This window comes from Paenibacillus sp. FSL R5-0923 (assembly GCF_038009145.1).
Lineage (GTDB): Bacteria > Bacillota > Bacilli > Paenibacillales > Paenibacillaceae > Paenibacillus_AQ.
Genome location: NZ_JBBPAT010000001.1, coordinates 4,439,847 through 4,497,517 on the forward strand (window position 1 = coordinate 4,439,847; position 57,671 = coordinate 4,497,517).

Consider the following 57,671-nt stretch of genomic DNA (forward strand, 5'->3'; position numbering starts at 1 on the left):
ATGCTAGTGCTGGTTCGAAATCTTCATGGTCGTGGGCAATCCCGGAAGGACCTAAATCCACTTCAGACATCCATAACGTTTTGTCTGCAGCTTTAGCGGCATCTCTGATCTCAACTCGCTTTGAACCACCGTAGGAGTGGGTATTCATTTTACCAACATTAGCTTTGGTTGTCTCATCATAAGAGTTCCAGTTACTTACAAAGGTGTCCAGAATAGATTCATCCATGGCAGCAATTTGTATAGATTGTAGATTTGCCGCATCCAATTTAGCACGTGTCGTATTAATGATCTTCATCTGAGAACCAACATCCCAGTGGGAACCTTCCTGTCTCCCGCCGAATCCCCAGTAATTCGTATTAGGTTCATTCATTGGTGATAGATAATTAAAGTCAATATTCCAATTTTCTTTGAAATGCTTCACTACATCAGTTAAATAGGTAGCAAAGTTCTCGTACTCATCCGGCTTCAAGTTGTCTTTCCCCGAATCCCAATGACCAGTCGTACTTCCGCTTTCCGTCATATAATACGGAGCAGAGTTCGAGAACGCTTCCAGAATATTGGCGCCTCGATCTTTAGCTGCCTGCAGCCACCAACGTTGATTAGCATCTTGCGTCCAATCGTATACTCCTGGAGATGGTGAGAAGCCAGGTACTTCCCCCCCTTGACGCATCGTATTGTAGGCAGGATTCTCACCGCCACCTATATTATATCTGGCAATATTAAAGTTTAATCCTTCTGGAGAATATAGTGCATCAGCCATTGCATTTTTGACTTTATCGTTCCAACCACCAGTGATATTACCGAACCAGGCAAGTGAGGTTCCCCATCCCTCCCAAGATTGCTTCATATGGTTTGGATCTAATTTAATCGTAGTATTCGCTGCATCTACCTTCTGACCTGTTAAACCCATAAACATAGGTGCGACTAAAGAAATAGAAAGAAAAGACATGGTCAACCTTCGTTTAACTGTAGTAATCATCCAGATTACCCCCTTCTCATAAAAATAATCATAGAAACCACTTCTTTACTATCTTCCGATCAACATTGCAAACTATTTTTTAGATTACAAACACCTCCTTCATAAAATGTAAACGATTACAAATATGTATAAATAAACTATTACATCATTCACAAATAGGATTTGGTTGCCCCAACCTTATCCATTGAGGCAACTGCTATCCGTCTCTAATTATGCTCTGCGAATTGTAAATTCAAAATCCAAATCTATTGATGGATCAATTAAATATTCATCAAGAACTGGTGCTCCCCAGCTGTCATCACCGCCAACGCCCATTTGACGACCGGCAATCGTAACAACGGTATGATGAATGTTCGGCAGCTCATAATGATGCGTCGCATTCTCCAGCTCCATTGCCGAATATGGCGATATGTTGGCTTCAACAGGGGCTGAGACTGGTGAGGATATAATAATCCCTTGACCAAGATCGTTGGTTACGGATACTTCGCGCACACCTGTACGGTTGCCTGATTCCTGCGGTACCAAATAGGACGATACATTGTCCACCGCATGATTCTGAAAGCGACACAATCTCGCGCCAAACGAACGGTCAATATAATTTTCTTCTGGCCCATTCGCATACCAATTCAGTTGGTAATAATCCGCTGGCACCTTGAAGGTTAAAGCAAAGAGGGGAAACTTTGGTAAACCCGGCTCTCCATGGTAGTTTGATTTTACCTTTATGCTCCCATCAGAGAACACCGTGTAAGTTACACTTACTCGTACTCCCTCTGACACACTCAGTTTATACACGTAAGTCACAGTCGCGCGGTCTTCTTCTTCCATAAGCTCGAAGCTTAAGGTTCTTCGGCTCAAGCTTGCAGCATACCAAGTGGAAGAGTCGAAATGCATTCCCGCCCCCTTGTCGTTGTCTGTCATCGCTCTCCAGAAGAGCGGTGCCGGCGGCGAAGAGATCATTTCCCGTCCTGAATATTTGACGGATATTAGTGTACCAGCCTGCTTCGAGAACATTACAGAGAAGTCACGACCGTGAACGCCAATATTTACATCCCCTTCAACTACGCGAAAATCATTTACATTAGTGCTTACCTTAGGCTGTGTTGTAACCTCATCTTCTGACTTGTTCTCCACTTGAAATACATACTGTCCAAAAGCGATTTCATAACCAGCGCTTGCCCATAACGAATCTTCTTTGAGCACAAGAGAAACATCTAAACTATACTCACCAGACAGGTTAGTCTCTGGTAAATCAAGTTCTACATATCTTTCTTCTCCGGGTTTAACCTGGGCGAATACAATGCCACGATGAAATTCCTTGCCCTCATAATTCAGATAATAGTTCAATTTATAAGCATCCAAGCCAACAAATAAGTTCTCATTTCTGATGATAACCCCATAACAATCAGGGGAAAGTTTGACGTTCTGATATAGAAATTTCACTTCCTGCATTTTCGGAGACCATCTGCGATCCGCATACACAATTCCGTTTCCTGAGAAGTTGTAATCGGTTGAACGGTCATCGAAGTCTCCACCATAAGCCATATAAGGTTTGCCATATCGATCATTTTTTACGATGACCTGATCCATGAAATCCCAGATAAATCCACCTTGATACATTGGATACTTCTGCTCTAGCTCTGTGTATTTATGCAATCCTCCAACGGAATTCCCCATCGCATGCATGTATTCGCAGCTAATATATGGCTTTAATGGATTCTCTTTTAGATACATTTCAATATCTGCTGCTTTCGCATACATCCGGCTTTCCATATCACTCGCATCATCATAATCCCGGTTATGGAACACCCCTTCGTAATGAACCAGACGCGTAGAATCCTTCTCACGAAAATAATTCGCAACGTTCCGAATGACTTCTCCGGCAAAAGACTCGTTGCCACAAGACCAAATCAGAATCGATGGATGGTTTTTGTCTCTCTCCACCATGGAAATCGCACGATCCATTACGATATCCTGCCATTCAGGCTTACTGCCCGGTATGTTCCAAGACGGTTCTATAACACCCATTTTTTGCCATGATCCATGCGATTCTAAATTCATCTCGTCAATAACATACACACCGTATTCATCACACAGCTCATACCAGAGTGTTTCATTCGGATAGTGCGACGTCCGTACAGCGTTGATATTCGCCTGTTTCAAAGTCTTTATATCCCACAGCATATCTTCTTTCGTAATACTGCGTCCGAAGCGCGAATTAAACTCGTGCCGGTTGACACCTTTGAATACAATACGTTTACCATTTAAGTGCATAATCTTATCGATCATCTCGAATTTTCGAAATCCAACCTTTTGCGGCACAACTTCCACAAGATCCCCGGATGCGTTGAAGACAGATACGTAAAGGGTATACAAATTAGGATCTTCTGCGCTCCACAGATGAACCTTTGATGCCTCAAGCGTAAGCGAAACGGAATCTCCTGAAACTCCAGTCTCACTACGAACTACAAGATTACCTGCCTTATCCTTAAGTTCAAGGACCACTTTCGAAGCAGGCTTACCCATCAACTGCAATACAGCCGTTAGCGTTCCCTGCTCAAACTTCTCATCCAGATCGGTCTGAACGTGGAGATCCCGCACGTGAACATCAGGCACAGTATATAGATACACATCGCGAAAGATTCCGGAGAAGCGCCAGAAATCCTGATCCTCCAACCAACTTCCGGTACTGCGCTGATAGACCTCAACCGCCAGCTTATTCTCACCTGCCGTCAAGTACGGTGTCAAATCAAATTCACTCGGCGTAAAGCTATCCTCGCTATAGCCAATAAACTCCCCATTTAACCAGATATAAAAAGCGGATTCAACTCCCTGAAAAGAGATATACAGTGGACGTTGTTCCCAGCCTACAGGCACTTCAAAATATTTAACATAGCTGCCTACAGGATTGTGATCCTCAGATATCATCGGAGGTCTAAGATGCTCATGACCATCCCATGGATACATCGTATTCACGTACTGAGGCTGCCCAAAACCCTGAAGCTGGATATGTCCAGGAACCTCAATATCATCCCACCCTCTACAGGACACGTTCTCCTTATAAAAATGCGCCTGTCGTTCCATAGCATTGTGGGCGTAGCTAAATTTCCAGCTTCCGTTCAGGCTATGGCGCCAACGCATATCTCCAAGCCCTTCGGCTTCAAATTTCGTCTCGTAATACCGATGATCGGAGTGCGCGTGTATTCTGCCTACTGCATAAATGGAAGGGTCTGACAACCATTCCAGACTTGGAGCGACGCCCCGTTCAACCTGCTGCTTCATCTAATTTTCCTCCTTCTGCTTTAAAATGATCGTTAGCTTATTTAACTGAACCCGTCATACCAGCCACAAATTGCTTTTGCATCATGAAGAATACAAGTGCAGTCGGCAGAGTCGTAATGACAATCGCGGACATAATCAGACCATAGTCAGGCGCATAACCCGATCCAAGATTCGATATTAGCAATGGCACGGTCATATTTTCTGGTGATTGCAATACGATCAAAGGCCATAAATAGTTGTTCCAGCTGTTAAGGAAGGTGATAATCGCCGCGGCAGCATAAGTTGATTTCATCGTTGGCATGTATATGCGGAAGAATAAACCAAATTCCGAAAGACCATCGATGCGACCGGCTTCCATCATTTCTTTAGGAAACATTTTTGTATTTTGACGGAAAAAGAAAATTAAGAATGCTGTTGTAAATGTCGGCATAATAACTGCTGCTGCTGTATCGATACCAAGGAACGGCACAACACTCGATACTTTGGCGAACATTTGAAATAGAGGTACCATGATTGCCGCAAACGGAATCATCATAGAGGCTAGTAAGATATTAAATACGATATCTTTACCACGGCTGCGGTACATTTCAAAACCATATCCAGCCGCCGATGCTACCAATAGGGAAAGTAAAGTAGTAACAACAGAGATTTTTGCGGAGTTCCAAAGAGCTTGCCACATATCTACGGAATTGAACAGATTGTCAATATTTTTAAAGAGATGCGCACCTGGTAGTAATGTCCCTTTAGTTACATCAACCGACTGATTCGTGGCACTAATAACCATCCAGATAAATGGAAAGATAGAGATCAGCGCAGCGATGACTAGAAACAGGTAAGTAAACATGCGTTTAGTTTTCATTATCTCTTGTCTCCTCCTACTTTGTTCTGAATCAGCGTCAGAATGAGTACCATTACAACAATCGAGTAGGAGACGGTTGCAGCGTATCCAAAGTCAGGTGTGTATTCAAAGGAAAGGTTGTAAATATATTGGGAAATCGACATGGTTGCATTGCCGGGTCCACCTTTCGTGATGTTAACCACCTCATCAAACAACTGAAGTGTTCCAATGGTCGATGTTATCGTCGTAAACAAGATAATCGGTTTCAATAGAGGAATTGTGATTTTGAAAAATTGAGTAAATGCACTAGCGCCATCTATGTGAGCAGCTTCATAAATAGATTTGTCTACATTTTGCAGGGATGATAAATAGAAAATCATATTATAGCCAGTAAAGCGCCAGGTGATAGCAATGATGATCGTAACTTTGGCCCAGAAGGGGTCAGTAATCCATTGAATCGGTTCGCTGATTAGATGAAGATTCACCAGAAATTTGTTAATGATCCCTTCGGCTCCAAACATGTACTTGAAAACAACGGAATACGCTACAAGTGAGGTTACCGTCGGCAGAAATATAGCCGTTCTGAAAAAACCCTTAAATTTCAGTCTATCGTCATTTAGCAGGACGGCGATAAAGAGCGCCAGTACCAGCATGACTGGAACCTGAATAATCAAATAAATAAATGTATTTTTGACGGCAGTAAGAAAAGTAGTATCGCTAAACAATCGAATATAGTTATCTAGTCCGGTAAACTGAAGATTGTTGCCTCTACCCGTCTTAAAGGATAGAATTAACGCTTGGATCATTGGATAAAAATAGAAAATACTGATCATAATGACCGGCACAAGGACGAATAACCAACCCGTCAGACGGATCTGCCGTGACCCTTTAGAGCTCTTATGTTTTTGCGGGCTTAGCCCTGTCTTTATAGTTTCCACTCCACTCCGCACCCTTCTGTCTTATATATTAGAGATGAAAGCCCCTGCTACCTATCCTTCTGTATAAATCCAATTTACAGGAGAAGAAGGAGCAAGGGCATCGGTTGTACAGCCTAAGTGCGATTAGCGAATTTGAGTATCCGCTTGCTTCTGCGCATCTTTCAGAACAGTGTCTACATCTTTGCCACCTAGATAAGATTGTACTGCTACAACCATAATGTCCTCGATTGCGTAAGTGTTCATGCCATAGTTGACGTTAGGAATTTGCTCGGTCCATGCTGCAAAGTCTGATACGACCTTTTGGCCTTTGAAAAATTCATCCGCAGCTGAGTAAGCTTCACCGCTCGCCGCAGCTTTCAAGGTGCCGATAACACCAACTTTTGTATTCAACGTCTGATACAGTTCAGCATCAGAAGCAAAAGTCTTAGATAGGAACTCAGCTGCTGCTTCTTTACCATCTACATTCATTACGTACCAGGAACTACCTCCAAGGTTGGAAGCGTGAACAGAGCCTTCTGTTGCTCCTAACTTAGGTAGTGGAGCTACTGCCCATTTACCAGATTGAGAAGCTTCTGCTTTAATCGAAGGTGTAATCCAGTTACCTGTAGGTACACTAGCCACTTCACCACCATTGAATGCACCTACAAACTGACTCCAGTCTGAAATTACTTTTACGATACCGGAATCCATCATTTCTTTGTACATTACAAGTGCCTCTTTCAAAGCAGGGTTGCTTTCTATAGTCGGAGTCTGACCATCATCTCCGGTATACCATGCGCCCGCCGATTGGATCATCACTCGGATAAGTCCTAGATCGTTCGGATCAAGTGTTAGCATGCTTTTGCCGGTTTTCTCTTTTACAGCTTTACCGATCTCGATATATTGCTTCCAGTCGATATCCTGTAATGCATCCAGGCTGTAGCCTGCTTGCTCGAGATAGTCTGCCCGTACATACATTCCAGTTACGCCAGAGTCAAACGGAACACCGTATTGTTTGCCGTCAACACTGGTAGGGCCAATCTTATAATCCGCAAAGTCAGCAGCCTTTACAACATCCGTCAATTCATAAAAAGAATCTGGATAAGCTTGTAAGAAGCTCTGTGCACGATAATCTTCGATCAACACAATGTTAGGAAGACCCTTCGTGGAACCAGAGTTTAGCCCCGTATTCAGCTTTTGAACGATATCAGCTTGCGCGTTCTCAACGACATTAACCGTTACGTCCGGATTAACTTTCGCATAAGCATCTTTGGCAACATTCATAGCGGCAATGTTAAACGCCGGGTCCCAAGCCCAAACTGTAATCTCTTTTGGCTTGCTGCTACCTTCGGCACCGGAGTTACCAGAGTTGCTCGTTTCATTTTTCGTTCCACCTGTGGAACATGCCGACAGTAGAACCACACTAGCTAGCATTACGGATAATAATTTTTTCACTACGTAAACCCCCTTGATAGTCTGAAAAATAATAAAGATGGAAGCGTTTTCTCTGCTACGCCTCCATCTTATCATTTTGTATTCGTTTTCTTTGGCAGTATCTTTGTTAGCTTTGGTGATATTATTGGGTTCTATTTTGATTCTCATATCGACTCTGGTACTATTTTTAGATTCATGTAAAATTTTTAGTTTTTTAACAATGGAAGCGTAACAACGATTTGTGTACCTTCATTCCGTTTGCTTGTAATATTAATCCCGTATCTCTCACCGTATAACAATTTGATTCTGTCATCCACATTCCGTATACCGATCCCGGAGAACAGTTGGCGTTTGTGCTTCGAAGCTGGTAGCTGCTCCTCTTCCAGCAAATTCGGGTCAAGATCCATTCCATCACCGTTATCTACAACTTCACATACTAGTTGCTCTTCCTGCACGGAAATCATGATGAGAATTCTTCCCTCATCTTTAAGGTTGAATGCATGAAAGAATGCATTTTCGATAAAAGGTTGAAGAATTAGCTTCGGCATATGATAATCCAAGCTCTCTGGCTCCACAAAGTAATTCACACGGATCTTCTCACCATATCTCACGTGATTGATATACACATAATGCTTCAACGACTCCAATTCTTGACTAACAGGAATGGTAGAATGAACATCGCTTACTGTATTTTGCAGGAGTGAGATTAGTGAATTTATCGTTCCAGCTGCTTTTTCCTTATTGCCCTGCTGCACCAGAAATTTGATAGAAGCCAGCGTATTATATAAAAAATGTGGGTTAATCTGCATTTGGAGTGCCGCCAGCTCCGCATTACGTTGTTGCTTTTGAGTCTCCATCAGCTTATCAACATAATCATGAAGTGAATCAAGCATAAAATTGAAGGCGTTACCTAACTCCTTAACTTCATAACTACTATTAGTGACATCTACATGATTATCGAAATCACCTGTAGGAATACTCGACATCTGTTTAACGAGTACACGCAAGGACTTCGTCATTTTTCGGGTAATCAAAAAAACAATAATGAGCGATATTGCCACGATAGTCATGATTGTCAGTGTCACCGCTTTGGCATTCACCATCTGTCCGGTCACGGCGTTCTTATCTATCAGGTTCACCATATAAAAATCAAATTCAGGTAAGTATTCCGAGAAAACAATTCGTTCATTCCCCATCACATAGGTAGAATCGCCATTTTTACCTCCATCCTCTACTTCTTGCAGCAGCTTTTTATCGCGGAGCCCAATCATTTCTGTCTTGCTGCTGGATACAATTAATCCCTTCTTATTCAGCAACACGACGTCATTACCCTCACTCGTAAAGTTAGCATAAAAGGGCTTGAAATCTCGATCACGAATGGCTACGTACATGGTGCCATAAATTCTTCCGGTCGAATGATCAAATAAAGCTTTGGAAGCTACCAGCATAGGCTCTTTCACGTTCTCTTTATTTTCCCTTAGATCGAGCTGGTACAGGATTTGATCAGGATGGGATATGGTTTCCTTCGTTATTGGGTGAGCCATTAGTTCATCTGCAGAAATGTCCCAATACCAAGGATCTGTTGAATAACTCCTGCCATTTACACCCACGATCATGATACCAACATCAATGGCGCTGAGGTTAGAGCGGATTGCCCGCATGCCCTCTGTCATGTGATATGTTTTGATCGCAAGATTCACTGCATCCGTCTCTCCGCTAGATAAATAGTTCCGGATAGCTTCATTTTGAGCCATCATAGTAGCACCGGTAGCAATAATATTGTTATACGATTCCAGGTTTGTCTTCATCTGATTCAGCAGTTTGCCGTTTGTAATACTAAAGGTCTGTAAAAATAATTTCTCCGACATACTAATTGTAATAGCCAGCGTCAAGAGTGATACAGTTACGATGCTAATTAGGGTCACGAGAAACAGCTTGAGGAATAAGCCCTGCTTTCTAATATTGTTAATGAAATTTCCAATCATGGCTGCTCTACGTCCCGTCTCCGGTACCGGCTTGGAGAAATGCCAGTCTGCTTTTTAAATACCTTGGTGAAATAACTCTGATCTGAATATCCCACGCTTGCGCTAATATCGGAAATTGATTTTTCTGTTGTCTCGAGCAATTCCATAGCTTTTTCCAAACGGACTTTATTCAGGTACTCACTAAAGCCTTCTCCATTATGGGCAGTAAAATAACTCGATAAATAAGAAGCATTGAAGTGGAACTGTCTAGCTACCCCTGTCAGTGTGATCGGATCTGCATAATGATTCTGAATATATTCGAGTAGCTTTGTCATATTGGGGTTAACCGATGAATTCGTCTCACCAATCGTGCGCTCAACTTCTCGAATGAATGCTTCGGTAACAGCAATAGCATCACTTGCATACATCGCTTCATCTATTTTTCGGAAGTAGTCGTATTTGGTCTCCTCCAGACCTCCGATCTCACACTTCATTTTTCCAAGCGTGGTCGCTACGTTAAATATAAAGTTGCCCAATAGCGATTTAAATTCGAAAATATCAATGCGATAATCCATTGAACGCAGATGGACATATTCAAGAAACTCTGTAAATGCCTTCTGGAATTGCTTACGTCTCAACTGGTCCATTAATTCTCCCATATCAATTTCCTGATATGCTCCCGGAAGACCCGGCAAGTGATCATTCTCAATCAGACTTCGTTCTGGCAAGTAGAAACTGTATCGTGTAAGCTTCAAGTAATTGTCTCGATAAATCTCACCAAGTCTCTCAAAGTGCGCGAAGCTCTGACTGATAATAAAATGTGTTTCTCTCACACGATGTTCTATTTCTGAGATCAGATAACGGAGTTCAATCACAAGCTCGTCCCAATGTTCTGGATTAACGTTAAGCAAATAAATGACCGAGTCGTTAACAAACTTTAACCGAATAAACACAACATCGTCCAAAGCTAACTTTTGAATTCCTCTTTCGATTTCATTTGCGAACGTTAACTTATCACCAGAATCTTTAATATGCTTCATATCTGCTCCGAAAATTGCGAATTGTGCGTGTGGAAACTTGGAATGAAGCAAAGCAGGTTCTAGCACTGACTCATAACCCGTCATGAGCTTCTCGATCGCGAACAAAAGCTGCTTTTCCTCTGGATCTGCCCCTGGGTCGCTTATCTTCATCCCTGCCATCTTAGCTGTAGTTTTATTTAGGATGGACAACAGATAATCGGCTTCCAGCTTTGGCTTAAGGATATAATCTGCTACCCCACTCTGAAATGTGGAACGGACATAATCGTATTCACTGAAGCTGCTTAAGACGATTACTTCAATGTGTGGGTACTTCTCCTTAACGATCTTGACTAGCTTCTCCCCGCCCATTATTGGCATTACGATATCCGTAATAATAATATGAGGATTCAGCTCATCCATCATACTCAGTGCTTCAACACCGTTAGAGGCCTCTCCGACGATTCGATACCCTTCTTGTTCCCAATCCAAAAGATGTTTAATTCCCTGTCTAACCAGCATCTCGTCATCCACAATCATAATCTTAAATATTGGTTTCATATCTGCCCCCTTGCAGCTGTTCAACCTGTTATTATGTTCATTCACTGATTGAACAAATTTAAAAAGTCATACAAATGACCAGAACGCCATTCCTTCATACTATCGAAGCATTGGATGTAACCGTTTTCTATTTATCTGTTACAGTTCAATCCATCCGACTCGGAGCGACCTTCTATACAAATAAAGCCTTGAGACTTACTTAAATTTGTTTAAACCAAATAATAGTCCTCACCAGCAATTATGGTCAAGTCCCCATTTTCAAATCCAATTCCAAGCACAAGTTAATTCATATGATTTACAATAATGATATATCGAATTACAATAAATTAATGTTGATTCGCGAGTGTTTTTTGTGTATTATATGATTATCAAGCAAAGGAGAATGTCATATGAAAAAGAAATATCTATTAGCCGCTTCACCATTATTATTAAGCATCATCAGTTTAATGATCTCACGTATGGTGGGTTCAAGCGTGGGACCGGATGGAATCTTGCATGAGCCGGCTTTTTTCTTAATTCCGCTTAGTTACCTATTTTTTTTCTGCAGTATTGTAGCATTCCTATTCGTAGGTCTCGGGTCAGTCCTCAATAATAGAAAAAAGATTTCGTAATAGCGTTGTGTGGGGACATTAACTTTTATAGCAAAAAGAAAGAAGCCGCAATTTTTTCGCGGCTTCTTCTGCGTTGGATGTTCATTTTAAATTTGACATGGACTCTATAAACTCAATTTCTGCTGGAGTAAGACTACCAGCTCTTCAGCTGTATCCCAAACGATTGGACGGATATTTTTCACTTGTACAAAAAGATCATTGGCATCGCTGCTGTTCACAGTCCAAATCACTGGAATGTTCAACCCGAGCGCATATCCTGCAGTAAAATACACTTCAGGAGATTGGCCGGTTAAATCAGCGATAATCAGTTTACTCTCCTCTATAAGCTCCAAAGAATACGGTTCAAGGTTTTGCATTGACGTATGCCTTAGTAACCGTGGTATATAACCAAACTGCTCGATTTTAGGAAGCAGCTTATCCACCCACTCCGTGTGCAAATCCTCCGCATCTGACAATAGAACGATACAGGGTTTTAATTTTTTGCCTCCTGCGATTGCGGCAGCTTCATTCCATCCCTTGTCCGTCAGCTTAAAGGTCATGCCTTCCCTGATCATAAACTGCTCGTTAATCAGCTTATCTATGATATATACCAGTTCTTGCAGATTAGGCGAATACGTTAGGTTATAGCTACTGGAGAGTGGCTGAATAACAACGGATTCCCCAGGGGCTTCAGAATGTCTGTATAAGTATTGCAGTAAACGGTTTCCTTTATCTTCAATCGTCACTGGAATTTTCGAGGAATTTACAATGGATTCTAAATCGTCGGCCGATAGACTGACCTTTTCTCCACGATCTGTCCGCTCCCGTATATAAGCCGATATCACATGAAACATATCGCGTTTCTTTGGATGCGCGAGAGAATTTATAGGCTCATAGCTGTCTCTCAATAAGTTATAGAACCCGTCAGGAGAACAATTACAGCCTGAAAATCTATCGTAATCACCTTCCGATGTAATGGATACCATCTCATCACAGAACAAGCAGTATTTCTTAATCATTACAACTCATCACCTCTTATTCATTGATATCCCCTTACCTTACCAAGAATATCTTAAAAAGTAGACAAGAAGATATTTCCTTTAGCACTGAACAAAGAAGTGAAATATCATAAATGTCCACAAAAAACACTGACTTGTATCCGTGTCTTTTTATGGTCCGATGAGTATTTTTTTGGTTTTTGATATGCTCATTTAAAGCTGTTGATAGTATTATTTTTATATAAATAGCGAAAAAAATCATATTGACTCATTATTTGATATTAAAGTATATTCTTAGCAAATGAACCATTATTTTATTATATTTTGTCTATTTACTTTTGAGGATAGAGTCCTTTTTCAAATTCTATCAAATGACAGGCATTATATTTACTGATTTAGGAGGTGATTAAATTGTATACATAAAACTTGTTTTTAAAATGGACAGGTCGCAAGTTAAGAAATTAAATAAAATTCAAGAAGGAGTGTATTTTCATGAAACGAGTTCAAATTAGGTACGGGGTGAAAATGTTTTTGGCACTTGTGTTAGTTGTATCTGCATCATCACTCGCACTAACTTCAACGACGCACGCTGGAGTGCCAATTCCTCTCAAAATTATCAATGAACACAGCAATAACGTGCTGTCAGTCAGCGGAGCGGATTCACAAGCAGACGGTGCACTTATCGTACAATACATCGATCAAGGAGCAGAGTATCAAAAATGGTATCTCGAAATTGCAGAAAACGGATATTATAATTTCAGAAACATAGCTAGCGGAGATTTATTGGATGTCAACGGAGCATCTTCATCCGATGGGGCCAGTGTTATTCAATGGCCGAGCAATAACGGGTGGAACCAACAGTGGGAGCTTATTCCAACCGGTGAAAAAAACATGTATAAAATTAAAAACCGAGCCAGTGGCAAGTTATTGGATATATCGGGACAAGATAAAACCAGCGGTGCGCAGGCCATTCAATGGAGTGATAACGGCGGTCACAATCAGCACTGGTATATAGAATATATACGGAAAAATTAAGCTATTGCCGAATACAAGAAATGGCGGTGCAGGGAAACATCCCGAGCATCGCCATTTCTTAATTTAACATATTTTGGGATTGTTATTCCTTTTGATAGCGGAACCAATCATAATATGCGATTGTTCGGTTGGTAGAGTAGTTATACATCCCAAAGAACACTCCGGTAAATCCGCCTGCCACTTCTGTAGAGATCAAGTGTGTCTCCGCTTCACCTAGTGGATGCCATAACTGATCTGCACCTCGATAAGAGAACAAATATTTCTCAGGTAATGCTTGAATCTTCAATTCTACGACTGTGTCTTCAAATGGAGAAGAATATTTCACATCACTTATGCTACCCACTTGTCTTTCCAGCGTAATCACATTTTCACCTTCTACCTGGGTTAGTCCGATTGCGTAGTGATACATCTGATCCATAAACACAACAAGACCCGCTTCATCACCATCTAGTGGGTTGAATTCCATTTTAGTGGAAATTTCACAAACCAAGTGGTGCTGTCTACAGCCAATAAATGCAGGCGTTCCCTGTTCGCTTAATCTCACATCCGCTCCATGTAATGCTAGCCACCCTGGTCGCTCCTGCAAAGACCAATCGACTTTTTTAGCATTGCGAATAAAATTCCAGCTCATTCCTAAATCAGATGGATTAAAATCATCGGTCTCAGGCTCGTCTTCCCATAGCACTGGTGGTGGAGTGTCAGCTTCCATTTCTAATCCAACAACACCGTGATCTCCAATCATCGGCCATCCATCTTCACTCCAATGGACCGGAGCAAGAAATGTCTCTCTGCCAAGATGATGTCGATATGGATATCCTACTGGTCTAATCCCTAGAAATACCGCCCACCAGCTGCCATCCTGTGCTTCTACCAGATCGCCATGTCCCGTAGCTTGTATAGGGTAATCCGAGCTCCGGTGAGTCAAAATGGGATTCCGGGGTGAGGATTCATAGGGTCCATAGGGTGATTTACTTCTTGCTATGGTTTCCATGTGTCCATATTCTGTCCCACCTTCAGCACACATTAAATAATAGTAGCCATTTATTTTATAAAGATGTGGTCCTTCAGGAAATTTACCGCCACTGCCTGTCCATATCAAACGAGAATCGCACAGCTTATGGCCCGTTTCAATATCAATCTCACATTGGTAGATTCCCATACCATCCTTGGTGCCAGTGCTTGTAAAATATACTTTTCCATCGTCAAAAAATAGGGACGGATCAATCCCTTCCTGATCCACATAAATAGGATCCGACCACTCACCTGCTGGATTCACCGTCCAAACATAGAAATGTCCACCGCTATCCTGATTTGTCGTCACCATGTAGAATCGACCATTATGATGACGAATGGTTGGTGCCCACACCCCTCCAGACACGACCGATTTATCAAATTGAAGCTGGGAATCACGTGTTAAGCAATACCCGAGCTGCTTCCAATGGACTAAATCTTTACTATGCCAAATGGGTATTCCCGGAGAGTAAGCAAATGAACTGTTTACCAAAAAGTAATCCTCGCCTACTCTGCAAATGCTTGGATCTGGATAAAAACCTGGTAATATCGGATTGTTATATTTCATGAAGCATTCTCCTTTTGTTGAACATTTGCATCTATGTCAAGGATTATACTCCACTAACTAAACGATAAACCTTGATTATCCAGTCGTAAAATAGCATGATATAGACATTCATCTAGACATACTTTTGGAGGGTTACGAATTGAGCGAATTTTATTTGAATTGGTTTACATCAGATCAGAAATTCCCATTCTTTATTCAATACGGCTTTCACGACAATGATACTGACCTTCATAGACATGTGGACTTTTCAGAGCTCGTAATCGTCTTGAGTGGTACTGCTACTCATATTGTGAATACCGAAGAATCATTCATCAAGAAGGGGAATGTTTTTGTGATTAACGGTTCAACCCCACATGCTTTTAAAGATCCTCAGGATTTTAAGATCTGTAATATTATGTACAAGCCTGAAATGCTCTCGACGGCTGGATCGGATCTGCGAACTTCGAATGGCTTTCAGGCGCTGTTTGTATTGGAACCGTTGTATCGTCATAAACATGCCTACACAAGTAAACTAAGCTTGCCAATTCCCATGCTGGAGTTTGTCACTGCACTCATTGCCGGTATGATTGAAGAATATAGCCACAAGCTTCAAGGATATCAGACGTTGCTCGTCTCACGGTTTATGGAACTGGTTGTCTATTTATCAAGGCATTATGAAAAACAGGATAAAGGCAGCCAGGATAATCATCTAATACATTTGGCGAAGTCGCTCTCTTTTATGGAAGACCATTATCTTGAAGCGTTGTCGCTGGATCAAATCGCCGTACACGCAGGGATATCTATTAGACACTTAAACCGAATCTTTCGCTCTTACTATCAGACGACCCCTATCTCCTATCTCCATCGATTGCGTCTGGAACGGGCTTGCAGCTTGTTGAAGCATTCTAACTTCAGTATTACTCAGATCTCACATGAAAGCGGGTTTAGCGATAGCAATTACTTTACACGACAATTCACCAAAACCTACGGTATGTCTCCTAAGGCTTATCGGAAAAAACTCTAAAGGAACTGTTCACTCGCCCTTTTCAGAAGGAATTGTGTCGTTAAGTTCTTTGTTCCATAGAATAGCTTAATGATGTTTCTGGAGTTCTACTTGGTCAAAAGAGGTGAAACGATGAGATTTTCTGTGAACGGGGGAGCGCCCTCTGGTTATTACCGGAGCATCTTGGAACTTGAAACAGAATGGGGACAAAAAAGAACTATCCATGAAGCTGGACAGGTTATTCCGTTTGATTTCGGTCAGGTGGCTGAGTTCACCGCTCCTAAAAGCATTGAATCGAGTATTCATCCTGCACTGACGCCTTATTGTTTACAGCCGTTTGGCGGATACGTAGCCACCATCTCGAGTGGAAGGGTATGGGGAGAATCTGGTGCTGTTCTATCTCCGGAGGGAAAGCTGATCTTTGATCTGTCACAGGAATATGACGCCGTTCAAAATAGAATGCTAGAAGCAGAGGAACACCCTGTGTTCCACCGGTGGAATGATCCAAAACTTCAATACTTAGAAGGAACCGTGGCTGTGTTGACGTTTTGCGGAAGCCATAACTATTTCCACTGGTTGTATGATGTGCTCCCTAGGCTGGCGATGCTCAAAACGAGTGGAATTCCTTATACCTCTATCATCATGAATCCAAATCCATATGGACCATTTGTGGAACAAACCTGGGCTATGCTCGGTATATCAGAGTCTTCAGTAATCCGGACAAATCCTGAAGCTTACTTTGAAGCTGATCAGCTACTTGTCCCTTCTTTGATGATGAATTCCCACTATCCCCCGTGGACCACGGATACGCTACGTAAATTATTGCTGCCTCATAGGGAATCAACACTCGCTACACCTGAGCGTATTTATATTTCTCGAAACAAAGCAAGCACCAGGCGCTTGATTAATGAAGAGGAAGTTATACGCTGCCTTGAAGAATATAGCATTCAACCTATTTATCTTGAGGATTGGACAGTTGCCCAGCAAATCCAGTTATTCGCTTCGGCAAAGGTAATCATGGGAGCACATGGCGCTGGACTGGCCAATCTGGCTTTTTGTCAATCTGGAACACAAGTTATTGAAATTGTTCATGAACAGCATGTCGTTCCAACGTATTGGATGATCAGCAACCATAACGCTCTTGATTATTACATGATGTATGGTCAAGGCTGGCCAGATCCTGCTATTCGTTTTCCGGGATTCGAAGATATCTATGTTGATATAGATCGTCTGAAGCAGATTTTGCATTTGACAGGTTTGAATACTTAGCCCATCGTCATTGAGCTTGTCTACGCTTCTTAAAGAGAAATTTGCGGGTTTCTGGTTTTTTAAAGCGATGTGTGTGTTTTGTTCAATACTGAACAGGTCCTATAAAAGTGTTCATTTTTTTTGAAAGTAAGGAGAAAATCAAATGTCTAAAGTGGATAGAAGGATTCTTAAATCACAAGAAGCACTTAAAAAAGCTGTTATTGAACTGATGTCCGTGAAGAATTTTGACGACATTACCATACAGGATCTCTCCGACAAGGCAAATGTAAGCCGAGGAACCATTTATCTTCATTATCAGGATAAATATGATTTGTTAGACAAGCTTATCGAGGAACATATAGAAGTTCTTAGAGTACTTTGCGAATCGGCAGCAGAATTAGATTTCATCGAGGCCACGTTGAAGTGGACGGAATACTTCGATAATCATTATTCATTTTTCTCTATGATGCTTGCGAGCAAAGGCGCCCCTTATTTCCGTAATCGGTTCTTAACCTTTCTTCAAAAAGAGTTTAGACATGAAGTAAATGTAACGGAAGGGATAAACCACGGATTAAATGAAGAGGTTATCATTAGTTTTGTGGCATCAGCTTATGCAGGGGTAGTGGAATGGTGGTTCAAGAATGAGAAGCCTGTAACACATCAAATCTTGGCTGAACAACTTGGGACTTTGTTGGAAAGGAATTTATAGCTCCACCATCGGAAAACCGATTGATATACAAAGCACCGTCTGATAAAATTCTTCAGGCGGTGCTTTGTTTTTATTTTTCCGCAGAACGGTTCTTATTTCCGGTAATTCTTCGTTCTTTCATCCTCTATAACACCATTCCAATTCATTCCAAAGGCAAAATCATATACATTTCCTTCTGAATCCGCATGACATTCCATGTCATGTGCCACATCTTCCAGCTGCTCTTCTACCGTTTGCATACCTGATGGCATTTGTACTGGGAGCAATCCCGAAGGCTCCTCGGCACCCGTTAACACCTCCATAAGTGCTTGATCCTGTAACCCAAAATTAACAAGTATAGCATCAACCTCTCCCTCAAATTCAGCAACAACCGAAGGATTGGACAATAACATCGACACAATTACCGGTTTGTCTTTCATCAGCTTGCGAGCTTCCAGAACACGATCCAGATCGCTCTCATTATGCGTAACAACGGTTTTTCCTTTATAAGAACGGTTGAGTACATCGTTATCTCGCGCATCTCCAGCTAAGCTCTGCTCCCGAGCATGTTCCGCAGTGTACGGTCTATATTGCAAGCTAATGGGTACATAGCCGTTACCGCCTTGCTCAGAATCTTCCTGACTAAAGCCTACTCCTGATTTAGGACTGCTTATGAAGACAAGAGCAAAGTCTGCTTTTTCCGGCTGATCTGTCACATGATAATATTTAGACACAACATCCAGGTTCACCGGATATTCTGTCTTTTCCGGCGTTGGGTTGCCGAACCAATCCTTTCCTGCTGGAGTATAACGCTTCGGAACATATACGGTTTGTTTCGCTGCCAACGGCAATACCCGATTTTTGTTTTTCAGCAGCACGATCGACTTCAGCTGTGCTTCATAGCCTGATTGCATAAACTCAGGATTCCCAACAATCAGAGCGCTCTCCTCAGGCTTCAAATACGGGTTCTCGAAGAGACCCAGACGGAAAATATTAAGTAGAAGCCGAACAGCTGACCGCTCAAAGCGATTCCGCATCCATACCTCTCCATGCTCAGCTACTCCCATTCGGTATGCTTCAAGGACGGGCTCCATCTCATTATTGCCGCCGAATTGGTCAACGCCTGCCATCAAGAGCTTGTAATGCCGTTCTGCGACGGACATACCCTCTACGCCCCAAGGTTTACCACTGAGAAAGGAATCCTTACTATCTGATTCGTCTGCTGTAATGAGCCAATCTGTGCACACAACGCCATCGTAACCGTATTTTTCCCGAAGCAGATCGGTAATAAGATAGGAACTATAAGAATTCCCGACATTCTCCCCGTTCAACTGATCTTGATCTGTAGAAATTGTGTAGTATGGCATGACCGCTGAAGCCTGCTTGGTTGGGCCATCCAGCTTAAAAGCTCCTTCTGTAAAAGGAATAAGATGTTCATCAAAGTTACCGCCCGGATAGACAGCATATTTGCCGCAAGCATAATGTGCATCCCTTCCGCCTTCCCCGGAACCACCGCCAGGCCAGTGTTTTACCATAGCGTTCACGCTGTCATATCCCCAGCCTTCGTTAACCTCCCTGTCATCTTCCGAGCTCTGGAAGCCGTCGACATAAGCCTTTGCCATGTCAGCAGATAACTTCGAATCCTCGCCAAAAGTGCCGTTAAAACGAAACCATCGTGGATCTGTAGCAATATCGATTTGCGGCGATAGCGCCGTCCCTAGACCAAGTGCACGATACTCACGTGAGGCAACTTGCCCGAAACGATAGGTGATCTTCGGATCGAAGGTTGCCGCAAGGCCCAGCGTCTCCGGCCACATGGAGATTTGCCCACCAGCGCCAGCATTAAACTCTGAATTAGAATCTGAGCCATGGCGTGGGTCGGAGCTGTTGTTGGCTGGAATCCCAAGGCCGGTTCCTTCTGCAAATGCCTGCACCTGGTTGTTCCACAGGGCAGCAATTTCCGGACTTTCCACGGTGGTCACCAGAATATGTCTTAGATGGTCCTGTGCCAGAAATGCTAATTGTTCATCGGTAAGCTCCCATGGCTTAGCTCCGCTCTCCTCATAGGATTTACCGTTATATGTTCCTGAGAACCAGCTGCTACTAAGTGCTGGGATGGATTGATGACGACTATACAGCATGAGTCCAGCAATTTGTTCAATACTCATTTGTGAAGCTAGATCTTCAGCCCGCTCTTGCGGCGTCAATCGCCAGTCCTCATATTTATCCAGCTTGCCATTACGATTCAGATCTTTGAAGAACAGTCCGTCCTGCTCGAGAATCTGCACTCCAGAATCAGGGGAATAACCCAAGGTTGGACCGCCCTTATTGCTTACGTAAGAAATGGTATGAAGGCTTTTAGTGTTAATAGTCTCTCTCTGATTCATATGGTTTCCCTCCACTGTTTTCTTGTTTGTTTTTTCTTAGACCAGATTGGCTTTTTGTGATTGCGCTTCGACAGCTGTTAGTTCAGCAGTTTGAGCACTTTTCTCTGTTCCCACTTCTGGAAGTGGCTTCACTGCCAGCATACCGAGTATAGTGCAGACGGCAAGGAAGATGTAAAAGAAGGTCCAGCTGCCAATGCCTAACAGCACAGGAGCGATTGCTGGAACAATGGACTGAGGCAACGCATTAGCTACGTTCATAATCCCGAAGTCTTTGGCGGAATCCTCTTTACTTGGAAGAATCCGTGCAACGAGTGCCATATCTACGGCTGAGAAGCAGCCAAAACCCAATCCGATCACTGCAGCTCCGGCAATGTAGGCCGGATAACTTGGCACAAAGGCAAACAACAGAACCCCAATAGCAATGATGAACCCTGAAACAATCAGGAATGGTTTTTGCTTACCAAATTTATCTGACAACACCCCACCGAAGATACTTGTAATTGCAACACCCACTAACATAACGATATTAATCGTAGCAACCTTTGCGGTGGCCAGCTCTTCCGTAAGTCCCATCCGGTTTACCAGCATGACTGTGAGGTATAAAGTGCTACAATATCCCATCATGATCAGGAACTTGGATACGAAAGCCCAAGAGAATTCCGGGAATTTACGTGGACTAGGAAAAATCGTACTCAGCTTCTTACCCAGCGATATTTGATTATGTGTCTTGGGAACAAGTTCTACTTTACCTTCTTTAATAATCAACGTACTGAGAAGTGGACCTATGATGCCGATTACACCTAGCAAAAGCCACTTAATTTCTGAAGAAACTGAAGTCATCACTGTCATCATGATCATCCCTACCGTCATAGCGATTGGAATAGTGAGACCGATTAATCCGGAGATTGTCCCTTGTTTCTCCTGAGGTACTTGGTCTGGAATAAGCGCTGTATAGGCTGCCATCCCTACATTGAAGAAAAATTGTGCGACTGCCCAGCTAATCATGATCTGCCAAGGCTCGTTGGCGAAACCAGTACATACCAGCGCAGCACAGCCAACAAGTGGACCTAGGATAATCCACGTGCGCCGCCGTCCGAACGAAAGATGGGTTCGGTCACTGAGTGCACCGCCAATCGGATTTCCGATAAGAGCAAAGAATGCACCTATTCCTGCAACCAGTCCATAGGAAGAGGTATATCCATTCGGATCCACTTCAATCATTTTAAAGGTCAGCAGCAAGGTGGCAGGTGTCATCAGTGCCAGCATCATCATGCCGTAACCAAGCAGAATACCAAAGGTCAATCTACGAAAAGGGGTGTGAACCTGCCCTTTAGACGATGCTCCAGTCATTGTAATTCCTCCTCGTCCTTTTAGAAAACGTTTACAATTTGATTATAAAATAAACCACCTCTTGGAGGAGAGGTGGTCAATTACACACTTTTAGGTTCATTTTTAATCTAAATGAAAGCGTTTCAATATCATTCATCAAGATGAAGCTTAAAAATTGACTCATTTTCTCAAAACAATGGAGTCAGCTCAATAAGCTCTACGCTATGAGGTTCCATTCTAATGACAACAGAAAGCTCTTCACCTACTTCAAGAAGCTGAATCTGTCTGCCTGGAAGAGAGGCAGCTTTTATATAAGCAGTGTCCTCTGCAGTCAGAACGGGTGGAGCCCCCATTTCTACCCACTTGTCAAAGCTGCTGCCATGTGCCCTGCTGATCGTATGGTTCACTTGCTTATATCTGCCAGATGGTAATCCAGTTAATGTGAGCTCAATTTTAAGATGCCTCTCGTTTTTGAAGCCATTATAACGACTAGTAGGTGTAATGAATGAAGTATCACCAAGCGCGTACAAATCATCAAAATGACAGTAATTATAAGCCAAAATCTGATAACCACCTCTTCCAGCCGCCACAATATAACCCTCTTCATGTGCGACTAGCCGATCCCCCAGTTTAGCGAGCATTTCATAGGCATGCATAGCGGCTTTCGGAATTCCATACTGAGCCATAAGTCCAAGACCACCATGAAATATCCGGGATGAAGCCGCCGTTTCTTCAATATTGTCACTCAGTACCCAATATCCGAACCCGCTGATGCTATCGAGATTTTCGATGATATTTTTTACGATATATGCAGCTTTATATAATGTGTCATTGGTCAGTTCACGATGAAATGCCGTTGAATTCCATTCGGTTAAATATAACTCTTGTCCGTTAAGTCCCAACTCAGCGAGCAGTCCGATTTCACGCTCCAGTGATTCCTTCAAATAATCGGGGTTTGGGGACACTTTGTTGAACCCCTCTACTGTAAGTGGAGATATTTCTTTTTCACTTAATCGTTCTTTAGGCTCCCAATTTTTACTAAGCAGATCATCCATGTCCTCATGCGGATAAAAATGTAACGGGATAAAGTCTGGAAGACAACCCCGTTCTTTGCAGAAAGCGAAAAACTGTTCACAAAATGCATTGGAATTCAGAGTAATAATTCTACCGGGAGCGCCAATCTGAAGGTTCGGAGAGATGGCTTTGAGGGTGTCGAACGTTCGGGCATACAATTCGTTGTACGCTTCTTCCGTCGCAGGCCAGAACAAACCATATTCCGGTTCGTTCCAGAATTCAAACTTCCAGCTTTCCACCTCTTCAAGACCGTACCGATTGAGACAATGGCGAATAAACCGATCTACCAATTCACACCAGCGGTCCATGGATTTAGGCGGACTCACGTAACTCTTTTCATAAAACACATGTTTACTGCTGTCTGCTGCGAGATCAAAAGGCATAAACCCCAGTTCTATAAAAGGCTTCAAGCCGATCGATAACAAAAAATCAAACAACTGATCTACAAAGCGAAAATTATAATGTGCCTGCCCTTCGTGATCTTCCCGGTACACCATCATTGAATCATCAAAAATTCCATGAAAACGCAAATAGCGAAACGGACACCGCTCTTGTACATATTTCAAATGAGCTTGTACATCACTTTGAAGTCCTTCATTTGCTTTACTAATCGTAATGATATTTTTCCAGCTATGCTGGATTTGCCGCTGAATCCTGTCTAAAGGAATACTCGCAGACAGCTGAACAACCGCATGTACGGGTTCAAGCTGGTGCGACTGACTACGCCGGAGGAATTGCCGAACAATGCCCAGTGCGCTGGATTGATTAAATGCTAAGTAGCCGGAAGCAGAACCTTCCTGTTTCGCATGAGTTTGAGGCCGATATTTTTTGCGATATTCATGTGGTGTAATATGATATCGGCTTTTGAATGCAGCGTAAAAAGATTTTGCGTTTGGAAAGCCCTGCTCAAGTGCCAGCTCAGCAAGCGAATGATCTTGATCTCTTAAAAGGGCTTCTACGGTATTTTTTAAACGAATGCTGGTTAAGTAAGTCTGGAAGTTGACCCCAATGTTCTCGCTAAAAAATTTGGACAAATACGGCACCGACAAATACTCTCGTTCTGCGATTGTCTGCAGCGACACCGGGTCTTTATAATGTTCATCTATATAAGTGATGATGCTCATCATTCGTTCCATATATTTTATATTCATCGCTTCACCGGAATTTGGCAGCTTGAACTGTTTGACCAAAACAGAGAATAACCCAAGCATACGTGCTTCCATCCCCAGTTCATAGGCTTCTCCGCCTTTGTACTTCAGCTGTACCATTTCAGCCATGAGCTGACGCATGTTATCTAAGCCATTTTGCTTCTCAGGACCGACTTCAGCAGAATAACATTCAAAGCTGATCTTCTCCACATTGTGGATATGCTGCTTAAGATAGGTTGTTGGGATTTGAAAGGTAGCGATGATATTCTGATCTAATCCGATAACTTCATGCACGTAACACTGGTTAATGAGTAGCATATCGCCTTCTTTAAGCCTATATTGACGGTTTCCGGTCGAAACCTCTAGATTGCCGGACAGCACAAAAATCAGCTCCACACTCATATGCCAGTGATTCGGCACAAAGTTGACACTATGTAAAGAAACATCAAACGGTAGTTTGCCTTCGGTCTCAAGCTGTTCATAGCTGGAATGGCTCAAATAATCACTTCCTTGTTTACATTATCTTGTAGTAGCATACAATGTAGCGTTTCGGCGGTCAATTCGATGGTCTGTGGTCACCTCGCTAACAAAAAAACACTGATCCAAGTCAGTGTTTTTTCATAAGCCATACAAATGTTTCTTTAAATCGCTCGTTTGAACTGGGTATTGTATAACTCGTAATAGGCGCCCTGCATCGCAAGCAGCTCCTCATGACTTCCTTGCTCAGCAATTCCTCCACCCTGGATCACGAGTATGCGATTGGCGTCCTGGATCGTACTAAGCCTGTGGGCGATTACAAAGCTTGTTCGACCCTTCATCAAATTCTTCATTGCTTGTTGAATGTGCATTTCCGTACGTGTGTCCACGCTACTGGTTGCTTCGTCAAGAATTAATATGGCAGGATCAGCTAAAATTGCGCGAGCAATCGTTAACAGCTGGCGCTGGCCATGACTCAAATTACTGCCTTCTGCATTGAGGAGGGTCTCGTAACCATGCGGCAATCTTTTGATAAAAGCATCCGCATTGGCTAGCTGAGCCGCCTGCTCAATCTCTTGATCGGTCGCATCGAGTCGGCCAAACCGAATATTCTCACGAATCGTTCCCGAGAATACATGCGCATCTTGCAGCACCATCCCTAGTTGACTACGAAGTGCGTTTTTATCCAGCTCTCGGATGTCGCGACCATCAATTCGTATGGAACCGCCATTCAAATCATAGAATCGGATCAGCATGTTAACGATGGTTGTTTTACCTGCTCCTGTTGGGCCAACGAGTGCAATTTTCTCCCCAGGTTTTGCTTCAAACGTAACGCCCGACAAAATCGGGGAATCCGCTTTGTAAGCAAAAGAAACGTCCTGAAAAACAACCTCCCCTGTTAATCTTGGGAGATCCTCACTTTCTTCATCCCCGTATTCGGACGGCATCTCCAAAACCTCAAAAACACGCTCTGCACCGGCGATTGCAGATTGAATTAAATTGTACTGGTTAGCAAGATCAGAAATGGGTCTACCGAACTGTTTGCAATAGGTAAGGAAGCTAACGATTATACCAACCGTAGCCATGTTATGGAAAGCCATCCAGCCCCCAACCCCGGCAATGATCGCAAATCCAAGGTTATTAATCATGTTCATCACGGGTCCTACTAATCCTGATACGATTTGTGCCTTAATGCTGACCTTATTCAGTTCTCCGCTTATTTTTCGGAATCGTTTAACTTCTGACTCTTCCCTACTGTATTGTTTGACCACCTTTTGTCCGCTGATGGTTTCTTCGATGAACCCGCCAAGTTCACCTAAATGTCGCTGCTGATTTCTAAAATAAGTGCGGCTTAAACCAATGATTTTTCGACTAGCCAATAATACGAGCGGAATCGTGATTAATGAGACTACAGTCAACGGAACGTTCAGCATTAACATAATAACGAGGGAGCCGCTTAGTGTAATCAAACTATTTAACAATTGGGTTACACTCTGATTGAGTGTGCTGGATACGCTCTCAATATCGTTAGTTGCCCGGCTCATCAATTCTCCGTTAGCCCGAGTGTCAAAAAATTTAATGGGCAGCTGCTGATACTTGCTGAACAGATCACGGCGCAGCTCAAAAACAGTATTCTGCGAAACAGATGTCATGACGTATGCTTGCACCCAGGCAACTACACTGCCTAGCCCATAAATGCCAATAAGGAGTATGCAAAACCGAATAAGACCCTGATAATCGTGTGGAATAACCGCAGTATCAATCGCTTTACCGATGAGATACGGTCCGATCAATGAAAGAAGTGCATTCAACACAGTAAATACATATACAATGATTAACCCGAACCGCTGACGATTCAAATAAGTCCAGATGCGTTTAAGCGTGCTCGCTTGATTTTTGGCGCGCACGATTGGCACAGCGCCGCCGCGTCCGGGGCCAGATCCCGGTCCTATTCCTGGTCCGAATCCGCCTGGTCTATGGATAGGGGGAGTGTTCATGCCGTTGTCATGCTTTGACATAAGGAACCTCCTCCCCTTTCATCTGTGATTTCCAGATGTCTCGATAAATTTCACTGCTACTCATTAGACCATCATGTGTACCTTGTACAGCAATTCGGCCGTTTTCTAGAATTAAGATGCGGTCCGCGTCAATCACTGATGTGACACGCTGAGCAATCATTATATTAGTGCTGCTACTCAGCCGTTTTTTTAACATTTGCCGAATTCGTGACTCAGTCGCCGCATCGAGCGCACTCGTACTGTCATCCATGATGAGAATTGTTGGCTGTATTAACAACGCCCTTGCAATCGAAAGCCGTTGCTTCTGCCCACCGGACAAGTTGATGCCTCGTTGGCCAAGCACTGTATCATAACCCTGTGGTAGCTCTAAAATAAAAGGGTGCGCTTCAGCAGCTTTTGCTGCTTGTTCCACTTCTTCATCCGTAGCCTCCGGTCTGCCATATCGGATATTATCACGGATTGTTCCGCTGAACAGAATGGCTTGCTGCATAACGTAACCGATCTTGCGACGTAAATGTTCCAAAGAAATTTGCCGAGTGTCGGAACCATCAATTGTGATTGATCCAGAAGAAACATCGTAAAGGCGTGGAATGAGGCTCACCAAGGTTGATTTACCAGCACCGGTTGCTCCAAGGATGGCTACAGTTTCACCTGGCTCAGCAGTGAAATTGATGCCATCTAACACGAGGTTCTCATCCGTAGGATCATAAGCGAATGAAACGTTGTCAAATACAATTCGACCGTTTTGTAGCTTATCTTTTTCAGCTTCGGTTACATCTGTAATCTCGCTGATCGTAGAAAACACTTCATTCTCCCGATCTGCGGAGACCTTTGCACGCGAGAAGAATGTGAGCATATTGCTCAACATCAGCATGGACATCAACAATTGGGTGATATAGTTAATGAAGGCAATTAACTGACCGACCGGCAGGGAGCCGTTCCAGCTCTGCAGCCCACCAAACCAAAGCACAGCTACGATACTGACATTGAGCACAAGCATCATGAGCGGCATATTTAACGACATTAATCGCACCGCTTTTATCGCAGTCTCAGTGTAATCCTTGTTCGCTGTATTAAACCGTTTCTGTTCATGCTTAGCACGGACGAAGGCTTTGACTACACGAATACCCGATAAATTTTCCTGCAATACTGTGTTGACGCCGTCTAATTTGACCTGCATTTTCTCGAACAAAGGGAAAGAAAGTCGAATCAACCCATATAATATTGCAACCAGCAATGGCACGGCAACGAGAAGGATAAGGGTTAGTGAAGGACTAATCCGTATAGCCATTATCAAGCTGCCGATTAATAGCAATGGAGAGCGAATATTCCGCAAAATCATCTGAACAAAGGTTTGTAGCTGTACCACATCGTTTGTTAAACGAGTAATCAACGAGCCCGTCTTCAATTGGTCCAGATTCTTGTTTGAGAATTTCTGAATATGTTCAAACAGGTTAATCCGTAAATCATTCCCGAAATTTTGTGAGGCGATGCTCGAAAAAACGGTGCAGCCCACCCCACCAATTAGACCGACAAATGCTACACCAAGCATGGTCAATCCCGTCGAATAAATATGTGATAAATCTTTCGTCATAATCCCATGATCCACAATGCTTGCCATTAGTGTAGGTTGAAGCAAATCCATAAACACTTCGAGCATCATCATAAGTGGTGCTAACACAGACCACAACCAATATGGCCTTAAGTAACTCTTAAGTTTCCACATTCCATCACCTTTTAAGATAAATATGTGATTTTTGATTTCATCGGTGTTCTTGGCTTAGCATTTGGAACTTCCTCCGGATATCCAATGCCAAATAGTCCAATCACATCGTAATCTTGCGGGACACCTAGAATTTCACGATTATGAGGTAAAGCACCTAAAGAAGCCCAATAGGCTCCAACTCCCATTTCGTGTGCAGCTAATAAAAAGTTCTGTGCGAAACAAGCGGCAGCCATAACATTCTCGTCACGTTCAAACGCTGTTGCACCAGGTTTAGATAAGATAGCAAGAACTACAGGAGCACTTCCAAAATTCGTCTTATGCTTTAATTTAGCTCTAGTCTCAGGCCCGATAAATAGGAGTTCCCAAGGTTCGTTCATACGATGGTTTGGAGCATAACTAGCTGCTTCCAGCCAATTCAATAAATCATCCTCTTGAATCGAATCCGCCTTAAATTGCTTAATACTTCTACGGGTTTTTATAAGATCAATGGTTTTCATTTTTTTGATCATTCTCCTCTTTTTTAATTTCGCCAACAGTCTTATCTTCCGGCGTTACTTCATGAATCTGAAAAATATGGATAAACTCTTCAATGATCGCTTCCGTTGCCTTCAATTCACCGCTAATCACTTGCTTGATCGAATCCAGCTCCGGTGTTTGCAGCTGCCGCTGTAAAGTTGCCCGATTCACATTAAGCTTTTCCAAAAATGCTAGAGCTCTGCCGCGACGAAAAGTTTGAGCACTTTTGGGGGGACCATCCATAGAATCCATCCCATGTCTGCTCATATGCTCGCGATCTCTATGCTCTCCACGGTCTTTGTGTTCCCCATGTTCTCTATGACCGCGTTTTCCGAAATGTCCATCACGCATATTTACTCCTCCTTTACTTTGTATACATATGTATACGTTTCGTTTATGTATACAAATGTATACGAGATGATCTAATCCTGTCAAGTTTTATTTTTCCATTTTGTAACATCAGCATTATTCATTTCTGAATCCCAAAAAACAACAAAAAAACCCGCGTAAAACGCAGGCCTAAAGAAAGAAAAGAAATACAAGATAACTGTATTTCTTCTTATTAATTTTTATTAATGTGTAATCAATACTGATTGCTTATTGACTTTTATCTTTTCTAAAAAGCGTTTCTTCAGCAACCTGCGCTAGTTCCTCCGCTTTTAAGCTTATCTCTTGAATCGTTGCAGAAAATTCTTTAATTGCTCCTGATTGACTACCGGTAAGCGCGTGAATATCAGAAAACGTATGATTTAACCGTTGCAAAAGTTCCTGAATATTCTTAGAAATGCCATTAATCTGGTCCACATTTTCCTTGGAGCTCGTCGCCAGCTTCCGAATTTCATCGGCAACGACCGAAAATCCTCTCCCAAATTCTCCTGCTCTTGCCGCCTCAATAGAAGCGTTAAGTCCTAACATGTTGCTCTGATCCGAAATCTCTTTAACCACAGTCGAAATCTTTCCGATCTGCTGAGCACTGGAGCTAACATCCTTCATTTGGTTTGTTACGTCTGTCACACGACCGGTAAGATGAGAAACCGATTGGCTGATGTCATCAATAGATGCCGTTGTCTGTTCGACAATAGCGGAAAAACTCTCTGCCATTTCAAAAAGCTTATTCGCTTTCTCGAGGCTTGTCCCCATACCGATACCACCGATTACCTTGCCCTGCTCGTCATGAAGCGGTATCGCACGTGCAGCAAGCGGAAAACCAAACAGCTCTTTCGGAACGACAGCTGATAATGCTGTATCATTCCTAATCGCATTTGTTACAATATCCCCTTCCATCAGTGGATCACCAGGATTGACATTCAGCGAGAATGTTTTCCCAGGAATATTGATGATCAGTTTTTCCGTGTCATAAATGCCAATTGTAATGTCATCGTTATAGAGACTATTCAGTAGTGGAGCCACTTTTACGAAAGCATTAATCAGTTCATGCTGGGTTTTTTCTACAGTTATCTCATTCACATTTTATCCTCCAAACCCTTAATAAGGGAGTTTTCTTTGTCCATAATTAACTGAAATCCATTTCATCGTTGTAAATTCATCCAAGCTCCATTCCCCATTTAAACGGCCTATACCCGACTGTTTCTCTCCTCCGAAAGCTACAATCGGCTCATCGTTAATCGTGACATCATTCACATGAACCATTCCAGTGTGGACCTTCTTAGCCATTTCTACACCACGCTCAAGATTGGAGGTATGAATTGCTCCGCTTAGCCCAAAACGTGTATCGTTGGCAATTTCAATAGCTTCCTCATCCGTTTCGAACGGAATGATACATACAACTGGTCCGAACAGCTCCTCTTGTGCAACAGCCATATCCGTTTTAACATTAATAAGGATAGTAGGCTCTACCATTCGGCCGGTAATCTTACCATGCAACAGAGGAACAGCGCCTTGTTCTATGCCCTTAGCAATTAACTTTTCCAGTGTCTCTGCTTGGCGGTGGTTGATGACTGGTCCAATGATGGTCTGTGGATCACTCGGATCACCTGTTGTAAGTGTAGATACCTTCTCTTTGAATTTATTTACAAAATCCTGATAGATCGTCTTATGTACAATGATTCTGTTGGCAGACATACAAATCTGACCTTGATGTGTGAATCTGCTGAATGTCGCAGCTTGTACTGCGTAGTCGAGATCCGCATCTTCCATGATAATGAACGCGCTATTGCCGCCAAGCTCAAGTAACGGCTTTTTGAAATTCTTGATTGCCAGTTGACCTATATAGCTTCCAACCTTAGTCGAACCCGTGAAGGAAATGATTCTCGGAATCGGATGCTCGACGAACGCGTCGCCAATCTCCTTTATATCCGTCACTACAACATTTAATAGCCCCTTCGGTACACCTGCTTCTTCAAAAATTTTGCCGATCAGAGTTCCACCCGTAATGGGTGAATCCTCGTGTGGTTTAAGTACCACACCATTTCCAGCACCCAGTGCAGGAGCAACCGACTTCATAGACAAGAAGAAAGGAAAGTTAAAAGGACTAATCACCCCAACCACGCCTGCAGGGATGCGGTACAGCCGATTCTCTTTACCATCCTCTGTAGAAGGCAGGATCTTACCCTCCATTCTAAGTGGGAACGTTGCCGCTTCTTTTACCATATTTTTTACAAGACCAATCTCAAATGCTGCCTTCAGCCTCGTTCCACCCAGTTCCTTAACAATAATGGATGTAATTTCTTCCTCATTCGCTTCAATATATTTAACAGCGTTCTCAAGGATGTCACGTTTAATATATGGGTTAACCTTATCCCATTCCAGCTTTGCTTTATAAGCTGCTTGATAAGCATCGTCAATGTCAGCAACGCTGGCAATTTGAAAAGTATGGATTACATCATCATTATATGGATTGATATCTGTCAGTGTTTTACTACTCTTCCCTTCTCTCCATTCCCCACCTATAAATTGTTTTCCTAGTTCTGAATAGTTCATAATATCCCTCCAGTGTATATAAATACCAAACAATCTATATATTTATCGACATAATAGAGATAGTTGTGAAGTCAATTTTCATATTCACGTAAACGTCATTTCAACGACACATTATCTACCTCCAATAATACTAATCAAGTATTGACAAGGTACAAAGAATAGAACTATAATCTAAACAATTCCTAGAAAAATACTATGAATTACATAAAATTCAAAACATCTAATCATAATTGGGTTTTCCAGAAGAAGGAGTGTAGACAAATGCCAAATGTTCAAACTTTCAAAGCAACTGCCCATTTACAAGATGGGGTTAAAGTCATTACTAAAGCAAGACAATTCGAGCTCGTCATCGATGAACCACAAAATCTCGGGGGTACGGATACAGGAATGAATCCTGTTGAAGCTTTGCTTGCTTCTTTAGGGGCCTGCCAATCTATTGTCGCTCGAGTTTATGCTTCCAAATTTGAGATAGAGCTTGAAGATTTCAGAGTAGACGTGGAAGGTGATCTGGACCTCGATGGATTTTTTAACCGTTCTGAAGTCCGTCCCGGCTATTCAGATATTCGCTATACATTCTACATAAAGACCCCATCCCCTGCCGAGAAGGTCGAAGCATTCGTACAATTTTTAGAAAGCAAATGCCCTGTGGGTGACACGATTGCTGCCCCCGTAAATCTTAAGCTGAACCGTATCGTGATTGAAAATTAACCGATTGATTAGCTAACATAGTATCAAGGGCTGTGAGGTTGCATAAAGCAACTTTACAGTCCTTTTTCATTTCAACCTCTCATCCATCATATAATACTAAAAATGAAGGACCTCGGAGGTACCTAAGGAATGAATCCTATACTGAGTACAGTAGATAATGAGATCGAGCGTTTAACGGCATTCCTGATTGATCAACAGCAGCAAGATGGATCTTGGCACTTTTGTTTTGAAAATGGAATCGTTATCGATGCCTATGTCATCATTCTCTTTCGGATTTTGAACGTACAGAATGAAGCCCTGATTCGACAGCTACATGATCGTATTCTTACTGAGCAACAGTCCGCTGGATTCTGGCAATTGTATAGAGATGAAGAAGATGGTAACTTATCCACCTCGGTTGAAGCCTACTACGCCCTTCTCTATTCTGGATACAGTAAGGTGACAGATGAGCCGATATTGCGCGCAAAGCATTATATTCAATCCAAAGGAGGAATTGGAAAAGTAACTAGCATCTTAACCAGAGTCATTCTCGCAGCTACTGGTCAGAGCAAATGGCCTTTATCGATCTCTTCGATTCCTCTAGAAGTTCTGTTGTTCCCGTCTTATTTTCCTATTAATTATTTTGAGTTCTCTGGCTACTCAAGAGTGCATCTCACGCCTATGCTTATTATGGCCGATCGACGTTTCTCGATCTCAACAGTGAATGCTCCTGATCTATCTGATCTCATAGACACACGCATTGAAGATGCTGAACCCGCTTCCCGTGGATATCATGAGCTGCAGGACGTTATTCAAACTGGCCTAAGCAGACTTCTTGGAAGTCCTCGCTACATTCACGAAGTTGCCCGAACTAAAGCAGAACAGTTTATTCTCCAGCGGATTGAATCAGACGGGACTCTATACAGTTACGCAACTAGTACAATTCTTATGGTGTATGCCCTTCTGGCTCTGGACTATGACCAGCAGCATCCTCTGATTACGAATGCCATAAATGGGCTTACCTCGATGCAATGCCGTTCTGAAAGTAAAACAACAATTCAAAACTCACCGTCTACGATATGGGATACGGCTCTAATCGCTTATACTTTGCAGGAGGCACAAATTCCCGATCATCATCTCGCGATTCAACGTGCTACTTCGTATCTGCTGACCAGACAACAACATAAAACTGCTGATTGGAGTATTCATAATCCGGATACAACTCCGGGGGGATGGGGTTTCTCAGAATCTAATACGATTAATCCGGATGTGGATGATACGACCGCTGCTTTACGAGCCTTTCGAAGTTTATCAATAACTCAGCCATCCTATCTAGAGTCATGGAATCGTGGACTGAACTGGGTCCTATCGATGCAGAATAAAGACGGTGGCTGGCCAGCTTTTGAAAAAAACACCAATAAAGAAATGCTCACTTGGCTAGCAATCGATGGGGCTAAATCTGCTGCTATTGATCCCTCGGAGGCAGATCTAACCGGGCGTACCTTGGAGTATCTCGGGAACTTTGCCGACCTTGATGCGCGAAACGAATTCATCGGGCGAGGTGTGAAATGGCTGATTCAGCATCAGGAGAAAGATGGCTCATGGTACGGAAGATGGGGCGTTTGTTACATCTATGGGACTTGGGCTGCCTTAACAGGATTGCAGGCCGTTGACCTGCCACTGGAACATGAAACATTGCAAAAAGGAGCGAATTGGCTCCTAAGCATACAGAACTCGGATGGTGGTTGGGGGGAATCTTGTCATAGTGATCGGCTTTTGAAATATGTGCCATTAGGCGAAAGTACGCCTTCCCAAACCGCATGGGCGCTTGACGCACTCATCACCATTCAGCCGAAATCAACAGCAGCGGTGGAAAAAGGGATTGAAAGATTAATCATATCTATTCATGAAGAGGATTGGAAAACTTCTTATCCAACAGGCGCTGGTCTCCCCGGTAATTTCTATTCCAATTATCATAGTTATCGCTATATCTGGCCGTTACTCACACTGAGTCATTTTAGAAAAAAATACGGTCAAGGATAATACTCGGTAATAACTAGCGTAGTCCTGCTTCACTTCTCAAGGTGTCTCATAAAAGCTAGATCGCGCCTTATGTAGTCCTTTTTGGGAATCTAGCTCCCCTTTCCAATACCCCGCTCCGGTATGTATTCATCAGTTCAAACAAAAATTCGTAAAAAACATCAGAGCAGCGATCATCCGTTATTGGAGAATCGTTGCTCTGATGTTATGAACCGGGGGTTGAATACTTTTGTCCGTTACACTTCCTTCTAAATTACCCATCCATTTATAGCTGTACAAAATACAGTTAAACACCTCGCTGCTCCCGTTACCTTCATCCGCCTCCATACTGTTACACAGAGGGTTACATCATTACTCGATTTACTTTTTGGAGCATGATACCGAAATATTCCCTTTCAAGAAACAGGCGTAATCGTCGGTGGTTTCGGTGACCGTTCCCAAGCATGGGTTACCTGCAATGTTGCAGCATAGGTGATCAATGAAACGATTAGAGTTCCGGACAGTTCAATAATCTGCCCCAGGTCCATTCGTTCCAGTATACCGTGAGCCGTCATCCCGCAAATCGTCATGATAATTCCTCCCGCGCCCACCTTGAATACAACGCGAAAGTCAAAATAAAATCCGATCGTTCCTGCCACAGACATAAAATTCAGCAGTGTCAGCAGCAAAAGCCCCAGTCCGAACCCTATAGCAACCCCTTCGATGCCAATATTAGAACCGAGAACAAAGATCGCAATCACTTCAAAAATATTCGTAAGAATATGGTTCCACATGACGGTTGATGCTTTCCCCAAACCAAGCAGAATCGCTTGCAGTGGTGCTCCAAAATAATAAAGGAAAAATAAGGGGGCAATCAACCTTAGCAGCTCGCCCGCTTCTGGCGAATGATAGATCAAAGTAGTTAATGGTACAGCCCATAAGTACAGGATGATTGTACATGGAAGACCAACAATAAGCGCGGATCGCATAGCCATATCCATCCGACTATGCATAAGCTTGCTATTATTGCTCACACTTGCTTCGCTGATCGCCGGAATTAATGCAGTGGACAACGATTGTGTGAAAAAGCTGGGGAGAAACAACATGGGGAGAGCATATCCCGCTAAAAGTCCAAATTGCTTAGTCGCCATCTCAACCCCCACACCAAACAGGACTAGACTTTTCGTAATCAGCAATGGGAGAAACGCATGATAGAGAGAATGAATAAAACCGCTGCCTGTCATCGGTAAGCCGATGCGCAGCAGATCTCTCAACGTACTGTCTCCTTTGGGTGAAAAACTTGAATTAGGCGGTGGGGTGGGTTTGATCTTCCCTCGATTTGCCCATTTGAAGACAGCAAACAAATAGAGCAAACCAAAACCTTCGCCGATCACGGAAGCCGCCATAGCGCCCGCAGCTGCATAAGCAATCCCATAAGGCAGCAAAACGTTCACAACACCGATAATGACAATGATTTGCGCCAAATTCTCAATAATATCGGAAAAGGCCAGCGGGTTCATGTTCTGTTTTCCACGAAAATAACCTTTCAATACAGCTGACATCGCAATAATTGGAATGATCGGCGTAATAGCGACCATAGCATAATACGCCCGCTGATCGGCTAAAAAAACCGACGCGATCCATTTGGATCCAAATAGAGCCACTAAAGTTAGTATAATACTCAACGTACCCGTAATACTTAAAGATACTTTGAGAATTCGCTTTACTCGCGCTTCATCCTGCTTAACCTCAGCTTCTGAGACAAGCTTTGAAATCGCAACAGGAAGCCCCAGCTCTGTCAGCGTAATAAACAAGGGTAGCAGCGGATGAGCAATCATAAGCAGCCCTACCCCCTCGGCTCCTAAGAAACGTGCCAGCAAAACGCCATTCAAAAATCCGAGCCCTTTTGTAAAAAATGACGACACGGTTAAAATGAACGTGCCACGAATAAAGCTTTGTTTACGCATCCCCATCTCTACGCATCTCCACCTATGGTTTGTCCTGGTCCTACTTTCTAACTTATTCGAACAAACACAAGTACATGCAGACAAGTATTTGTAAAGTATATAATCTGCAAAAAGCCCGACACACCATAGTTGGTATACCGGGCAATTTCCTCATATTCTAGTATCCGATAAAGGAGTTGAAATCCCCCCTCCATACTCATGTGGAGTAGTGGAAATGAAATATATGATCCCCCCGCAACAATAAGTACAACAAAAAAACCGCGAAAAATATCGCGGTTTTTAGAAATGATTAATATTAACGATCTATCTAACATTAACGCATGACACTTAGTCGATTTTATTGAATTCAATCCAATCGATCTGCAAACCTGGTTTGATGAACTCCAATTTCATATCATAAAGACCTGCTTCGAGTTCAACTTTCACAAGCTTTTGTCTGATCCACTGACCTTCAGTACCATTTGTTTGAATGGTTGTCATCAATTGATCATTCACTGATACATTGCACGCACTTTGAGCCAGCTCAGGTTCCGTTGACATGATATGCACCAGGATACGGTATTGACCAGCCTGTTCCACTTTAAAGCTAGTCGTTCCTTCTACGACAGGTTTAACCTGTGGATTCTGTGATAAGGATTGAGCTTGTTCTCCAGTAAGTGAAGGATTAGCTTTAAAGAACTCTACAGTTTCTACAATTTCCTGTTTTCTCGAGAATACAGGTGCATTCATGATAAACTCACAAATGTTTATGGCAGAACGTTGGAGCTCTCCACGGGTTAACGTGCCATTTTCCAACGACTCAATGGTGTTATCATTCCATCCGTTAATTTCTGAACCATAGTTAGGTACAACCATATAGAGGTCGTTTTGTGCACGAACCATCCAATTTGTAAATTTCCGATCTGCTGGTCCGCCATTAACTACATCATTCATGATCGCCCACCAGTCAGTCATTACAATGCCTTTAAAGCCCCACTCCCCACGAAGAATCGTGGTGTTCAAATCATAATTCGAAGCCGCCCAGTGTCCATTAACTGGATTGTAGGAGGTCATTATAGAGTTCGAACCGCCCTGCTTCACGGCGATTTCAAAACCTTTCAAATAAATCTCACGAAGTGCACGTTCAGACACCACGGCGTTTACTTTACTACGATGTTTCTCCTGATTGTTACAAGCGAAATGCTTCATCGTAGCGGTTGAGCCGCCTTTCAAGATACCGCGAGTACATGCAGCAGCGAACACCCCAGAGATCAAAGGATCTTCTGAAAAATACTCAAAGTTACGTCCATTAAGCGGACTGCGTCGGATATTAAGGCCAGGTCCAAGCAAGGAATCCACGTTATTTCTTAACAACTCTTGCCCTTCCATAACATAAAGCTCTTCTACCAATTCCGCATTCCAAGTCGCTGCAAGAAGCGTTCCGATAGCAACTTGAGTCGCCTTTGCTCCGCTGTCCATACGAATCCCTGAAGGACCATCAGCTGTACAAGCCACTGGAATTCCGAGATTAAATAAACTGTCACTTACGCCTCCAAATGCAGAAGCCGTGCCCGGTGTAACTAAAGGACTGCTCATCCCTTCACCACGTACAATTGCAGCCAAATCCTCATCACTGAGCTGTGCAATGAAGGCTTCCATGCTAACCTTCTGTTCATATACGTCTCTTAATTTATATCCTTTATTACCTGTTTGTGAGATCGTCTCTGGAAGATTAGTTTCAATTCGCTCAGCCAACGAAATTTTACGTTTAGGAACTTCAACATAAACAATCTCGTACGAACCGTCCGCCTTCTGAGCACCTGGCATCATTCTCGTAAAGCTTTCTGTAGGCGCGAGCGCTTCTTGCAATTGCTCCACAACTTGAAGAGCTTCAACGACATAGCCGTCTTTACCCTCAACACCGACTGCCACCACTTGTTTAACACTAGTTCCCACATACAAGCGGTACGTACCTTCTTCGAGAACATAGGCAGAAGCATGTCCTGTTACGCCTGCGTCATCATAAGAAGCCATAGAATGAGCTGAGAAACTCACGGTAAGGCGCTGTGCTTCACCCGGTTCAAGAACTTTCGTCTTACCGAATGACACCAGAGCTTTAGCTGGTTTACCAAGCTTACCTTGCGGAGCTTCATAATAGACCTGAATAACCTCTTTACCAGCAAAGGAAGTTCCTGTATTGGTAACGGTTACGCCGATTTCAATGAAAGACTCGCCTTCTTTGGTAATCAATTTGGCTTCTTCTGGCTCGATACTAAAAGTTGTATAAGATAAACCATAACCAAATTCAAATTGAACCTTATCTGGACAAAATGTCTCGAAATAACGATATCCTACATAGATATCTTCCTGATACAAGTTCGTAAATTCATTGCCGTAATTCTGTGTTGATGGGTAATCATTGATGGAATAAGCGATTGTATCCGTCAGTTTACCACTTGGAGTTACCTCTCCAGACAGCACATCTGCAATCGCATTTCCGCCTTCCATACCACCCTGCCATGAATAAATCACAGTTGAAATTGGATATTTATAGCTTTCATCGTTCATCCAGTTCATATCAATAATGTTGGAGACATTCAGGACAACGATTGTTTGCTCAAAATATGTAGTTACCTGCTTCAGCATTGCCTGTTCATCATTTGTTAATTGGTAGCTGCCCGGTGCATCAGCATTATCCTGATCTTCTCCTGCCGTGCGTCCAATTACAAGAATGGCTTTATTCGATTTGTTTCTAGCTTCGGAAACCAATTCATTGCTCAAAGACATTTCCTTCTGATGCCAAGGTTCTGCAGCCCATGCGCCTCCACCATTATCAAAAGGATTCTGTTCAATCCACTTTTCATAGACAGCAGCCAGCTCTTCGTTAACTGTAAAGTTCTTCTTAGTGCGAAGACCATCCAATAAATTGGTCGTATAAGTAACATGGACACTACCGCCGGAACCTGTACCACTGCGATAATAATTCACTTGGGATCTGCCAAAAATCGCAACATTATCGCCTTCGCCAAGCGGAAGTACCTGATTATCATTCTTCACCAGCACCGCACCTTCAGCGGCTACTGTCCGGCTAAATTCTGCAAAACCTTCTAATGGAATTCCCACATTCTGTGTGCTCAACTTATTTCCTCCTGTTGTTCAATTCTATAGGTTGTTTCTTGAAATCTTCATTCCTTTAACAACATGCTAACAATGCATCTATATCATTATAGTACATTGGAAAACTGGAATATATATAATAATTAACTTTATTAATATAATAATTTTAGTTTGGACCCTTCACTAATTTAATAACGAGTAATTTTGCTGTTGGATGTAAGACCGAAGGAAGAATATGATATGGCACATATTCCAGGGGCTATATCTATTCCTATTGAAGAATTAGAAGAGAAGCTTGCTTACTTACCCTCAAATTGTGATGTAGTCGCTTATTGTAGAGGACCTTACTGTTTAATGTCCGTGGAGGCAGTCGAATTATTAAAAACAAAAGCAAGAAGATTAAGAAGTGTTGCTAGAAAGGCGGAAAATCTAATGTCGACGAAAGTTAGTGATTCTACAAGTATTAGCAATCACCCTGAATGGTTACAAAGTTACCTCGTTTCTCCAGAAAAGCAACACCAATTATATCGGAAAACACTATTTATTGTCATCATTTCGCAAATTTTTGGAGGAGCAGGTCTTGCTGCTGGAATCACTGTAGGCGCCCTCCTAGCTCAAAACATGTTAGGAACCGATAGCTTCTCGGGCGTTCCTGCTGCACTATTTACACTAGGATCTGCTGGGGCAGCATTATTTGTAGGACATCTATCGCAAAGATTCGGAAGGCGTTCTGGTCTTGCTACTGGCTTCTTAATAGGCGGATTAGGAGCAATCGGAGTCGTAATTTCTGCTTTAACTAATAATATTCTACTTTTAATGTTCTCATTGCTTATCTATGGAGCAGGCACAGCAACTAATTTGCAGACACGTTATGCGGGTACAGATCTGGCGGCCCCCACTCAACGAGCAACAGCGATTAGCATCGCGATGGTTTCAACTACATTTGGTGCTGTTGCTGGGCCAAACTTAGTTAATGTAATGGGGAAGTTCGCTGAATCTATTGGTGTCCCGGCTCTTGCCGGACCGTTCATTCTAGCTGCTGCAGCATACATTGTCGCTGGTTTAATCCTTCTAGCTTTACTTAGACCAGATCCGCTCGTTGTTGCAAAAGCTCTTGCAGAGGCACTAAGCTCCACTCCAAGTCATCCTGATCATTCAACAGGAAATACAGCTTCTTTCAACAAAAAGGGCGTTATTATTGGAGCCACAGTAATCAGTAGATGTCTTGATCGCGTTGGCAGGAGCATCTGGTGGAGCTTTATCTGGTATGATTTTAGCAAATTCCAGTTACGCCATTTTATCACTTGGTGGAGGCTTCGTTGCATTATTGCTTATTCCAGTCGTTCTTTCGTCTCGAAATTTGAATAACAATAACAAAGGTTGACCTCAAGAAAGATATGAGATCAACCTATGACTTTTAATAGTAATTTATTTTAAAAAATAGCGTACATTTCAATCCACAAGTGGGCTAATCGTCATTTGTATAATACTAATTTCACCATGACCGCCCGTGATTCTCAGCGTATTAATAGCACCCGGCAATACATTGACGGTAATATTCGTACGGCCACTAAATTGTTGAGCTCCACCAGTGGAGAGGGCATTAAGGAGCGAGTAATCCTTATCATTGACGTATAAATTCACTTTTGCCAGACGTTCACTCGTAGCATAATGAAGTTCAATGGAAGCTCTCCCGCCCTCTCCTCCCTCTATATTATTGAAAAGAACGTAGGAACCCTCTGTTTGTAAGTGGCTCACCACCTGTTGACCTGATTCTAGCGTCTGTATTTCTGCTCCTCCAAAAACCATACAATCCGCAGCCGGATATGTCTTAAGATAAGGATTGACTTCCGGTGTAGTTCCAATCGATGAGACGCCCTCTTTTGTCTGAATAACCGGCTTGATCGTACCGTCTTCGTTGAACTCTAGGTAATCGATACACACGCTACGCAGATTGCCTTCTCCAGAAATGGACTGATTATGATAGAACAAATACCATTGGTCTTTGAACTCCACCACGGAACCATGAGTTGTTGAACAGCCTGTCGGCTCTAGAAAGATCCCTCTGTACATCCACGGACCAAGCGGATTCTCACTGGTGGCGTATCTCATTCGATTATTGTCTTCTAAGTTATCCGCATAGGTAAGGTAGTAAAGACCGTTTCTTTTGAATACCCAGGCTGCTTCATGAAAATCTTCTAGTCCCTCCATTTCAGTCATCCCGTTCTTCAGAGACAACATATCTTCATTCAGTTCCCCGCCAAGACATGTACTCCCTCCGCCGTAATACATATAAGCGCGATCATCTTCGTCCACTAACACACATGGATCGATCAAAGCGAACCCACCAAGCCCTGGAATATATCCCTGATCGGTAAAATCACTTGCTGGCTTCTTGCTTGTCGCAACCCCAATTTTCCACGAATCATTCCAATTCGAGTCACTCGGATGAGGATAATAGAAATAGTAGGTTCCATTCTTGTACGCACAGTCTGGAGCCCACATGAAACCGCCTTCAGGTCTGCCCCAAGCGACATCGTCCGAACTAAGAATTTCACCTTCATCCACCCAATTCACCATATCTTGAGAGGAAAATACGTGGTATCTGTCCATAAGATCACAGCCTCTGGCTGGATCCATATCATGGGAAGCGTAAATATAAATCTTACCATCACTCCAGACATGAGCTGATGGGTCAGCCGTATAGATGGATGTAATTACAGGATTCAAAGATGTTCTCTTTTTTGATTCGACAATTATATCTTGATTGTTGTTAGACATGATAAGACCTCCTGAAGTATGCTTTTTTGATAGGTTGCTATTCTACTTCTGTTTTGACCATGAGTATTTAGGTTGCCAAGACAGGAGCTTTTTCGCCAAAGCATTACTGACAATAGCCTCTCTATCTTGGAATGTCTTACGCAAGTCTCCTACTTCAGAGTAAAAGCTCTTCAGCAGTTCTTCTGTTGTTCGGTCACTTAATGTATCATCTCCAGTGATGTTCAGGTGGATGGCTCCATTAAGTTCAGCATGAAGAGCGGCAATACAAGCCGTCACTGCATCTTGAATATCAATATAACTCCACAAAATAGGTTTGAACGTCTCCGGTTTTGCTATCGCTAGATGTCGATAATCTCCAGGACCAGTAATCATAGAGAAACGTAGGGATGTCACCTGCATACCGTTTCTCCGGTGAAACATTTCAGCAGTCAGCTCATTGACGACTTTGGAGAGTCCATAACATTCTTGCGGTAGCTGTGGATGGTCTTCGTCTACCGGAAAATAATGCGGTGAAAAGGGTTGTGGAGCCCAAGCAAATCCGTAGGATGACTCACTTGAGCCCATTATCACTTTACGAATACCCAAGAGAGAAGCTGCTTCCAGTACATGATAACCAGCCACTGTATTGTTCGCATAAATATAAGAATATGGATAATGAATCGGAGCAGGTATTGCAGCTAAATGTATGATAGCATCTACGCCTTCAAGCGATCCCACCACTTGCCCGAAATCATTCAGATCGACTTTAATCTGCTTGCAATGAATTCGATCAGACAGATGATTATCTAACGACACAACATCATATTTCTGCTCTTGGAGCATCCCGATTACTTGAGAGCCAAGTTTGCCCCCACCACCAGTAACGGCAATAGTGTTCATTTCAATCTACCTCCTTGATCTGCGGTTATTTTAGTACTGTAATCTAAGGGCGTACCAATGTTCCGTCTGCTTTGCGGTCCAGAGGATAAGGCCGGTGATATTGACTAGAACTCCATTGTTCTCTGAGAAGAGATTTAGCCTGCACTTCATCGATATCAATACCTAATCCCGGTTTGTCAGAGGGGTACAGGTACCCACCTTGTCTGACGATATGTCCTGGAAAAGCTTCTAATTCTTCCTGCTTGAAATGATTAATTTCCTGGATGCCGAAGTTCCAAAGTGCCATATCCAGATGAACTGCAGCTGCCTGGTTCACTGGATCATTTTCTCCTCCTTCTTGCCAAGCCGTGCGGACACCGTAGATTTCACCCAATGCGGCTATTTTACGACAGGCACTGATGCCCCCTGCCTTAGAAACTCGTACCCTAATAAAATCAATCAGTTTCTCCTGCATAAGCCCTGTCCATTCCTGCGGGTTCACAAATAACTCACCCACAGCCTGCGGTGTTGCGCTCTGTTGCCGAAGCTGGCGGTACCAACCAATCTGCTCTGGTGCTATTGCATCCTCTAAGTAGAAAAGACTGTAAGGCTCTAAGCGTTTTGAGAGTTGAATCGCATGTATAGGCGAGAGGTGCTCATGGACATCATGAGTGAACTGAACGCCGAATCCAAATTCCACACGAAGCTTCTCGAACATGTCAGGAATGGCATTCAGATAAGCATGCTCGTCAAATACAGGACCACTGCTCCAAGGATGGACAGGAAGCTTCGCTTCCTTCCCGCTGACAAACCCACCGCCGCCGTATCCTCCCATCTGGACACGAATCACTGTGTAACCTTCCTCAATGAATTTATAGACATCTTCCTTGAGCTCTGTGATATCATTGCCACCAGCATGGCCATAACAAGGGATCGCCGAACGGCAGGCACCTCCCAGAAGCTGATAGACTGGCAGGTTCGCTTCTTTACCTTTGATATCCCACAAGGCCATATCAATACCACCGATAGCCGTATTAAGAATCGCACCGTTTCTCCAATAACCACTCATATGCATAAGATGCCAGAGGTCTTCAATATTTGCCGGATCACGACCCTTTAGAAGTGGTGCAAGCAGTTGCTCAACAACTTGAACTACAGCCTCAGGATTATACAAATCTGATGCGGAACCAATCCCATACAATCCATCCTGATCCGTCGTTACTTTCACAATTGTCCAGCTTCCATCATGTCTGGTGCGGATGCATTCTACTCCTGTTATTTTTGCCATGATTTCACCATCCCCTTTTGTGTCGCTTTTATTTTAATGTAATCATCGACACATCCAAACGGGACGTTATTAAACTTTCCACCGCATTTCTATCCTCTTCCTGTTGATGGGATAGAATGGAACAAAAAACGTCCCAGACTGTCGTAAAACGACAACTTGGGACGCCTTTTTATTAATCAAAAACCCTTATGATAATCACTTCAAATTATAAATCCGAATACAGTAGGTCTGTGGTCTCCGCACGTTTCAGCATGCCTTCTGAATTCAGATTGGTGCCACTTCCCTGTAGTAACTCCGTAGCTTATTTTTTGGCAGCAAGATAAGCGTCTATTTGTTTCTGAGTTTCAGTAATAATTTTATCAAGTCCGTTTTTCTTTTGAGTCTCCACATAATCGGCTACAGCTTTGTTAACATCCTTCACCATACCGTATTCAATCGGTCTGCTGATCTCATCGGTGGCTTGATCGCGTTTAGCCAGTTCATTCTTCATAGCATCTTCAGCAATAAACAGACCGTCAATCGGAGAATTCACATTGTACGGCTGATTAGCAAAATCGGCTTCTTTCACCCAGAAATCTTTAGCATAAGTTGTTGTTGGACGCATGTATTGAGGTTTCCAGAACGCCCATTGTCCACCCCACTCCATGTAATTACTCGTAGAAGACTGCATGCCTTCCGGATAATCCGCAGCTTCACCATTCAGGACATAGGTTTTGCCTTCGATACCGTATTGCAACAAATCATATAGCGTTTGGTCAGTCTCCACCATATCAAGGAAACGAAGTACCCGATCTGGATTCTTGGAGTTTACATTGATGGCTACAACATTAGCAAGTGCTGTACGGTTGACATACTTTTTGTCTGGATACATGAGCGACATCCCTTGTTTATAGGAAGCATCAGAGAAGCCTGGATCAGCATAAGCCCATTCATGTGATGTTACAGTAAAGAGCAATTTACCGTTTCTCCACTGATCTTCTGCTCCTTCTTTATCAATCATGGCATCTCTGTTGATCAGTTTGTCGTCATACCATTTCTTTGCCAAAAGAGAAGCTTCGAGGAAGAAAGGCTGTTGTTCAACAGATTGAATAGTAATTTTTGGATCACTCAGATAGAAGCCTAACCCATGGAAGTTGAGATCTACCCATTCATCGCGGATATAATACAAAGATAGAGGTGTAGTACGGGAAAGCTTCTCGTTCGGATAAGCTTTTTTCAGCTCACGAAGCAGATTGTCGACATCTTCAATCGTTTGAATAGAATCCGGAGCGATGTTAATGCCTGCTTTTTCAGCCAGATCTGAACGCCATCCTGCAAATTTACGTTCATTCATTTTCATTGTCCATGGAAGTCCTACGATTTGTCCGTTAACCGTTGCAGCTCCTAACGTTCCTTGTTCTACATATTTCTTCTCAAGATTAGGCGCATATTTCGGGAGCAGATCATTTAAGGCCATGTAGGAACCTTTTGCAGCCATTTGTTTATAGGAGAGCCAATCTCCATCAAAGTTCATATCCCAGTTATCCCCGGATGCGGCCATCACGAGCATTTTTTCCTTGAAGTCGCCAAATGGTATGAAATTTACGGAGAACTTAACGTTTAGGCCTTTGGATTTCACGTAATCACTAATTTTGGACCAAACCTCGTCCGTGGCCGCCTTTTTGTCCCCACCAAAATAGAATTTGAGTGTAACTTCATCTTCACCTTTCGCAGGCTCTGTACTAGAACCAGTGTTGCCCTTGTTTTGATTCGTTTCATTGGACGAAGTATTTCCGCCACTCGAGCTACATGCGGACATAATCAGTCCTAGCATTAGCATTGCTATCAGGACGATCTGAAATCTACCCATGCGTTTGCGCATCCTAATCTCCCCTTTTACCTTTAATTTATACTATACGACTTAAGTCGACATAGTTAACCTTTAACTGCTCCAACCATAAGACCTTTAACGAAATAACGTTGCAGGAATGGATACAAGAAAATAATAGGTCCAATGGTTATAACTGTTAGCGCCATTTTGATAGACTCGGAAGGAATCTGAGCTGAAATCCGCTGCATAGCTGCCGCATTTCCAGAGTTCTTCAAGAAATCGACATTAGAGATCAATGTTCGCAGAAGGAGTTGCAGTGGTTGAAGCTCTTGCTTATCGACGAACATTAACCCGAGGAACCAGTCGTTCCAATACCCGAGAGCTACGAACAAGCCAACAGTCGCTAGAACTGGTAGAGCCAGTGGCATGATCAGCCTAGAATAGATTCTGAATTCACCTGCACCGTCCATTTTGGCCGATTCATGCAGATCCTCTGGAATAGAGAGCATAAAGTTTCGAATAAGAAACATATTGAAGGCATTCCCCAGCGATGGAAGAATAAGCGCCCATATCGTATCTTTCAAATGCAGGTATCTAACGATAACGATATACCAGGGAACCAATCCCCCACTGAAGAGCATGGTGATGATGACAAAGATAGAAAGAATATTCCTATATTTAAAAGAACGTCTTGCCATTACATAAGCGCCCATGCTCGTTAAGAAGAGCGACAAAATAGTTCCGACAACAGTGACGAATGTGCTGACTCCGTACGCTTCAAAGATTCGATTAGAGCCAAGAAGCAAAATACGATAGGAATCAAACGTTATCGTCTTCGGCCAAATAGAATAGCCGTACTGCATAATATCTTTTTCCGTACTAAGCGAGCCTGAGATCACCATGAGGAACGGGAACAGGCAGGCCAGACTGAATAGGCCGATAACCAGAGCGATTAGAAACTGGCTGAAAGAGAATTTTCTTACTGACATCGTGTGGGATGACCTCCTTAAAGTTAGATGAGCTTGGCTTTAGAATATCGCTGAGTCTTTGTCGATTTTGCGTGCCGCATAATTACTCCCAAGGACTAAGAAGAAGGCAACAAAGGACTGTAGAAAGCCCGCAGCGGAAGCCATTCCAATATCACCAGATTTACGCAGGCTTCGATAGACAAAGGTGTCAATAACATCTGTGGTCGGAAAGAGTAGAGAAGCGTCACCTACCATGGCGTAGAACATCCCAAAATCAGCATTCATAATTCTACCTACTGCTAGTAGCGTCAGTATGATAATCGTTGGCCGCAGCATAGGAATACTGATGTACCTGATCTGCTGCCATCTAGATGCTCCATCAATGGAAGCAGCTTCATAATAAGAACTGTCAATTGAGGTTAACGCGGCCAAATAGATAATTGTGCCATAGCCAGTGATTTTCCAGCGGGCAGCAATGGTTAAGATTGCCGGCCACAGCTCGGCCCTACTATAGAAGTCAATCGGTTGAAGATTTAGGTACTCCAGGAAGCGATTTATCGCTCCGTTCTCATAGTTCATCAGATTATAAGCGAATACACCTACAACAATCCATGAGATAAAGAACGGTAAAAAGGTCAAGGATTGCGTAATTCGTTTGAAATACTTATTGCGCATTTCATTCAATAGGAGAGCAAACCCAACTTCAAAAACGAGCCCTATTGCTATAAAGAGAGCATTTAATAGGATTGTGTTGCGGATGGCCCGGAATGCCACCGGAGAAGAGAATACATAGTCAAAGTTGCTGAACAGCGGGTCCATCCAATCACTTCCAAAAATCCCTTTGGAGAAATCAAAATTCTTGAAGGCGATTACAAGACCAGCCAGCGGTAGATAGTTAAAGAGCAAGAACAGTACCCCGACGGGTAAGAACATGAGCAGCAAGGTGCGATTTTTGTACAGTTCCTTGAACACTCCGTTTAGTTTCATATCGATTTCCCTTTCGCTGTTTGGATAAATTAATTGTAAAAGAGTGGATGTGCACTTACTATGAGTCAATCTTGCACTTTGTTGATTCATTTTTATCCTGATCACGAGATATCCAATTTCCTGTGTAAAAATAAAAGTAGCGATTCTCTTAGATGCGAGAATCGCTACTTTATAAGACTTTTAACGATTTGATTGAGTCAGGCCATTAATGGGCCTCACCTGTTTTGGACAATTCTTCGTCTACCTTCATAGGGTGTCGCAATAAAATACGGGTCCCTCCTTGTGCTCCGATCTGAATCTGTAGCTTATAGTCAGACCCAAAATACAGCTTCAGACGGTCGTTCACATTGCGCAAGCCCACACCTCTCCGAGTAGTTGTATACATTTCCTCCTCAGGATCTTCATAATCCAGCTCGTCAATGATACTTTGTGGAATGCCTTTTCCATTATCTGCAATCTCGATGATCATATCTTCCTTTTCACGTCTCGCAGACACAATGATCTTCCCCTTCTCGAAGTCACTCCGTACACTATGTTGGATTGCATTTTCTACTAGAGGTTGTAGCAGCAGGCGAAGGAATGGAAAATCCAGCAAATCTTCATCTATGGAATATAAAATCCGGATTGTTTTGCCCATTCGGGCCTGTTCAATCAGCACATAAGCTTTAACTTGCTCAATCTCACGCCGCAGCGTGGTGATCTCCTTCCCTTGATTCAGACTGAGCCGAAGTAGATTTCCCAGTGCAGATACCATTTCACTAATGTCGCTGCGGCCATGGTTTTCTGCCTTCCACCGAATAGATTCAAGCGTATTATAGAGAAAATGTGGGTTGATCTGGTGGCTGAGCACCTGAAACTCCAGAGCCTTCTTCTTTCGCTCGGAACGCCACGCTTCCTGGATCAAGACGTCAATCCGCTGGACAAGACTTCCGACGCCTCGATACAACCAGCCTACTTCATCTGTTCTTGGCGAAGTCAACGCTTCTGTCTGGAAATTGCCCTCTTCCATTCTCCGCATAAGCCTTACCAGACGTGCGATAGGGTGGGTGAAATACACCGTAATGTAAAAAACAACGGCAAAGCAGCAGACGAGATAAATAAACAGAAAGATGATTAGCAGACGTGTCATTTCATCACTTGTTCCAGTCAGTTCCTTCAATAACGTCAGGCTGACAATCGCCCAAGGCTCACTGTCTAAGCTGACATAAGTAGTAAGATACTTGTGTCCATCAATCTTGATCGTTTGTGAGCCTGCCGGATTTTTTTGAAGATGGGTAATGAACGAATTCGAAGGAAATCGTGTGCCGGCCCATTCATTGGATGATGAGTCATAATAAATAGTACCGTCACGATTCATGAGTAGCAGCTTCTGATTCTTCAATTGCTCAGTGGGTGAGAAGTAACGCTTCAAATGATCCTCTGAAACTTCTGTAACGACCATACCTCGGGGCTTACGGTCATAGAGTCCTGAAAAACGCTTAATATATCCTAGCAGAGGGCGTCCATATTTTCCTTGCTGTGGCATAAATAACTCCCACATTGGACCTACAGTCCCTTGTGACCGCGTAAACCATTCCTCTGAAGTTATATTCGCCGCTTCTCCCAAAGTATTCATATAAGAAGGATACAGCGAAGGATTTATTGGATATACTCGCACTCGGAAAGCATCGATTTGTGGAGTGGCCTGATAGAGCACAGTAAGTAGATTTACAGTAAAATCCTCTTCTTCAGCAGAATTGGCGGGCGGATCAATCAGTAAATCTTGTACACGTTTATTGCCGATAAGAGTGTTGACCTGATCATTAAGTGTATTAAGATAAATCTCAAAATTTTTAGCTGCTTGCTGAAGGTAGCTCAGTGAGATCTTAGTGTTCGTATTCGTGATGCCTTCAATAGACTTAATATGCGCAAAGTAAGCAAAGATGAGAAAAGGCACAATAATAATCATAAAAAATACCAATATAATACGGTTCCTTAACGATGCGCCCAGACGCAGAGTGAAACGATTCATAACAATTCCCCCAATCCTTACATGTCGACAATAATCCCCGCAATAATTTGCGATCCACTCATTGTGGCAAAAAATGCATTTTATATAATTAGGCTGTAGCATTCATCATCTTATGGAAAAGAGGAATCGTATTGACTGGAGCTAGCAAAACCGTTGTACATATCATCTCTCATACACACTGGGATAGAGAATGGTATATGCCCTATGAAGCCCATCACGTTAAGCTTATCGAAACTATAAATTCTTTGATCGAGACGTTTGAATCCGACCCGGATTTTAAGAGCTTTTATCTAGATGGACAAACCATAGTAGTGGAAGATTATTTACAGGTCTATCCTGAAAAGCGTGAAATCATCCAGAGATTATGCGATGCTGGCAAGCTCTCTCTTGGGCCGTGGTATATTCTTCAAGACGAATTTCTGACAAGCGGTGAAGCTAATGTTCGCAATCTGCAAATCGGACATCGTGATGCAAGGACATTCGGTCCCATCTCTAAGATCGGCTATTTCCCGGATTCTTTTGGCAATATGGGCCAAGCTGCACAGATTCTTCAGCAAGCTGGAATCGATACAGCCATCTTCGGCAGGGGTGTGAAAGCTACTGGGTTCAACAATCGCGTGGTAGATGCCTCTGATCAGGAATCTCCTTACTCTGAGCTGATCTGGCAATCTCCTGACGGCTCCAAAGTGCTCGGTATTCTCTTTGCGAATTGGTACAACAATGGCATGGAAATTCCTGTTGATCCTGATACTGCTAAAAGCTACTGGGACCATCGCATTGCACGTACCAGACAATATGCTTCCACCCGACATTTACTGCTTATGAATGGATGTGATCACCAGCCCATCCAAACCGATCTTTCAGAAGCTTTACGTGTTGCGCGTGAATTATATCCAGACTGTGATTTCATTCATTCTAACTATGATGATTATATAAAAGCCGTTAAAAATGAGCTTCCCGATGACCTAACCCTTACTACAGGGGAGCTGCGTGGGCAACATACAGACGGCTGGTACTCACTAGTAAATACTGCTTCAGCGAGGGTATACATCAAGCAGCTCAATCAACAGAACCAGACTCTTCTAGAAAAAATAGCTGAACCGCTAGCCGCTATCGCACATGGATTAGGCAAAGCTTATCCGCACGGTCTAATGCAATATGCCTGGAAGACGCTTATGCAGAACCATCCGCATGACAGTATTTGCGGCTGCAGTGTAGATGAAGTCTACCATGAGATGAAGACTCGGTTTGCAAAAAGCATGGAGGTCGGATCAGCCCTCATAACTGACAGCGCCAGATTCATTAGTGCTAAGGTCGATACCTCTATCTTCGCATCATTTGGAGAAGACGCCACTGCGTTCGTAGTTTATAATACTAGCGGCTATTCTAGCAGCAGCGTTGTGACCTTGGAAATTGAGTGGTCTCATCGTTTCTTCAATCAAAGTGAAGACCCAAGTGCCGTGTTCAAGCAAGTCTCTGACAGATCGCATGGCGAGGGCTACCTGGTCAATTCCCAAGGTGATCGATTAGACTGCACTGTTGAAGATCTGGGTGTACGCTTCGGTTACGAGCTGCCTAACGATAGATTTAGACAGCCTTATATGGCGCATGCATTACGGCTAACCTTTGAGGCAAAATCGCTTCCTGCCCTAGGACTGGCAACTTTTGCTTGGATTCCCGCAATGGACACAGCGATATCGAAATCTTCAAGTGACACACTGATTACCGATGACTTCACTATGGAGAATGAATTTATTCGAGTCATAGTGGCACAAGACGGCAGCTTTTCTATGTTCGACAAAGGCAGCGATGAGCTGTACAGCGATCTTGGTGTATACGAGGATGTCGGCGACATAGGTAATGAATACATCTTCAAACAACCCGAAGGTGATGTAGCCATAACTACACGCGGCATCCCTGCTGAGATTCGCCTAACGGAGAATACCCCTTACAGAGCTGCTTTTGAAATCAGACACACCTTAGAAGTTCCAGCCACAGCAGATGAACAGTTACAGCAGGAAGTAGAAACCATGGTTGAGTTCCGTAAGCGGAAGTCGGTCCGGTCACAGCAGCTTGTCCCTCTAAATATTGTGACTCGAATCAGTCTGGAGCGTGAAAGCCATGCATTGCAAGTGCATACTCGAATCGACAACACCGCCAAGGATCACCGTCTACGTGTTCTGCTGCCAACTGGCATTAAGACGGCGCTTCATTACGCAGATTCCGTCTTTGAAGTCGCAGAGCGCGAAACCATACCTGCACCGGAATGGGAGAACCCAAGCAACTGTCAGCATATGCAGGCGTTCGTGGATGTACATGCCGATGATCGCGGCTTGACCGCAGCCGGTAAAGGTCTTAATGAGTACGAGGTGTTGCAGGATGATAAAGGTACAATCGCCCTAACACTCCTTCGTTCCATAGGAGAACTTGGCGACTGGGGCGTCTTTCATACCCCTGATGCTCAGTGCCTTGGCGTTAATGTAGCAGAGTGGAGCCTTATCCCTCATGGCGGAGGTGACAACCGCTTCGCGGCCTACCGTGAAGCCTATCGTTATGCTGTTCCCGTCACCACTGCTCAGACCGGTATTCATGAAGGAACACTTCCTCCTGTGCACAGTTTTCTGGCATGGGATGGTAAAGAAATGGCTTTTTCCAGTTTAAAAATCAATGAAGATAATGGAGATTTAATGGCACGCTGGTACAATCTTGCTTACACGCCTTCGAATTTGAGTATTAATACCCGAGAAAACTCCCTGCTATACCACAGTAATATCATGGAAGAAATGACCTCCGAGGTTCAGACACAGCCGATTCCTGTATGTAAGGCTGGGATTGTAACTATAGGAATCACGCCACTATAAACACTTGCAAAGATCCAGGGTGCCAGGTTCTTCCGAACCTGAGCAACCTGGATTCTTTATTCTTCAGCAATTCCAAGCTGTCTTCTGAAATCCTTAGGGGTGCAGCCTACCTGTTTCTTGAAAAGCTTTGAGAAATGCACCGGGTCTTTGTAACCGACCTGATAGGAGATTTGATAAATTTTAAACTGCACATCGTATAGCATTTCTTTTGCCTTTTTAATGCGAATATCTGTTAAATATTCAAGAAAGGTCATATGCAATTCTTTCTTAAATAACTTACTAAGCCAAACCGGAGTTACGTGAACCGCAGAAGCTACAATTTGCAGCGTTAGGCTTTCAGCATAATCACGGTGTAAGATCTTCTCAGCTTCGCTAACAATTTGGCTAGGTGTATGCGAAAGCTTTCGAAAGTCGGCAGCAATCTCATGCAGAAAGACCTCTGTTTGTTCACGAAGCGCCTGCAGGGTATCGTATTGCTCCAACAGCTCCCAAACTGCGATCGGATTATTTTTCCAATGCTTAAGGACGGTTCCCTCCGCTCCTCGCCGGAACACTTCGAACAGCCATTCAAAAATTTTCTGCTGGATATCCCTAAGTTGTGTAAGCTGCCAAGACTGTATCATCTCGATAAAGGTATCCATCGCTCTTGTTATATCTTCATCCGAACCATATCGAACTAAATCAAGCATTTCTTCCGGGTTCTGAAGTGACAAGTTATCACTCTCCCCGTCGTAAAATAGTCCTTGCTCAGTGAATAATCTGTTGCCCCCATAAACCGCCTTTTGCTCCATTACACTCACAGCCTCAATATACATATGGTGCAAGTTACTTGTATTCCCTGGTTTAGTCAGCATTCCTGCACTAGCAGTGATTTTGACAAAATCATTGATTCTTTGAATGAAGAGCTGTGCCATGCCCTGTGCGATATCCGTCTGCTCATGCGAAAGACTTCCCAGCACGATAATCCAGCGGTTATAACGGTCCTTATAGAGAGCAGAAGGGTGGGCGTATTCCTCTTCAAGCGTCTGATGTAACACATTACTGATCCCGAATAGAATCAGTTCCTTCTCATGCGGATTCTTATTCTCTATCGCTTTTAAATTATCAGCCTCAACGACAATCAACATCGTAGGCTCCTTCAGCATCCATTCAAGCTCCAATGTTTGAAGACGGTGGTATCTACGCATTTCAAGATTAGGATCATAAACCTGCTCAATCATTTCCTTTAATAATTCCTCGCGCATTTTGGAGATGGCGAAGACCGCTTGATTCTTAAGCATCTGCCGGTTACGATGATCCAACTTCTTTTTATTGATGTTCTCTATCGATTTATCCACCATTTTACCTAGTTCATCCAAATTAATTGGTTTCAAAATATAATCGCATACCCCTATTTTCATGGCCTGCTTGACCAGTTCAAAATCATCATAACCACTTACAATAATCTTCTCAGGCTTATAGTCCTCTTCCGCAGATAAGGCGCTAAGGAATTCCAGACCAGACATGCGGTTCATCTTGATATCTGTAATAATCAGAGCGGGCCTGATCTCAAGTGCCGTACGTAAGGCCACATCACCATCATCCGCAACAAGAACCTCTGTAATATTGTAATCCTCCCAATGAAAGCGATTCCGCAATCCTTCACGAATCTCATATTCATCATCCACTATAAGTACACTAAGCATCTGATCTCCCTCCTGATCCACTTGGATGTACAACTGTTTCTTTTGGAGATTATAGTCTTTAGTTTCATAGTACTCGACACGAGTTAGGATTGCACGGAGGTAATCCATAACTTTTATAGGGTGATATTAAATTGCTTTTTTAAATGTGCAGCGTTTGTAAAATAATACAAAAAAGCCGACAGATAAACTCTGTCGACTTCCCCCATTTCTTCATTTTAATTAAAGTTCAACGATTTTCGTAGCAACATTGTTGCAAAATTCCCGATCATGCTCCACAAAAACAAGAGTTGGCGTGTATTCAAGCAACAGCTCTTCAATTTGCATACGTGAAATGACATCAATAAAATTAAGCGGTTCATCCCAAATGTACAAATGAGCTTTCTCACTAAGGCTTTTGGCAATCAGCACTTTTTTCTTTTGACCACCACTATAAGTGGATATGTCTTTATCAAATTGGATTCTAGAAAAATCAAGCTTTCGTAGAATAGATTTAAACAGACTTTCATCGATTCCGTTGTCTCTGGCATAATCCGTTAAATTCCCCTGCAGATTAGAAGTGTCTTGGGATACGTAGGAAATGATAAGCTGATTATCCTTTGTGAGAGTGCCTGTGAAATCTATATCCTCATCACACATCAATTTGATGACACTTGATTTACCTGAGCCGTTTTTACCCGACAGAGCAATACGCTCACCCTGCTCGATAGTGAAGCTTACGTCTGAACATACCTTTTTTTCACCGTAAAAAATCGAAATATTGTCTAGCTCAGCAAGTTGACGTTTATGATAGTCAAGCTGTGTAATCTCTAGATTCTCAGAATTTTCGATATTTTTAAGAAGCTTAGACTTTTCGTTGATCGCAGAATTTTGTCTTTGTTCAATGGCTTTAGAGCGTTTCATCATTTTAGCGGCCTTGTGTCCAATGTAGCCTTTATCTACCTTTGAGCCGGAATTTCTCGTTCCGTTTTTTGTTTTTTCCACTTCATGTGACCAGTTGCCTGTCCGTTTTGAAGAAGCAGATAAGCGTTTAATATCTCTTCTGAGTTTCTCGTCCTCTGCCAGCTCAAAGTTATCTTGTCTGACTTTATTCTCCCACCAGCTTGAAAAATTGCCTTTTTGAATTTCTATATTCGTCTTATTTATAGACAAAATATGGTCTACACAATTATCAAGAAAAGATCTGTCATGAGAGACCAGAATATATCCACTTTTCGTATTGAGATAATCACTGACCAGCTTTCTTGCCGTCATGTCTAAATGATTGGTAGGTTCATCGATCAATAGGAAGCTATTTTCCTTAATGAATAGAGTGGCTAACAGCACTTTCGTCTGCTCTCCGTTAGACAATGAATCAAAGGGCCGATATAACACATCTTCAGAAACCTTTAATAATGAAAGTTCACGCATTAATTTCCAATGAATATAATCCGGAAAAATTTCGCTGATCACATCAATGGTATTAAGCTCCTTGTTATCCACCTGAAAAGGAAAATATTCAAAAGTGACATGGGCAGAAATATTTCCGCTGTATTCATATTTTCCAAGCAATAAACTCAGAAAGGTGGTCTTTCCTCTACCGTTTCTTCCGGTAAATCCTAATTTCCAATCAGTATCGATTTGAAAGTTTACATTCTCAAAGATGTTATCGTAGCTGCCCTCATAGGCAAAGGTTAGATTTGTAACATTTATTAATGACATATAAGTATCCTCCTGTATGAAAAAAATAAAAGCCACAAGAAAGTTACTTTCTTGTGACTCAAATAAATACAGCAAATCTAGCCCCAAATGGAGTTAGATAAGGATATATTGTTCGAGTGAAAAGAAGTAGTAACTTTCTTGCATACAAAAAATAAAACAAACGAAATAAACCGTTTTTGTTGTTTTATTCATCATGTGTCGCAAGAATAATTACTACACTATACTTTTCAACTCCGATCATTAATTTGTATCCATGTTATCATGCCGATTTGTTTTTTTCAACTTTCCAATCCTTAACTCATTAAGAAATTCATTTATTAGGCATTCGCTAATTCATCTGCCGAGGGGCCGTAAAGGCCCGGCACTGGTATATTTAGAAGTCGGAAATATACCCCAAGCTGTGCCCGGTGGTGGATCATGTGATTCAAGCCGATGGTACGAAGCGCGACTGCCCGTGTCTGACGGCGGATAACCGCTGTGCCATTACGCAGTGTCCACTCCGCACCAAGCGTCTCCACATTGCTTTCAGAAATTAATTCTTCAATCTTGCGAGCGCTCATATCGAACTCTTGCAGAACCGCGGCGGGGCTCTCCAGCGCTTCTCGACGATATGGCACAGATGCCAAATCAAACTCCGAGTGAAGAAGAATGGCTGATTGCCAGTTTAGCAGATTGACGAGATGTGTGGATAGCCCACCGAGACTCATTGACTTTTCGTGTGGTTTCCATGTCATATGCTCCTGCGTCAGCTTCTCCAGCATACGACGCGTACCAGCTAACTCCTGCAAAACATCCCCGATGATCAGATCTTTATCCATCCCTCTATCTCCTCTCAAAAATGAAGTACCAACTAAAGTTTATCATAGAGAATCACCCTTGAGTTTTTCGACGATACCCTTCTTCAAAGAACACTCCCTATAAAAGGTCGACACTTGATATCCATCAGATTATATCATTTCCAGGAGGTGGAAAATAACTATAATTAAACTTTACCTTAGAACCTTCTTATTCTTACAGATACATAAAAAACCTCCCATAAATTAAATGGCAGGTCCGATATGGAATTTTCAGAGGAAGTAGTGACTTCGCTGTCTCTGGTGTTTAGATACTCTCTACTAATTGCATGGTCGTTACACATGTATTATCACTCTTAAAAGTGGAAAGTGCGGCTTTCGCTTTTACACCATCCTGTTCAATCGTTACATTATATTTCTTATCACGAGGTAACCAAA

Annotated in this window: 40 protein-coding genes and 2 pseudogenes (2 of these 42 cut by a window edge); 10 read left to right on the plus strand and 32 right to left on the minus strand. The window is 42.9% G+C overall.

Features of this window, described 5'->3' with window-relative positions:
• The 7 genes from MKX35_RS19755 to MKX35_RS19785 form a co-directional block, all read right to left on the minus strand.
• Positions 1-979, minus strand: partial view of a discoidin domain-containing protein gene (locus tag MKX35_RS19755; protein ID WP_341044406.1) — the start only. 6,035 nt of this gene lie to the left of the window's left edge; only the first 979 of its 7,014 coding nucleotides appear in the window; the start codon lies at positions 977-979; its stop codon lies beyond the left edge, outside the window.
• Positions 980-1,189: 210 nt separating this feature from the next.
• A complete protein-coding gene (locus tag MKX35_RS19760; RefSeq protein WP_076299058.1) occupies positions 1,190-4,258 on the minus strand; it encodes a glycoside hydrolase family 2 TIM barrel-domain containing protein in 3,069 nt (1,022 codons plus the stop codon).
• A 37-nt stretch (positions 4,259-4,295) separates the two neighbouring features.
• Positions 4,296-5,117 (minus strand): carbohydrate ABC transporter permease, encoded by an 822-nt coding sequence (locus tag MKX35_RS19765; RefSeq protein ID WP_076299057.1) that lies wholly within the window; start codon positions 5,115-5,117, stop codon positions 4,296-4,298.
• Positions 5,117-5,929 carry a carbohydrate ABC transporter permease gene (locus MKX35_RS19770; protein ID WP_371915743.1) on the minus strand — a complete coding sequence of 271 codons (813 nt, stop codon included), beginning with the start codon at positions 5,927-5,929 and terminating at the stop codon, positions 5,117-5,119. Before MKX35_RS19770 ends, MKX35_RS19765 begins: the two co-directional genes overlap by 1 nt.
• A gap of 228 nt (positions 5,930-6,157) precedes the next feature.
• Complete coding sequence (locus tag MKX35_RS19775) at positions 6,158-7,468, minus strand: ABC transporter substrate-binding protein (RefSeq protein WP_076299056.1); 1,311 nt, start codon at positions 7,466-7,468, stop codon at positions 6,158-6,160.
• Between the two features lie 185 nt (positions 7,469-7,653).
• The gene (locus MKX35_RS19780; protein WP_076299055.1) at positions 7,654-9,432 is read right to left on the minus strand and encodes a sensor histidine kinase; all 1,779 of its coding nucleotides are present in this window, start codon (positions 9,430-9,432) and stop codon (positions 7,654-7,656) included.
• Entirely contained in the window at positions 9,429-10,988 is a 1,560-nt protein-coding gene (locus tag MKX35_RS19785; RefSeq protein ID WP_076299054.1) for a response regulator transcription factor, read from the minus strand. The genes MKX35_RS19780 and MKX35_RS19785 overlap by 4 nt, the downstream gene beginning before the upstream one ends.
• Before the next feature lie 389 nt (positions 10,989-11,377).
• On the opposite strand from MKX35_RS19785, the gene MKX35_RS19790 reads away from it, so the two are divergent.
• A complete protein-coding gene (locus MKX35_RS19790) occupies positions 11,378-11,599 on the plus strand; it encodes a DUF3955 domain-containing protein (protein ID WP_076299053.1) in 222 nt (73 codons plus the stop codon).
• A 104-nt stretch (positions 11,600-11,703) separates the two neighbouring features.
• Here MKX35_RS19790 and MKX35_RS19795 read toward each other — a convergent pair whose 3' ends face one another.
• The gene (locus tag MKX35_RS19795) at positions 11,704-12,597 is read right to left on the minus strand and encodes a hypothetical protein (protein WP_076299052.1); all 894 of its coding nucleotides are present in this window, start codon (positions 12,595-12,597) and stop codon (positions 11,704-11,706) included.
• A 471-nt stretch (positions 12,598-13,068) separates the two neighbouring features.
• Here MKX35_RS19795 and MKX35_RS19800 point away from each other — a divergent pair, with 471 nt between their 5' ends.
• On the plus strand, positions 13,069-13,611 hold the full coding sequence (locus tag MKX35_RS19800; RefSeq protein WP_076285732.1) for an RICIN domain-containing protein: 543 nt from the start codon (positions 13,069-13,071) through the stop codon (positions 13,609-13,611).
• Positions 13,612-13,693: 82 nt separating this feature from the next.
• On the opposite strand, the gene MKX35_RS19805 is transcribed toward MKX35_RS19800, so the two are convergent.
• Positions 13,694-15,190, minus strand: coding sequence for a glycoside hydrolase family 43 protein (locus MKX35_RS19805; protein WP_076299051.1), 1,497 nt, complete (start codon positions 15,188-15,190; stop codon positions 13,694-13,696).
• A 139-nt stretch (positions 15,191-15,329) separates the two neighbouring features.
• Between MKX35_RS19805 and MKX35_RS19810 the strand changes: the two genes are divergently transcribed.
• The 3 genes from MKX35_RS19810 (at position 15,330) to MKX35_RS19820 (ending at position 18,129) form a co-directional block, all read left to right on the plus strand.
• Positions 15,330-16,193: a helix-turn-helix domain-containing protein gene (locus tag MKX35_RS19810; protein ID WP_076299050.1), complete on the plus strand. Its 864-nt coding sequence runs from the start codon at positions 15,330-15,332 to the stop codon at positions 16,191-16,193.
• 111 nt (positions 16,194-16,304) lie between these two features.
• Complete coding sequence (locus tag MKX35_RS19815) at positions 16,305-17,441, plus strand: glycosyltransferase family 61 protein (protein WP_076299049.1); 1,137 nt, start codon at positions 16,305-16,307, stop codon at positions 17,439-17,441.
• Positions 17,442-17,583: 142 nt separating this feature from the next.
• On the plus strand, positions 17,584-18,129 hold the full coding sequence (locus tag MKX35_RS19820; RefSeq protein WP_076299048.1) for a TetR/AcrR family transcriptional regulator: 546 nt from the start codon (positions 17,584-17,586) through the stop codon (positions 18,127-18,129).
• Positions 18,130-18,221: 92 nt separating this feature from the next.
• Here the strand turns inward: MKX35_RS19820 and MKX35_RS19825 are convergent, their stop codons facing one another.
• From MKX35_RS19825 to MKX35_RS19865, 9 genes are all read right to left on the minus strand, one after another.
• On the minus strand, positions 18,222-20,495 hold the full coding sequence (locus MKX35_RS19825; protein WP_076299047.1) for a glycoside hydrolase family 3 protein: 2,274 nt from the start codon (positions 20,493-20,495) through the stop codon (positions 18,222-18,224).
• Between the two features lie 36 nt (positions 20,496-20,531).
• The gene (locus MKX35_RS19830; RefSeq protein WP_076299046.1) at positions 20,532-21,845 is read right to left on the minus strand and encodes an MFS transporter; all 1,314 of its coding nucleotides are present in this window, start codon (positions 21,843-21,845) and stop codon (positions 20,532-20,534) included.
• A gap of 167 nt (positions 21,846-22,012) precedes the next feature.
• Positions 22,013-24,544 carry a GH39 family glycosyl hydrolase gene (locus tag MKX35_RS19835; protein ID WP_076299045.1) on the minus strand — a complete coding sequence of 844 codons (2,532 nt, stop codon included), beginning with the start codon at positions 24,542-24,544 and terminating at the stop codon, positions 22,013-22,015.
• 143 nt (positions 24,545-24,687) lie between these two features.
• On the minus strand, positions 24,688-26,541 hold the full coding sequence (locus MKX35_RS19840) for an ABC transporter ATP-binding protein (RefSeq protein ID WP_081382808.1): 1,854 nt from the start codon (positions 26,539-26,541) through the stop codon (positions 24,688-24,690).
• Positions 26,528-28,267 carry an ABC transporter ATP-binding protein gene (locus tag MKX35_RS19845; RefSeq protein WP_076299044.1) on the minus strand — a complete coding sequence of 580 codons (1,740 nt, stop codon included), beginning with the start codon at positions 28,265-28,267 and terminating at the stop codon, positions 26,528-26,530. Before MKX35_RS19845 ends, MKX35_RS19840 begins: the two co-directional genes overlap by 14 nt.
• Positions 28,268-28,278: 11 nt before the next feature.
• Positions 28,279-28,764 (minus strand): nitroreductase family protein, encoded by a 486-nt coding sequence (locus MKX35_RS19850; RefSeq protein ID WP_076299043.1) that lies wholly within the window; start codon positions 28,762-28,764, stop codon positions 28,279-28,281.
• On the minus strand, positions 28,751-29,134 hold the full coding sequence (locus MKX35_RS19855) for a hypothetical protein (protein WP_052404285.1): 384 nt from the start codon (positions 29,132-29,134) through the stop codon (positions 28,751-28,753). Before MKX35_RS19855 ends, MKX35_RS19850 begins: the two co-directional genes overlap by 14 nt.
• Before the next feature lie 246 nt (positions 29,135-29,380).
• On the minus strand, positions 29,381-30,250 hold the full coding sequence (locus MKX35_RS19860) for a methyl-accepting chemotaxis protein (protein WP_076299042.1): 870 nt from the start codon (positions 30,248-30,250) through the stop codon (positions 29,381-29,383).
• Between the two features lie 18 nt (positions 30,251-30,268).
• Positions 30,269-31,726: an aldehyde dehydrogenase family protein gene (locus MKX35_RS19865; protein ID WP_179086679.1), complete on the minus strand. Its 1,458-nt coding sequence runs from the start codon at positions 31,724-31,726 to the stop codon at positions 30,269-30,271.
• 258 nt (positions 31,727-31,984) lie between these two features.
• Between MKX35_RS19865 and MKX35_RS19870 the strand changes: the two genes are divergently transcribed.
• Both MKX35_RS19870 and shc read left to right on the plus strand, forming a co-directional pair.
• Complete coding sequence (locus tag MKX35_RS19870) at positions 31,985-32,431, plus strand: OsmC family protein (protein WP_076299040.1); 447 nt, start codon at positions 31,985-31,987, stop codon at positions 32,429-32,431.
• A 129-nt stretch (positions 32,432-32,560) separates the two neighbouring features.
• The gene (gene shc, locus MKX35_RS19875; protein WP_076299039.1) at positions 32,561-34,453 is read left to right on the plus strand and encodes a squalene--hopene cyclase; all 1,893 of its coding nucleotides are present in this window, start codon (positions 32,561-32,563) and stop codon (positions 34,451-34,453) included.
• Between the two features lie 177 nt (positions 34,454-34,630).
• Here shc and MKX35_RS19880 read toward each other — a convergent pair whose 3' ends face one another.
• From MKX35_RS19880 to MKX35_RS19890, 3 genes are all read right to left on the minus strand, one after another.
• Complete coding sequence (locus MKX35_RS19880) at positions 34,631-34,777, minus strand: hypothetical protein (protein WP_341044407.1); 147 nt, start codon at positions 34,775-34,777, stop codon at positions 34,631-34,633.
• Between the two features lie 68 nt (positions 34,778-34,845).
• Complete coding sequence (gene spoVB, locus MKX35_RS19885) at positions 34,846-36,402, minus strand: stage V sporulation protein B (protein ID WP_076299038.1); 1,557 nt, start codon at positions 36,400-36,402, stop codon at positions 34,846-34,848.
• Between the two features lie 321 nt (positions 36,403-36,723).
• Complete coding sequence (locus tag MKX35_RS19890; RefSeq protein WP_076299037.1) at positions 36,724-39,513, minus strand: glycoside hydrolase family 3 C-terminal domain-containing protein; 2,790 nt, start codon at positions 39,511-39,513, stop codon at positions 36,724-36,726.
• A gap of 189 nt (positions 39,514-39,702) precedes the next feature.
• Here MKX35_RS19890 and MKX35_RS19895 point away from each other — a divergent pair.
• Both MKX35_RS19895 and MKX35_RS19900 read left to right on the plus strand, forming a co-directional pair.
• A pseudogene (locus tag MKX35_RS19895) lies at positions 39,703-39,843 on the plus strand (rhodanese-like domain-containing protein); the annotation flags it as partial.
• 81 nt (positions 39,844-39,924) lie between these two features.
• Positions 39,925-40,876 (plus strand): annotated as a pseudogene (locus MKX35_RS19900) (MFS transporter).
• A gap of 68 nt (positions 40,877-40,944) precedes the next feature.
• On the opposite strand, the gene MKX35_RS19905 reads toward MKX35_RS19900, so the two are convergent.
• The 7 genes from MKX35_RS19905 to MKX35_RS19935 all read right to left on the minus strand — a co-directional run bounded on the left by MKX35_RS19905 (position 40,945) and on the right by MKX35_RS19935 (position 50,195).
• A complete protein-coding gene (locus tag MKX35_RS19905; RefSeq protein WP_076299036.1) occupies positions 40,945-42,273 on the minus strand; it encodes a family 43 glycosylhydrolase in 1,329 nt (442 codons plus the stop codon).
• Between the two features lie 42 nt (positions 42,274-42,315).
• Positions 42,316-43,152 (minus strand): NAD-dependent epimerase/dehydratase family protein, encoded by an 837-nt coding sequence (locus MKX35_RS19910; RefSeq protein ID WP_076299035.1) that lies wholly within the window; start codon positions 43,150-43,152, stop codon positions 42,316-42,318.
• Positions 43,153-43,195: 43 nt separating this feature from the next.
• Complete coding sequence (locus MKX35_RS19915) at positions 43,196-44,419, minus strand: enolase C-terminal domain-like protein (protein WP_076299034.1); 1,224 nt, start codon at positions 44,417-44,419, stop codon at positions 43,196-43,198.
• A 301-nt stretch (positions 44,420-44,720) separates the two neighbouring features.
• Positions 44,721-46,280, minus strand: a complete 1,560-nt coding sequence (locus MKX35_RS19920; protein ID WP_076299033.1) for an extracellular solute-binding protein — start codon at positions 46,278-46,280, stop codon at positions 44,721-44,723.
• Positions 46,281-46,333: 53 nt separating this feature from the next.
• Positions 46,334-47,218, minus strand: a complete 885-nt coding sequence (locus MKX35_RS19925; protein WP_076299032.1) for a carbohydrate ABC transporter permease — start codon at positions 47,216-47,218, stop codon at positions 46,334-46,336.
• 39 nt (positions 47,219-47,257) lie between these two features.
• Positions 47,258-48,184: an ABC transporter permease gene (locus tag MKX35_RS19930; RefSeq protein ID WP_042188121.1), complete on the minus strand. Its 927-nt coding sequence runs from the start codon at positions 48,182-48,184 to the stop codon at positions 47,258-47,260.
• Between the two features lie 205 nt (positions 48,185-48,389).
• Positions 48,390-50,195 carry a cache domain-containing sensor histidine kinase gene (locus MKX35_RS19935; protein WP_076299031.1) on the minus strand — a complete coding sequence of 602 codons (1,806 nt, stop codon included), beginning with the start codon at positions 50,193-50,195 and terminating at the stop codon, positions 48,390-48,392.
• Between the two features lie 131 nt (positions 50,196-50,326).
• Here MKX35_RS19935 and MKX35_RS19940 point away from each other — a divergent pair, with 131 nt between their 5' ends.
• Complete coding sequence (locus MKX35_RS19940) at positions 50,327-53,056, plus strand: alpha-mannosidase (protein ID WP_076299030.1); 2,730 nt, start codon at positions 50,327-50,329, stop codon at positions 53,054-53,056.
• Between the two features lie 56 nt (positions 53,057-53,112).
• Here the strand turns inward: MKX35_RS19940 and MKX35_RS19945 are convergent, their stop codons facing one another.
• The 4 genes from MKX35_RS19945 to MKX35_RS19960 form a co-directional block, all read right to left on the minus strand.
• A complete protein-coding gene (locus MKX35_RS19945) occupies positions 53,113-54,849 on the minus strand; it encodes a response regulator transcription factor (protein WP_341044408.1) in 1,737 nt (578 codons plus the stop codon).
• A gap of 111 nt (positions 54,850-54,960) precedes the next feature.
• Entirely contained in the window at positions 54,961-56,439 is a 1,479-nt protein-coding gene (locus MKX35_RS19950; RefSeq protein ID WP_076299028.1) for an Lsa family ABC-F type ribosomal protection protein, read from the minus strand.
• A gap of 317 nt (positions 56,440-56,756) precedes the next feature.
• Positions 56,757-57,257, minus strand: a complete 501-nt coding sequence (locus tag MKX35_RS19955; protein WP_076285748.1) for a DinB family protein — start codon at positions 57,255-57,257, stop codon at positions 56,757-56,759.
• Between the two features lie 283 nt (positions 57,258-57,540).
• On the minus strand, positions 57,541-57,671 hold the end of the coding sequence (locus tag MKX35_RS19960) for a CueP family metal-binding protein (RefSeq protein ID WP_076285749.1). Its footprint extends 418 nt past the window's final position; the window shows 131 of its 549 coding nt (coding positions 419-549); its start codon lies beyond the right edge, outside the window — the gene reads right to left on this strand; its stop codon occupies positions 57,541-57,543.

What these genes read in the sequence shown, in the direction of transcription:
- MKX35_RS19760 (WP_076299058.1), bottom strand. Translation starts at nt 4,258, where the DNA reads ATGAAGCAGCAGGTTGAACGGGGCGTCGCTCCAAGTCTGGAATGGTTG.
- MKX35_RS19765 (WP_076299057.1), bottom strand. Translation starts at nt 5,117, where the DNA reads ATGAAAACTAAACGCATGTTTACTTACCTGTTTCTAGTCATCGCTGCG.
- MKX35_RS19770 (WP_371915743.1), bottom strand. Translation starts at nt 5,929, where the DNA reads ATGATCAGTATTTTCTATTTTTATCCAATGATCCAAGCGTTAATTCTA.
- MKX35_RS19780 (WP_076299055.1), bottom strand. Translation starts at nt 9,432, where the DNA reads ATGATTGGAAATTTCATTAACAATATTAGAAAGCAGGGCTTATTCCTC.
- MKX35_RS19785 (WP_076299054.1), bottom strand. Translation starts at nt 10,988, where the DNA reads ATGAAACCAATATTTAAGATTATGATTGTGGATGACGAGATGCTGGTT.
- MKX35_RS19790 (WP_076299053.1), top strand. Translation starts at nt 11,378, where the DNA reads ATGAAAAAGAAATATCTATTAGCCGCTTCACCATTATTATTAAGCATC.
- MKX35_RS19795 (WP_076299052.1), bottom strand. Translation starts at nt 12,597, where the DNA reads ATGATTAAGAAATACTGCTTGTTCTGTGATGAGATGGTATCCATTACA.
- MKX35_RS19800 (WP_076285732.1), top strand. Translation starts at nt 13,069, where the DNA reads ATGAAACGAGTTCAAATTAGGTACGGGGTGAAAATGTTTTTGGCACTT.
- MKX35_RS19805 (WP_076299051.1), bottom strand. Translation starts at nt 15,190, where the DNA reads ATGAAATATAACAATCCGATATTACCAGGTTTTTATCCAGATCCAAGC.
- MKX35_RS19815 (WP_076299049.1), top strand. Translation starts at nt 16,305, where the DNA reads ATGAGATTTTCTGTGAACGGGGGAGCGCCCTCTGGTTATTACCGGAGC.
- MKX35_RS19820 (WP_076299048.1), top strand. Translation starts at nt 17,584, where the DNA reads ATGTCTAAAGTGGATAGAAGGATTCTTAAATCACAAGAAGCACTTAAA.
- MKX35_RS19825 (WP_076299047.1), bottom strand. Translation starts at nt 20,495, where the DNA reads ATGAATCAGAGAGAGACTATTAACACTAAAAGCCTTCATACCATTTCT.
- MKX35_RS19830 (WP_076299046.1), bottom strand. Translation starts at nt 21,845, where the DNA reads ATGACTGGAGCATCGTCTAAAGGGCAGGTTCACACCCCTTTTCGTAGA.
- MKX35_RS19840 (WP_081382808.1), bottom strand. Translation starts at nt 26,541, where the DNA reads ATGTCAAAGCATGACAACGGCATGAACACTCCCCCTATCCATAGACCA.
- MKX35_RS19845 (WP_076299044.1), bottom strand. Translation starts at nt 28,267, where the DNA reads ATGTGGAAACTTAAGAGTTACTTAAGGCCATATTGGTTGTGGTCTGTG.
- MKX35_RS19850 (WP_076299043.1), bottom strand. Translation starts at nt 28,764, where the DNA reads ATGAAAACCATTGATCTTATAAAAACCCGTAGAAGTATTAAGCAATTT.
- MKX35_RS19855 (WP_052404285.1), bottom strand. Translation starts at nt 29,134, where the DNA reads ATGCGTGATGGACATTTCGGAAAACGCGGTCATAGAGAACATGGGGAA.
- MKX35_RS19870 (WP_076299040.1), top strand. Translation starts at nt 31,985, where the DNA reads ATGCCAAATGTTCAAACTTTCAAAGCAACTGCCCATTTACAAGATGGG.
- shc (WP_076299039.1), top strand. Translation starts at nt 32,561, where the DNA reads ATGAATCCTATACTGAGTACAGTAGATAATGAGATCGAGCGTTTAACG.
- MKX35_RS19880 (WP_341044407.1), bottom strand. Translation starts at nt 34,777, where the DNA reads ATGGAGGCGGATGAAGGTAACGGGAGCAGCGAGGTGTTTAACTGTATT.
- spoVB (WP_076299038.1), bottom strand. Translation starts at nt 36,402, where the DNA reads ATGGGGATGCGTAAACAAAGCTTTATTCGTGGCACGTTCATTTTAACC.
- MKX35_RS19905 (WP_076299036.1), bottom strand. Translation starts at nt 42,273, where the DNA reads ATGTCTAACAACAATCAAGATATAATTGTCGAATCAAAAAAGAGAACA.
- MKX35_RS19910 (WP_076299035.1), bottom strand. Translation starts at nt 43,152, where the DNA reads ATGAACACTATTGCCGTTACTGGTGGTGGGGGCAAACTTGGCTCTCAA.
- MKX35_RS19915 (WP_076299034.1), bottom strand. Translation starts at nt 44,419, where the DNA reads ATGGCAAAAATAACAGGAGTAGAATGCATCCGCACCAGACATGATGGA.
- MKX35_RS19920 (WP_076299033.1), bottom strand. Translation starts at nt 46,280, where the DNA reads ATGCGCAAACGCATGGGTAGATTTCAGATCGTCCTGATAGCAATGCTA.
- MKX35_RS19925 (WP_076299032.1), bottom strand. Translation starts at nt 47,218, where the DNA reads ATGTCAGTAAGAAAATTCTCTTTCAGCCAGTTTCTAATCGCTCTGGTT.
- MKX35_RS19930 (WP_042188121.1), bottom strand. Translation starts at nt 48,184, where the DNA reads ATGAAACTAAACGGAGTGTTCAAGGAACTGTACAAAAATCGCACCTTG.
- MKX35_RS19935 (WP_076299031.1), bottom strand. Translation starts at nt 50,195, where the DNA reads ATGAATCGTTTCACTCTGCGTCTGGGCGCATCGTTAAGGAACCGTATT.
- MKX35_RS19945 (WP_341044408.1), bottom strand. Translation starts at nt 54,849, where the DNA reads ATGGATTACCTCCGTGCAATCCTAACTCGTGTCGAGTACTATGAAACT.
- MKX35_RS19950 (WP_076299028.1), bottom strand. Translation starts at nt 56,439, where the DNA reads ATGTCATTAATAAATGTTACAAATCTAACCTTTGCCTATGAGGGCAGC.
- MKX35_RS19955 (WP_076285748.1), bottom strand. Translation starts at nt 57,257, where the DNA reads ATGGATAAAGATCTGATCATCGGGGATGTTTTGCAGGAGTTAGCTGGT.